The sequence below is a fragment of the Arcobacter sp. genome (assembly GCF_050300555.1).
In the GTDB taxonomy this organism is placed as follows: domain Bacteria; phylum Campylobacterota; class Campylobacteria; order Campylobacterales; family Arcobacteraceae; genus Arcobacter.
In genome coordinates, this window is sequence record NZ_JBNKXY010000001.1 from 230687 (window position 1) to 288357 (window position 57671).

The 57671-nt window shown below is 27.2% G+C and carries 62 protein-coding genes (2 of these 62 running past the window's edge); 22 read left to right on the forward strand and 40 right to left on the reverse strand.

What is annotated here, in order from left to right:
- On the forward strand, positions 1–1557 hold the 3' portion of the coding sequence (locus ACQY5W_RS01240; protein WP_428023111.1) for an efflux RND transporter permease subunit. Its footprint begins 108 nt before the window's first position; 1557 of the gene's 1665 nt are visible here — the last part of the coding sequence; its start codon lies off the left edge, out of view; its stop codon occupies positions 1555–1557.
- A 78-nt stretch (positions 1558–1635) separates the two neighbouring features.
- Here ACQY5W_RS01240 and ACQY5W_RS01245 read toward each other — a convergent pair whose 3' ends face one another.
- From ACQY5W_RS01245 to ACQY5W_RS01310, 14 genes are all read right to left on the reverse strand, one after another.
- Positions 1636–2097, reverse strand: coding sequence for an N-acetyltransferase (locus tag ACQY5W_RS01245; RefSeq protein ID WP_428023112.1), 462 nt, complete (start codon positions 2095–2097; stop codon positions 1636–1638).
- On the reverse strand, positions 2087–2695 hold the full coding sequence (gene yihA / locus ACQY5W_RS01250) for a ribosome biogenesis GTP-binding protein YihA/YsxC (protein WP_428023113.1): 609 nt from the start codon (positions 2693–2695) through the stop codon (positions 2087–2089). The genes ACQY5W_RS01245 and yihA overlap by 11 nt, the downstream gene beginning before the upstream one ends.
- Complete coding sequence (gene lptA, locus ACQY5W_RS01255) at positions 2692–3213, reverse strand: lipopolysaccharide transport periplasmic protein LptA (protein ID WP_428023114.1); 522 nt, start codon at positions 3211–3213, stop codon at positions 2692–2694. Before lptA ends, yihA begins: the two co-directional genes overlap by 4 nt.
- Complete coding sequence (locus tag ACQY5W_RS01260) at positions 3210–3743, reverse strand: hypothetical protein (RefSeq protein ID WP_428023115.1); 534 nt, start codon at positions 3741–3743, stop codon at positions 3210–3212. The genes lptA and ACQY5W_RS01260 overlap by 4 nt, the downstream gene beginning before the upstream one ends.
- Positions 3734–4231 (reverse strand): KdsC family phosphatase, encoded by a 498-nt coding sequence (locus ACQY5W_RS01265; protein WP_428023116.1) that lies wholly within the window; start codon positions 4229–4231, stop codon positions 3734–3736. The genes ACQY5W_RS01260 and ACQY5W_RS01265 overlap by 10 nt, the downstream gene beginning before the upstream one ends.
- Positions 4228–4800 carry an imidazoleglycerol-phosphate dehydratase HisB gene (hisB, locus tag ACQY5W_RS01270; protein WP_428023117.1) on the reverse strand — a complete coding sequence of 191 codons (573 nt, stop codon included), beginning with the start codon at positions 4798–4800 and terminating at the stop codon, positions 4228–4230. The genes ACQY5W_RS01265 and hisB overlap by 4 nt, the downstream gene beginning before the upstream one ends.
- An 11-nt stretch (positions 4801–4811) precedes the next feature.
- Positions 4812–5627, reverse strand: coding sequence for a septal ring lytic transglycosylase RlpA family protein (locus ACQY5W_RS01275; RefSeq protein ID WP_428023118.1), 816 nt, complete (start codon positions 5625–5627; stop codon positions 4812–4814).
- Entirely contained in the window at positions 5608–6984 is a 1377-nt protein-coding gene (locus ACQY5W_RS01280; protein WP_428023119.1) for a transglycosylase SLT domain-containing protein, read from the reverse strand. The genes ACQY5W_RS01275 and ACQY5W_RS01280 overlap by 20 nt, the downstream gene beginning before the upstream one ends.
- 37 nt (positions 6985–7021) lie before the next feature.
- Complete coding sequence (locus ACQY5W_RS01285) at positions 7022–7810, reverse strand: TatD family hydrolase (protein WP_428023187.1); 789 nt, start codon at positions 7808–7810, stop codon at positions 7022–7024.
- Complete coding sequence (locus ACQY5W_RS01290) at positions 7807–8109, reverse strand: hypothetical protein (protein WP_428023120.1); 303 nt, start codon at positions 8107–8109, stop codon at positions 7807–7809. The genes ACQY5W_RS01285 and ACQY5W_RS01290 overlap by 4 nt, the downstream gene beginning before the upstream one ends.
- 55 nt (positions 8110–8164) lie before the next feature.
- The gene (gene hslU / locus ACQY5W_RS01295) at positions 8165–9493 is read right to left on the reverse strand and encodes an ATP-dependent protease ATPase subunit HslU (protein WP_428023121.1); all 1329 of its coding nucleotides are present in this window, start codon (positions 9491–9493) and stop codon (positions 8165–8167) included.
- 5 nt (positions 9494–9498) lie between these two features.
- Positions 9499–10035 carry an ATP-dependent protease subunit HslV gene (hslV, locus tag ACQY5W_RS01300; protein ID WP_428023122.1) on the reverse strand — a complete coding sequence of 179 codons (537 nt, stop codon included), beginning with the start codon at positions 10033–10035 and terminating at the stop codon, positions 9499–9501.
- Positions 10036–10038: 3 nt separating this feature from the next.
- Complete coding sequence (rplI, locus tag ACQY5W_RS01305) at positions 10039–10485, reverse strand: 50S ribosomal protein L9 (RefSeq protein ID WP_428023123.1); 447 nt, start codon at positions 10483–10485, stop codon at positions 10039–10041.
- Between the two features lie 73 nt (positions 10486–10558).
- The gene (locus ACQY5W_RS01310) at positions 10559–11200 is read right to left on the reverse strand and encodes a recombinase family protein (protein ID WP_428023124.1); all 642 of its coding nucleotides are present in this window, start codon (positions 11198–11200) and stop codon (positions 10559–10561) included.
- A 235-nt stretch (positions 11201–11435) separates the two neighbouring features.
- Between ACQY5W_RS01310 and ACQY5W_RS01315 the strand changes: the two genes are divergently transcribed.
- The 7 genes from ACQY5W_RS01315 to ACQY5W_RS01345 are packed head-to-tail and all read left to right on the forward strand — an operon-like array spanning position 11436 to position 17549.
- Complete coding sequence (locus tag ACQY5W_RS01315) at positions 11436–12005, forward strand: UbiX family flavin prenyltransferase (protein ID WP_428023125.1); 570 nt, start codon at positions 11436–11438, stop codon at positions 12003–12005.
- Positions 11989–12483 (forward strand): pantetheine-phosphate adenylyltransferase, encoded by a 495-nt coding sequence (coaD, locus tag ACQY5W_RS01320; protein WP_428023126.1) that lies wholly within the window; start codon positions 11989–11991, stop codon positions 12481–12483. The genes ACQY5W_RS01315 and coaD overlap by 17 nt, the downstream gene beginning before the upstream one ends.
- Complete coding sequence (gene tmk, locus ACQY5W_RS01325) at positions 12474–13040, forward strand: dTMP kinase (protein WP_428023127.1); 567 nt, start codon at positions 12474–12476, stop codon at positions 13038–13040. The genes coaD and tmk overlap by 10 nt, the downstream gene beginning before the upstream one ends.
- Positions 13033–14256, forward strand: a complete 1224-nt coding sequence (gene hisS, locus ACQY5W_RS01330) for a histidine--tRNA ligase (RefSeq protein WP_428023128.1) — start codon at positions 13033–13035, stop codon at positions 14254–14256. The genes tmk and hisS overlap by 8 nt, the downstream gene beginning before the upstream one ends.
- Positions 14256–16064, forward strand: a complete 1809-nt coding sequence (gene speA / locus ACQY5W_RS01335) for a biosynthetic arginine decarboxylase (protein ID WP_428023188.1) — start codon at positions 14256–14258, stop codon at positions 16062–16064. Before hisS ends, speA begins: the two co-directional genes overlap by 1 nt.
- On the forward strand, positions 16057–16815 hold the full coding sequence (gene cysE, locus ACQY5W_RS01340) for a serine O-acetyltransferase (RefSeq protein ID WP_428023129.1): 759 nt from the start codon (positions 16057–16059) through the stop codon (positions 16813–16815). The genes speA and cysE overlap by 8 nt, the downstream gene beginning before the upstream one ends.
- Entirely contained in the window at positions 16815–17549 is a 735-nt protein-coding gene (locus ACQY5W_RS01345; protein ID WP_428023130.1) for a sulfite exporter TauE/SafE family protein, read from the forward strand. The genes cysE and ACQY5W_RS01345 overlap by 1 nt, the downstream gene beginning before the upstream one ends.
- Here the strand turns inward: ACQY5W_RS01345 and ACQY5W_RS01350 are convergent.
- The 4 genes from ACQY5W_RS01350 to ACQY5W_RS01365 all read right to left on the reverse strand — a co-directional run bounded on the left by ACQY5W_RS01350 (position 17546) and on the right by ACQY5W_RS01365 (position 20669).
- Positions 17546–18784 (reverse strand): DEAD/DEAH box helicase, encoded by a 1239-nt coding sequence (locus ACQY5W_RS01350; RefSeq protein ID WP_428023131.1) that lies wholly within the window; start codon positions 18782–18784, stop codon positions 17546–17548. The genes ACQY5W_RS01345 and ACQY5W_RS01350 overlap by 4 nt on opposite strands.
- 110 nt (positions 18785–18894) lie before the next feature.
- Positions 18895–19404 carry an HPP family protein gene (locus tag ACQY5W_RS01355; protein ID WP_428023132.1) on the reverse strand — a complete coding sequence of 170 codons (510 nt, stop codon included), beginning with the start codon at positions 19402–19404 and terminating at the stop codon, positions 18895–18897.
- 68 nt (positions 19405–19472) lie between these two features.
- Complete coding sequence (locus tag ACQY5W_RS01360) at positions 19473–20027, reverse strand: TetR/AcrR family transcriptional regulator (protein WP_428023133.1); 555 nt, start codon at positions 20025–20027, stop codon at positions 19473–19475.
- Positions 20028–20105: 78 nt separating this feature from the next.
- Positions 20106–20669 carry a M23 family metallopeptidase gene (locus tag ACQY5W_RS01365; protein WP_428023189.1) on the reverse strand — a complete coding sequence of 188 codons (564 nt, stop codon included), beginning with the start codon at positions 20667–20669 and terminating at the stop codon, positions 20106–20108.
- Positions 20670–20793: 124 nt separating this feature from the next.
- Between ACQY5W_RS01365 and ACQY5W_RS01370 the strand changes: the two genes are divergently transcribed.
- The 4 genes from ACQY5W_RS01370 to ACQY5W_RS01385 all read left to right on the forward strand — a co-directional run bounded on the left by ACQY5W_RS01370 (position 20794) and on the right by ACQY5W_RS01385 (position 27428).
- Positions 20794–22716: a mechanosensitive ion channel domain-containing protein gene (locus ACQY5W_RS01370; protein WP_428023134.1), complete on the forward strand. Its 1923-nt coding sequence runs from the start codon at positions 20794–20796 to the stop codon at positions 22714–22716.
- Positions 22713–24254 carry a PAS domain-containing sensor histidine kinase gene (locus ACQY5W_RS01375; RefSeq protein WP_428023135.1) on the forward strand — a complete coding sequence of 514 codons (1542 nt, stop codon included), beginning with the start codon at positions 22713–22715 and terminating at the stop codon, positions 24252–24254. The genes ACQY5W_RS01370 and ACQY5W_RS01375 overlap by 4 nt, the downstream gene beginning before the upstream one ends.
- Positions 24255–24315: 61 nt before the next feature.
- Positions 24316–27129 carry an excinuclease ABC subunit UvrA gene (uvrA, locus tag ACQY5W_RS01380; RefSeq protein WP_428023136.1) on the forward strand — a complete coding sequence of 938 codons (2814 nt, stop codon included), beginning with the start codon at positions 24316–24318 and terminating at the stop codon, positions 27127–27129.
- Positions 27126–27428 (forward strand): DUF309 domain-containing protein, encoded by a 303-nt coding sequence (locus ACQY5W_RS01385; protein ID WP_428023137.1) that lies wholly within the window; start codon positions 27126–27128, stop codon positions 27426–27428. The genes uvrA and ACQY5W_RS01385 overlap by 4 nt, the downstream gene beginning before the upstream one ends.
- Here ACQY5W_RS01385 and ACQY5W_RS01390 read toward each other — a convergent pair.
- On the reverse strand, positions 27421–27783 hold the full coding sequence (locus tag ACQY5W_RS01390; protein ID WP_428023138.1) for a flagellin: 363 nt from the start codon (positions 27781–27783) through the stop codon (positions 27421–27423). The two genes, ACQY5W_RS01385 and ACQY5W_RS01390, sit on opposite strands and share 8 nt — an antisense overlap.
- Before the next feature lie 189 nt (positions 27784–27972).
- Here ACQY5W_RS01390 and ACQY5W_RS01395 point away from each other — a divergent pair, with 189 nt between their 5' ends.
- Entirely contained in the window at positions 27973–29034 is a 1062-nt protein-coding gene (locus ACQY5W_RS01395) for a CNNM domain-containing protein (RefSeq protein WP_428023139.1), read from the forward strand.
- On the opposite strand, the gene ACQY5W_RS01400 is transcribed toward ACQY5W_RS01395, so the two are convergent.
- Positions 29031–29732: a TM1812 family CRISPR-associated protein gene (locus tag ACQY5W_RS01400; protein WP_428023140.1), complete on the reverse strand. Its 702-nt coding sequence runs from the start codon at positions 29730–29732 to the stop codon at positions 29031–29033. The two genes, ACQY5W_RS01395 and ACQY5W_RS01400, sit on opposite strands and share 4 nt — an antisense overlap.
- Positions 29733–29868: 136 nt before the next feature.
- Here ACQY5W_RS01400 and ACQY5W_RS01405 point away from each other — a divergent pair, with 136 nt between their 5' ends.
- Positions 29869–30495: a tRNA-uridine aminocarboxypropyltransferase gene (locus ACQY5W_RS01405; protein WP_428023141.1), complete on the forward strand. Its 627-nt coding sequence runs from the start codon at positions 29869–29871 to the stop codon at positions 30493–30495.
- A gap of 5 nt (positions 30496–30500) precedes the next feature.
- Here the strand turns inward: ACQY5W_RS01405 and ACQY5W_RS01410 are convergent, their stop codons facing one another.
- The 8 genes from ACQY5W_RS01410 to ACQY5W_RS01445 form a co-directional block, all read right to left on the reverse strand.
- Positions 30501–31625, reverse strand: a complete 1125-nt coding sequence (locus tag ACQY5W_RS01410; protein ID WP_428023142.1) for a hypothetical protein — start codon at positions 31623–31625, stop codon at positions 30501–30503.
- A gap of 74 nt (positions 31626–31699) precedes the next feature.
- Entirely contained in the window at positions 31700–32833 is a 1134-nt protein-coding gene (locus ACQY5W_RS01415) for a cysteine-rich CWC family protein (protein WP_428023143.1), read from the reverse strand.
- Positions 32834–32923: 90 nt separating this feature from the next.
- On the reverse strand, positions 32924–33202 hold the full coding sequence (locus ACQY5W_RS01420) for an RNA recognition motif domain-containing protein (RefSeq protein ID WP_428023144.1): 279 nt from the start codon (positions 33200–33202) through the stop codon (positions 32924–32926).
- Positions 33203–33365: 163 nt separating this feature from the next.
- Positions 33366–33653 carry a hypothetical protein gene (locus ACQY5W_RS01425; RefSeq protein ID WP_428023145.1) on the reverse strand — a complete coding sequence of 96 codons (288 nt, stop codon included), beginning with the start codon at positions 33651–33653 and terminating at the stop codon, positions 33366–33368.
- 103 nt (positions 33654–33756) lie between these two features.
- Positions 33757–34692, reverse strand: a complete 936-nt coding sequence (locus ACQY5W_RS01430; RefSeq protein ID WP_428023146.1) for a hypothetical protein — start codon at positions 34690–34692, stop codon at positions 33757–33759.
- 27 nt (positions 34693–34719) lie between these two features.
- Entirely contained in the window at positions 34720–35073 is a 354-nt protein-coding gene (locus ACQY5W_RS01435; RefSeq protein WP_428023147.1) for a DHCW motif cupin fold protein, read from the reverse strand.
- A 108-nt stretch (positions 35074–35181) separates the two neighbouring features.
- A complete protein-coding gene (locus ACQY5W_RS01440; RefSeq protein ID WP_428023148.1) occupies positions 35182–36072 on the reverse strand; it encodes an EamA family transporter in 891 nt (296 codons plus the stop codon).
- A gap of 70 nt (positions 36073–36142) precedes the next feature.
- The gene (locus tag ACQY5W_RS01445) at positions 36143–37102 is read right to left on the reverse strand and encodes a C-terminal binding protein (RefSeq protein WP_428023149.1); all 960 of its coding nucleotides are present in this window, start codon (positions 37100–37102) and stop codon (positions 36143–36145) included.
- A gap of 262 nt (positions 37103–37364) precedes the next feature.
- Here ACQY5W_RS01445 and ACQY5W_RS01450 point away from each other — a divergent pair, with 262 nt between their 5' ends.
- On the forward strand, positions 37365–37757 hold the full coding sequence (locus ACQY5W_RS01450) for a hypothetical protein (protein ID WP_428023150.1): 393 nt from the start codon (positions 37365–37367) through the stop codon (positions 37755–37757).
- A gap of 1 nt (position 37758) precedes the next feature.
- Here ACQY5W_RS01450 and ACQY5W_RS01455 read toward each other — a convergent pair whose 3' ends face one another.
- From ACQY5W_RS01455 to ACQY5W_RS01470, 4 genes are all read right to left on the reverse strand, one after another.
- Entirely contained in the window at positions 37759–38604 is an 846-nt protein-coding gene (locus ACQY5W_RS01455) for an EamA family transporter (RefSeq protein ID WP_428023151.1), read from the reverse strand.
- A 65-nt stretch (positions 38605–38669) separates the two neighbouring features.
- The gene (locus ACQY5W_RS01460; protein WP_428023152.1) at positions 38670–39449 is read right to left on the reverse strand and encodes an AraC family transcriptional regulator; all 780 of its coding nucleotides are present in this window, start codon (positions 39447–39449) and stop codon (positions 38670–38672) included.
- A 9-nt stretch (positions 39450–39458) separates the two neighbouring features.
- Complete coding sequence (locus tag ACQY5W_RS01465; RefSeq protein ID WP_428023153.1) at positions 39459–40043, reverse strand: LysE family translocator; 585 nt, start codon at positions 40041–40043, stop codon at positions 39459–39461.
- Positions 40044–40146: 103 nt separating this feature from the next.
- Positions 40147–40512 carry a RidA family protein gene (locus ACQY5W_RS01470; protein WP_428023154.1) on the reverse strand — a complete coding sequence of 122 codons (366 nt, stop codon included), beginning with the start codon at positions 40510–40512 and terminating at the stop codon, positions 40147–40149.
- 197 nt (positions 40513–40709) lie between these two features.
- Here ACQY5W_RS01470 and ACQY5W_RS01475 point away from each other — a divergent pair, with 197 nt between their 5' ends.
- A complete protein-coding gene (locus tag ACQY5W_RS01475) occupies positions 40710–41528 on the forward strand; it encodes a PhnD/SsuA/transferrin family substrate-binding protein (protein ID WP_428023155.1) in 819 nt (272 codons plus the stop codon).
- Positions 41529–43025, forward strand: coding sequence for an ATP-binding protein (locus ACQY5W_RS01480; protein ID WP_428023156.1), 1497 nt, complete (start codon positions 41529–41531; stop codon positions 43023–43025).
- A gap of 49 nt (positions 43026–43074) precedes the next feature.
- Here ACQY5W_RS01480 and ACQY5W_RS01485 read toward each other — a convergent pair whose 3' ends face one another.
- The 7 genes from ACQY5W_RS01485 to nadB all read right to left on the reverse strand — a co-directional run bounded on the left by ACQY5W_RS01485 (position 43075) and on the right by nadB (position 51335).
- A complete protein-coding gene (locus tag ACQY5W_RS01485) occupies positions 43075–43377 on the reverse strand; it encodes a chorismate mutase (protein WP_428023157.1) in 303 nt (100 codons plus the stop codon).
- A 69-nt stretch (positions 43378–43446) separates the two neighbouring features.
- Positions 43447–44076 carry an SMI1/KNR4 family protein gene (locus ACQY5W_RS01490; RefSeq protein ID WP_428023158.1) on the reverse strand — a complete coding sequence of 210 codons (630 nt, stop codon included), beginning with the start codon at positions 44074–44076 and terminating at the stop codon, positions 43447–43449.
- Positions 44077–44194: 118 nt separating this feature from the next.
- Positions 44195–44800: a hypothetical protein gene (locus ACQY5W_RS01495; protein ID WP_428023159.1), complete on the reverse strand. Its 606-nt coding sequence runs from the start codon at positions 44798–44800 to the stop codon at positions 44195–44197.
- Between the two features lie 86 nt (positions 44801–44886).
- A complete protein-coding gene (locus tag ACQY5W_RS01500) occupies positions 44887–46056 on the reverse strand; it encodes a PD-(D/E)XK nuclease family protein (RefSeq protein ID WP_428023160.1) in 1170 nt (389 codons plus the stop codon).
- Between the two features lie 727 nt (positions 46057–46783).
- Entirely contained in the window at positions 46784–48319 is a 1536-nt protein-coding gene (gene guaA, locus ACQY5W_RS01505) for a glutamine-hydrolyzing GMP synthase (protein WP_428023161.1), read from the reverse strand.
- A 173-nt stretch (positions 48320–48492) separates the two neighbouring features.
- Entirely contained in the window at positions 48493–49884 is a 1392-nt protein-coding gene (gene nhaD, locus ACQY5W_RS01510) for a sodium:proton antiporter NhaD (RefSeq protein ID WP_428023162.1), read from the reverse strand.
- Positions 49884–51335: an L-aspartate oxidase gene (nadB, locus tag ACQY5W_RS01515; protein WP_428023163.1), complete on the reverse strand. Its 1452-nt coding sequence runs from the start codon at positions 51333–51335 to the stop codon at positions 49884–49886. Before nadB ends, nhaD begins: the two co-directional genes overlap by 1 nt.
- A 95-nt stretch (positions 51336–51430) precedes the next feature.
- Here nadB and ACQY5W_RS01520 point away from each other — a divergent pair, with 95 nt between their 5' ends.
- Positions 51431–51847, forward strand: a complete 417-nt coding sequence (locus tag ACQY5W_RS01520) for a DUF721 domain-containing protein (RefSeq protein ID WP_428023164.1) — start codon at positions 51431–51433, stop codon at positions 51845–51847.
- Here ACQY5W_RS01520 and ACQY5W_RS01525 read toward each other — a convergent pair.
- Entirely contained in the window at positions 51834–52421 is a 588-nt protein-coding gene (locus tag ACQY5W_RS01525; RefSeq protein WP_428023165.1) for a M48 family metallopeptidase, read from the reverse strand. The genes ACQY5W_RS01520 and ACQY5W_RS01525 overlap by 14 nt on opposite strands.
- Positions 52422–52500: 79 nt before the next feature.
- Here ACQY5W_RS01525 and ACQY5W_RS01530 point away from each other — a divergent pair, with 79 nt between their 5' ends.
- The 4 genes in view from ACQY5W_RS01530 to ACQY5W_RS01545 are tightly spaced (at most 28 nt apart) and all read left to right on the forward strand, a layout consistent with a single transcriptional unit that may run on beyond the window.
- Positions 52501–53673 carry a pyridoxal phosphate-dependent aminotransferase gene (locus ACQY5W_RS01530; protein ID WP_428023166.1) on the forward strand — a complete coding sequence of 391 codons (1173 nt, stop codon included), beginning with the start codon at positions 52501–52503 and terminating at the stop codon, positions 53671–53673.
- Between the two features lie 3 nt (positions 53674–53676).
- Entirely contained in the window at positions 53677–54573 is an 897-nt protein-coding gene (locus ACQY5W_RS01535; protein ID WP_428023167.1) for a cation diffusion facilitator family transporter, read from the forward strand.
- A complete protein-coding gene (locus ACQY5W_RS01540) occupies positions 54573–56816 on the forward strand; it encodes a CHASE2 domain-containing protein (RefSeq protein WP_428023168.1) in 2244 nt (747 codons plus the stop codon). The genes ACQY5W_RS01535 and ACQY5W_RS01540 overlap by 1 nt, the downstream gene beginning before the upstream one ends.
- Positions 56817–56844: 28 nt before the next feature.
- Positions 56845–57671 carry the 5' portion of a diguanylate cyclase gene (locus tag ACQY5W_RS01545; RefSeq protein WP_428023169.1) on the forward strand. 655 nt of this gene lie beyond the right edge of the window, so the window shows 827 of its 1482 coding nt (coding positions 1–827); it begins with the start codon at positions 56845–56847; its stop codon lies beyond the right edge, outside the window.

The following is a 57671-nucleotide window of genomic DNA, read 5'->3' on the forward strand; positions in this document are numbered from 1 at the left end:
ACTTTTCCTACAAAAATCGTAAAAGCAAAAATGCTTCCAGGAAAAGATTCTGATACTTTTTCAATATATGTTGATTTAAAAGATGGTTCTTCCATATCCCAAACAAAAGAAGTAACATCATGTATAACAAATGAACTTAAAAACATAGATTTAATAACTTCTATCTCTGTTTTTCTGGGAGAAGGACAGCCTTTAGACTTTGCAGGAATGGTAAAAGGTAGTGCATTAAAAAGTGATGAAAATCAAGCTGAAATTATGGTAAATATTAAAAAAGCAGATTATAGAGATATCTATTCATATAACCTTGTAAGTTCACTTAGAGCAAATGTCCAAAACAAATGTTCACTTCACGAAGCGAATATAAAATTCATAGAGCTTCCAGCAGGTCCTCCAGTACTTGCTTCAATAGTTGCAGAAATTTATGGAGGAAATAGTTTTGAAAGCCAACGTAACTTTGCACTAAAAATTGAAAAAATATTAAAAAATCAAAAAAGCTTAGTTGATGTGGATATATTAGCTACAAAGCCATTTTATAAGTATTCATTAAAGCTTGATTCTACAAAAGTAGCTAAAAGTTTTGTAAGTTTAGCACAAGTAAAAAATATACTTTACCTAGCTTTTGAAGGTATGGAAATAGGATATGTAAATGAAGCAAGTGCTGAAAATCAAATACCACTATATCTAAGACTAGATGATAGTAGACTTTTAGAAACTAATTCAATTGAAAATCTAAAAGATAAACTCTCCATGCTAAAAGTTTTAAATAAAAATGGTGAAATGATTTCCATATCTGAATTTGTAAAAATTGAAAAAATATTAAAAAAACCAACAATAACTTCAAAAAATCTAGAAAATATGATAAATGTTATTGCAGAAACAGATAAAGAAAGTCAAATATATCCTTTACTTGATGCAAGAGAAGAGATGCTAAATAGCTTATTAGATAAATATATCATAACAAAAACAAATATGCTAAACCTTGAATTTAAAGACAAAAATACAAATGAAATATTTAAGCTTGTTTGGGATGGTGAATTAAAAGTTACTATTGATACATTTATAGATTTGGGTGGCGCTTTTATTATTGCACTTATTTTAATATTTTTCTTAATGGTGATATATTATAAAAGTTTTTCTCTCTCTGGTGGAATTGTACTATCAAGTTTTATATCTATTATTGGAGTAATATTTGCTCATTTTATTATGGATATCTTCACAAGTGATACATTCTATTTAACTGCTACTTCACTTATTGGGTTTATTGGACTTATTGGTATAAATTCTAGAAATTCAACCCTTATCATAGACTTTTCAAAGCAATTAATTGTTGAAGAAAATATGGAAATAAATAAAGCAATAGCACAAGCAACAGCTACAAGATCTAAACCTATCATACTAACAGTTTTAACAATGGTATTTGCATCTTCACTTTTGGCAACTGACGCAGTTTTTGGAGGATTAGGTGTTGCATTAATTGGAGGTACTTTAATCTCGTATATAGTTTCTATGTTTTTCGTACCTGTAATCATAAAAGAGTCTATAAAAGATATTTTATAGACTCTTTTATGTCAAAAATATATTTTTATTATAAAAGATTAAAAAAAAAGCTATTGGTGGAAATTCCAAATAGTAGCTTTAAAGATCAAAAACCATAGCCACTTCATCACAAACTGGGAAATGTTTACATCTTATACAATCAGCCCAGATTTTGTGTTCAGGTATTTGGTCTTTTTCTATTACTCTAAAACCACAGCTTTCAAAAAAACCTTGTTCATAAGTTAGAGATAAAAGCTGTTCAAGACCATAAAATTTAGCCTCTTTTATACATGCTTCAACTAATTGTTTTCCAAGCTTTAAGCCTCTAAAATCTTTAGAAACAATTAAACTTCGCACTTCTGCAAGTCTTATAGAGTGAATATGAGTTGCAACAAAACCAGCTAATTTACCGTCAACTTCTACTACAGTATAAGAACGAATAGTATTTGCCATCTCATCTTCTGTTCGAAGAAGAATAGTCCCCTTTTCTACTTCACCTTTTACAAGTTCTTGCATAGAGATAATATCTTTAGTTGTTGGTTTATAAAATCTAATTTCCAAACAAATATCCTGTAATTTTATTTTGGAGGTCAATTATACCTCTTTTTTTTAGATTTGATATGAAAATACCCTCAGGGTATTCTCTTTTTAATTTTGCTAAATCATTTTGTTTAAGCTTATCTGTTTTTGTAAAAGCATGAACAATTAGCTGATCACCTCTTTTTATCTTTTCTAAAAATTCATCCACATTTTTGTCTATTTCAAGTTCTGGATGTCTAGCATCAATTAGATGTATAAACATCTGTAAATTTGGTCTTTGTTCCAAATATCCTGTAAGATTTCGATTCCACTCTGCTTTTAAACTTTTAGAAACTTTTGCATATCCAAATCCTGGTAAATCTACAAATCTAGCATACAAATCAGGTGGCATACCATTTTCTTCTTCTGTTTTAAACTTAATATTAAAATAATTTATAAGTTGTGTTTTACCAGGTGTAGAAGATGACTTTGCAAGACCTTTTCTATTTGTAAGAGTATTTAAAAGTGAACTTTTTCCCACATTACTTCGCCCTAAAAATGCAACTTCTGCAACATCTGGACTTGGAGAATCAGCAACACTTTGAGCTGATTGCATAAAATTTGCATCAACTATTCTCATTGTTTATTCTCAATCTTTTCCGTTGTATTTAAAGGTTTATCTTTAGGTTTTTTATCTGCTAAATCAATTATAAATCTAACTGGTTTATTTTCACTTCCTGTTACTTTTGCTTCACCTGTTATTTGGTCAATAACAATTTTATCACCAAAAAGTCTTTTATCTTCAATAACCTCTTTTAAAAATCCATTTCCAGTAATAACATATTTAAGTTTTTGTGGTTCATAAACAACTTTATCACCCTTCCCTTCATATAACTTATCTGCTGTTTTTACTTTAAACTTTACATTGCCAGTTGCTATGTATTTTATAGGCTCTCTTTTTGTATTTGGTTTTTTTTCACTTAAATATACATCTAATCTATCTGATTCTAATTCATCACTTGCTTTTACCATTTTTACATTGCCAGTAAAAATTGATAAACCCTTCTCATCATATGCTTCAAATTTTTTTGCATCTATTATTAATTTTTCCGAAAATAAAAAACTAAAAAACATACTAACTATTAAAAAAAATCTCATTTACTACCTTTATTATTGTTATCCATTAAAACTTCAAAATGCGTATCTTTTGCCATAAAAATTGACTTATTTGTATCTAAATATAGTGCTTTTCCCTTAATTGTACTATTATTATAAATTCCATCAAACTCTATAGTGTTTGTGACAATTTTTGTAATACCATTATAAAAAAGTTCATCTGTATTTAAAATAATATTATTCTCTCTATTATATTTTACATTGTTTAAAAATTTATATTGTTCCACTCTTTTAATAATAACATCAGATTTAATATAATCTGTACCATTATCAACTCTTCTTAATATAATTCTTCCATCATACATAATATCTTTTGTTTTATACTTCATAGCTCTAGTAGAATTAACTATTCTTTCTAAATTATCCACATTAAAAGTGTATAATGTAGAGTTTTCAAATACTATTTGAGGTTGTTCTTCATCACTCTTATCTTTTTCTTTTGGAACAATAGAAAGTATTGCAGATATAAAAGATACAATTAACAATACATATGTAAAATATTTTATTGCCATAACTTCAAAAATTCCTCTTCTAAACCATCTTCTTTGAAGATATATTCCATCATTTCTCTTACAGCACCTTCTCCACCTCTATTTTCACAAACTACATTTACTATCTCTTTTATGTATTTTGAGCCATTTTGAGGTGTAAAAGAAAGCCCTGCTTTTTTTAACATTTTATAATCATTTAAATCATCACCAATAGCTGCCACTTGATTCCAAGAGATTCCCTCTTTTTTCAAAATATCTGCTAAAACTTCATCTTTATTATGAACACCTTGATAAAGATGTTCAATATTTAACTCTTTTGCTCTTTTTTCTACTAAAGATGATTTACGTCCTGTTATAATAGCTGCTTTTTTACCAAACTTTTTTGTCCAAACAGCAACAGCTAAACCATCTGACACATCAAAAGATTTTATCTCATCACCATTATTCGTATAAGTAATTTTCCCATCAGTTAATGTTCCATCTACATCTAGAACAATTAACTCAATCATAAAACACCTTTTGTACTTGGAATTCCTAATCTTTCATTTCTAGCCATTGCACGTCTTAAAGCTACTGCAAAAGCTTTAAAACTAGCTTCTAAGATATGATGTTTATTTCTTCCTCGCTCACTAATTATATGTGTTGTAAGCCCAGCATTCATAACTAGTGCATGAAAAAATTCTTCTACAAGTTCTACATCAAATTCTCCAACTTTTCCACTTACATTTACTTCATAAACTAAAAAAGGTCGATTTGATAAATCTAAAGCACAAGTTGTTGAAGCTTCATCCATCACTACTGTTGCATTTCCATATCTTTCAACTGCTTGTATTGGAAAGATATCTTCTTTTAAAGCTTTTCCTAAAACAATACCACAATCTTCAACTGTATGATGGGCATCAATATACAAATCACCTTTACAAGTTAAATCTATATCAATACCACTATGCTTTGAAAGTGCCTCTAACATATGGTCAAAAAAACCAACACCTGTGTTAATATTTGATTTTCCTGTCCCATTGACGTTAATTTTACAACTAATATCTGTCTCTTTTGTTTTTCTATTAATTTCAGCCATATTTTTTCCTATTACTCAGCAATTATCATAGCGCCAGTTAAAGAGTTTTTCTCTTTGAAATCTTTAACTTCTTCTTCTGATCTAAATCCACTTATCCAAACTCTATTTATATCTTTGTTATTAAAAATACCTTTTTTAATTATAACATCATATCCATCTTCTAATATCATTTTAAATTTATTTTGAGTAATTTTAGCACCTTCATACTTACTAAATGCACCTACTTGTAAGAAATATTTTCCTACACTTGCAACTTCTTCTTTTTCTTCTTTAGTTTGAGCAATTTTTGCATGAAACCCTAAAACTGTAATTTTAACTTTTGCAGTTCCTTTTCCAACCATATCAATATCTCTTGCTGCTTTATTTGATAAGTCAATTATTCTAGTTCCCACAAAAGGTCCTCTATCATTTACCCTTACTATTGTTGATTTTCCATTTTCTAGATTTTCAACTCTTAACATAGTGTTCATAGGTAAAGTTTTATGTGCGGCAGTTGCTTTATACATATTATAAATTTCACCATTTGAAGTAGGTTTTGCATGAAAGTTTGGTCCATACCATGATGAAATACCAACTTGCGTATCTCCAACTTTTGCTAATGTAGGATAATACCATTTACCAAATACTTGATAAGGCCGCATTGTTGCCCTATGCATTGCTTCAGAGTTTTTAATCTTTTGATCAGGGACATGAATACTACTTCTATCTCTTTTAAATATATTGTAATTACTATAGTTATAACTTGATGAGGAAAAACATCCTGTGAATAAAAATACTACAAATAATGTACTTACTAATCTAATCAAATTATCTATACGTAATAACAAGTTTATCTCCTTTTTTTATGATGCTATTTTTTAAATTATTATCACTCATTAATTTATCTAAGTCAATTCTGTGCATTTTTGCAATTGATATAAGAGTATCACCACTTTTTACATAATAATCTTTTGTTTTTAACTCTGTACCTTCCACAAAAGGTATCACCAATTTTTGTTTTAATGCTAATTTATTACTTTTTAACTTGTTGAAACTTTTTATAGCCTTATAAGAAATTCCATATTTTCTACCAATATCAAATAAATTATCACCTTTTTGTACTATGTGAATTTTATATTTTGTTGGTTCTATATTCATTTTATTTTGGTTAAATATTGATAATCTACTATATGGAATATAGATCTCATAGTCATTTTTATAAGTAGGAATAACATTTCTAATAATATGTTTATTTAACATTTTTAAATCTCTGTATTCCATACCAATTGCTTTTGCAATGTTTTTTAAATGTAATCCACCTTTTACACTAACTGTTGCAATTGGCGAAGTTATACCAATATTTCTAATATGTGCATGGTCATTTTCTGTTACAAAACTTTGATTATTCATCATTGCTAGTGAAATTATTTTTCTAATATAACCTCTACTCTCTTCTGGTAAATATTGTCTTCTAACTTTTTTTTGCTCCATCAAAAGTTCATAAATATCAGGCTTAACATCCCATGTTAAAACCTCTTTGTATATTTTATTCAATTCAGCAAATTTAACTCTTTTTTGTTGATATAAAGTAATAGTTCTTCTAAATTTTTTAATTTCATCAGCTTTATCATTTTTTTTACCATTTTCATCTTCATATAAATCAATTGTAGCTCTAGTAATTGCTTCAATTACTCTTCCTTGTCCACAGTTATAAGCAACTGCTGCAAGATACCACTTTCCAAATTGTTCATGTAAATATTTTAAATATTTAGCTGCTGCATATGTTGATTTAACTACATCCATTCTCTCATCAACATAAATATCATTTTTAAGCCCAAGGTTTCTAGCAGTACTGTGCATAAATTGCCACATTCCTGTAGCTCTTGCTCTTGATTTTGCATCTAGAGTAAAACTAGACTCTGCCATTGCTAAATATAAAAAAGTCTCAGGAAGTCCTTCTTCTCTAAGTATCTCTTTTACTTTTGGTACAAATAATGAAGCTCTATTAAACCTATTTACGTACTTATCTTGTATATTTTGTAAATATCTATTATATGTTTTTTGTAATTTATAATCTGTAATATAAGCTGGATCAATATCCAGCTCTTTTAAGATTTGTAAGTCCCTTTGGGAAAAATTACTACCTATAAGCGATGCATTAGCACTTAAAAAAACAGTGGCAATTATTAAAAAGATTTTTATCAATTATCTATCCTATTTGTGTAAATAGTAGAGATTTTATCTAAATTATGCTAGAAAACTCTTTAAACAGTTTTTTTGCATTATTTGTAGTTAAATTTTGAACCTCTTCATCACTCAAATTTAAAATTTCTGCCATTTTTTCGCATACAAATTTTGTATAAAAAGGTTCATTTCTTTTTCCCCTATGGGGATGTGGAGTTAAGTATGGAGCATCTGTTTCAATAATTAACTTTTCTAATGGAATTTTGGGTAAAACTTCTACAAGCTTTTTAGCATTATTAAAAGTTAAAACTCCACCTATTCCAAAATAAAAACCATGTTCACTCAAACTTAGTAAATGTTCACTTGCATTATAACAATGTAAAACTCCACCAACTTCATGTGCTCCATACTTTTCTAAAATAGTTTTTGAGTCATCTGACGCATCTCTTACATGTACAATAAGAGGTTTTTTCACTTTTTTGGCAAACTTTATTTGTGATATAAAAACCTCTTTTTGAAGCTGTTTTTCTTGAAGTTTTTCTTCTTCATCTTCTGGTAGTCTAAAATAGTCTAATCCACACTCACCAATAGCAATACACTTAGGATGTTTTACATATTCTTTCATAATATTTTCATCATATGAAGGTGCGTCATAAGGATGTATTCCAACAGAGAAAAAAACTTCTTTGTACTTTTCAGATAATTTTATAGCTTGTGGTAAGTCTTCAAAATCTGCACCGGGAATTAAAAAACCTTTAATTCCATTTTTAAGCGCATTTTCTATAACTTCATCAACATCCTCGTAATATTGCTTATTGTCTAAGTGGCAGTGAGTATCAATTATTATGATAAAAACCTTTTTTTCAATAGTGAAATTAATTCATTTATTTTTGAAATATCTTCATGTTTAATCCAGGCATCAATACCAAAATTTTTGAACGCATCATAATCATCTTCATCATCTAAAATTGCAATAGATACATATTTGTCTTTACATGAAACTGATTTGTTTTCTTCAAAATCGAATATTGAGTTGATATCTATAATTGCAATATCTGCTTCTCCTGATGTTTCTTCATAGTTCTCTACTGTAAAACTAGGGTCCAATAATTTCGCATCAATATTGCAAAAAGTTACTATTTTCATGGTTTTGCCTTTTTAATTTCTTACTTCAAATTATTTTATCTAAAAAAAATAAAAACTACAATATATATCTTGCAGTATCTTCATCTTTTACTATATCAGATAATTTATCTTCAACTAACTTTTTTGTTATGGTAATTGTTTCACCACTTTTTTCATCTGCATTAAAACTAATATCTTCTAGAACTTTTTCTATAACGGTATGTAATCTTCTTGCACCAATATCTTCAGTTTTTTGATTAGCGCCAACTGATAAATTTGCAAATGCACGAATTGCATCATCTTCAAATTCTAAATTTACACCTTCAACTTCTAAAAGTGCTTTATACTGCTTCAACAAAGAGTTTTTCGTATTAGTCAATATTTTATATAAAGCCTCTTCATCTAAAGCATTTAATTCAACTCTTAGAGGAAATCTACCTTGAAGTTCAGGTAATAAATCACTTGGTTTACTTACATGAAATGCACCTGCAGCTATAAATAAAATATGGTCAGTTTTTACTTGTCCATATTTTGTTTGCACATTACTTCCTTCTACTATTGGTAATAAATCTCTCTGTACTCCCTCTTTACTTGGGTCTTGATTTTGATTATTTTTACCTGAAGCAATTTTATCTATCTCATCTATAAATATAATTCCACCATTTTCAACCCTTCTCAATGCCTCTTGTTTGATTGATTCTTGGTCGATTAATTTTTCACTTGCTCCACTTCTTAAAAGCTTTTTAGCATCTTTTATTTTTACTTCTTTTTTTATTTTGTCTTTATTTAAAGTGCCTAACATATTATTTAAGCTCTCTTGCATAGATGTCATATCAATTGGAAAAGAAGAATCAATAACTTCTACATGGGCTTTTTTAGGAAGCTCAATCTCTATGATTCTCTCATCAAGTTCACCATTAAGTAATTTTTCTTCCATTTTATTATAGGTTTTTATAAAAGACTCTTTTGCACTTTCCGTTGCACCTTCAGGTAAGTGAGGAACAAGCTTTTCAATTATTTGTTTATTTACTTCTTGTTCAATTCCATCTTGTATTTTTTCTTCATACTCTTTTGTTACTAAATCAACTGCAGCAAAAACCAAATCTCTAATCATAGATTCAACATCACGTCCCACAAATCCAACTTCTGTATATTTACTAGCTTCAACTTTTACAAAAGGAAGACTCATCATTTTTGCTAATCTTCTTGCAATCTCAGTTTTTCCAACACCAGTACTTCCTATCATAAGAATATTTTTAGGCATAATTTCTTGTTGGATTTCAGGATCTAATTGCATTCTTCTATATCTATTTCTAAGTGCCAATGCAATTGTTTTTTTGGCATCATCTTGACCAATTACATAATCATCAAGAAATTTTACAATCTCTTTAGGAGTCATATTCATTTCTGTTAATCCTCAATTTTTAATAATTTGATATTTTGATTTGTATATATACATAATTCACCTGCAATCATTAGTGACTCTTTTACTAAATCTTCAGGATCTAAATTCGAGTGTTTTTGAAGTGCACGTGCTGCTGAAATAGCAAAGTTTCCACCACTTCCAATTGAAGCTATCATTCCATCTTCTGGTTCAACAACATCACCTGTTCCAGATAAAATAAAAATATGTTCTTTATTTAAAACTATCATCATAGCTTCAAGACGTCTAAGAACTTTATCTTTTCTCCACTCTTTAGAAAATGCAATTACAGCTTTTAACAAATCACCCTTTGTATTTTCTAAATGAGCTTCAAACATATCAAATAAATTAAAAGCATCTGCTGTACTTCCAGCAAAACCAGCTAAAATTTTATCTTTATATAGCGTTCTTATTTTTGTGGCATTACCTTTTAATACAGTATTTCCAAAAGTAACTTGTCCATCACCACCAATTACAGCCTTATCTTTTGCCCTATAAGCTAATATCGTAGTAGCATCAAACATTTTTTACTCTGCAATTACATCAATTTTAGCTGTACCGTGGATTCCATGACCCAACTTACAATCAGCTTCAAAAATACCTACAGTTTTTACTTTAGAATTTAATGTAATATGTTTTTTATCTAAATCGATATCTGCTTGTTCTTTTAATACTTCACTAACTTCTTTATTTGTTACAGAACCAATTAAATGTCCGTTAGCTCCTATTTTATGTTTTATTGTAAATTTTTGAGAATCTAATTTTTTTGCAATTTCTTTTGCTTCTTCAATCTCAGCTGCTTCTTTTTCAGCTTCTTTTCTCATTTGAGCTTTATGTTTATTTAAAACTTCGTTTGTTGCAAGTAATGCTAAACCTTTTCCAATTAAAAAATTTTTCCCATATCCATCAGAAACCTCTTTTACTTCACCAGCTTTACCAGTACCTTTTACATCTTTTAATAATAATACTTTCATAATATATTCTCCAAATTTTAAATAGGCAATATAATACAATAATATTTTTGAAGTAATTATAAATGTATATTTTTTAACTAGCTAGTTCTTCTAAAGAAGATGATTGTTCTCTTATATTTCTTTTTTTAACGTAGTTGTTTAAACCAATATGATTGTTATAACCTAATAATTTAGCAATTTTTCTAACCGATAAACCTACACTTAGCAGTTCTTCTATTTTGTCTCTTTGTTTATCAAATTTAGATTTTTGAATAGTTCCTTTAGGTTTACCTAAACTTTCACCTTTTAATTTTTTTGCAGTAAGAGCCTCTTTTGTTCTAAGACTCATTAACTCTTTATCTAATGCTATAGTCATAGAAATCATACCAAGAATCATCTTTGTTAACATATCATTATTATCTACCAAATCTAAGTTTTGTTTTATAACTAATATTCTTATTTTACTCTCTAATAAGAACTTCACTATCTCTAAAATTCTTTCAACAGTTCGTCCAAAAACATTTAAGTCATAAACCAAAAGTGTTGAATTCATTTGACAAGATTTAAGTAACTCCATAATATTTTTTTCTTCAGAAGGAGTATTAATTTCCACTTCAATATTATGATAAATTTGTAAATTATGTTCTTTTACATAATTAATTATTTTCTCTTCTTGCAACTTTGTATATGATTTATTATTTTTGTTTATTCTTAAATAAGTGAATATTTTTGACATAGATTATCCTTAGACATTTAGTATAATTAAAATATAAGAAATTATACAAAATGATTGCTTTATGTTTATTTATAGTAATACAAAATGTTAACATTCCATTTATAAATATTAGCTTAAATTTTAACTTTTCAAGCTTTTATTTCAATTTAAACTTAAAAACATAAGGAGTTAATATTTGAAAATAAAGATTTTTTAAGCTAATATCACTATTTTATCCAAGAAAAAAGGATCTAAATTGAGATTAGTTGTAGCAATAAGCGGTGCTAGTGGAGTAAATTTAGGAATAAGATTTTTAAAACTTTTACCAAAAAATATTAAAGCTTTTGTTGTCATATCAAAAAGTGCAAAAATTGCTTTAAAATATGAAAACAATTTAGCCTTTGAAGATTTAATAAATCAAGAAAATATCAAAATATTTAAGAACAGTGATATAGCTGCACCTATTGCATCTGGTTCATTCAAAATAGACAAAATGGTAATAATTCCATGTTCTATGAATACCTTAGCAAAATGTGCGTATGGTTTTGCAGATAATTTAATCACAAGAGCTTTTGCTGTATCTTTAAAAGAGAAAAGAGAAGTTCTAATTGCACCTAGAGAAATGCCATTTTCTTTAATTGCTTTAGAAAACATGGCCAAATTGTCATCATTGGGTGTTACAATTTCACCACCAATTTTAGGTTATTATTCAAATAACAGTACAATTGAGGAAATGGAAAACTTTATTATTGGAAAATGGTTTGATAGTTTAGGAATAGAAAATAGCTTATATAAGAGATGGAAAGATGATGAATCAAACAAATAATGAACAAATATTATCCTACAAAAGTGCTATTTATTCGGGTACTTTTGACCCCATTACAAATGGACATATGGATATTATAAAAAGAGCAGCAAATATTTTTGATGAAGTTGTAATAGCAGTAGCAAAAAGTGAAAGAAAAAAACCAATGTTTTCACATGAAAAAAGAGTTGAATTTGCAAAAGAAGCTACAAAAAATATTTCAGGAGTAAAAGTTGTAGGATTTGATACTTTACTTGTTGATCTTGCTTCTAGCTTAAATATTACAACTATTATCAGAGGATTAAGAGCAGTTAGTGATTTTGAATATGAATTACAAATGGGATATGCAAACTCTTCAATAAACAAACAAATAGAGACTTTATACCTTATGCCAACACTTGAAAATGCTTTTGTTAGTTCAACAATTGTAAGAGAAATTATATTATATAAAGGAAAATTTGAACACTTAGTTCCAAAAGAGGTTTTAAAATGTATGTAGTAATAGAGGGAATTGATACAGCAGGAAAATCTACTCAACTAGAGATTTTATCAAAAAAATTTAATAAAGCCATTTTTACAAAAGAGCCAGGAGCTACAAAACTAGGAGCTAAATTAAGAGAAATGGCACTTAATGGTGAAGCAAAATCAAAAGTTGCAGAGATGTTTTTATTTTTAGCTGATAGAGCTGAACATATTGAAGAGGTAATAAAACCCAATAAAGATAAAATGATTATTTCAGATAGATCAGTTATTTCTGGTATTGCTTATGCTTCAAACCTACCAATTGAGATAGTTACAACTCTAAATTTAATAGCAACTCAAAACACCTTGCCAACACACACTATTTTATTGGAATTAAGTAAAGAAGAATTAACAAATAGATTAGGCAATAAATCAAATGATTCCATTGAATCAAGGGGAATTGATTATTTAATTGATATTCAAAATAGAATGAAAAAAACTATTGAGATGTTAGATTTAAATTATATTTTTATTGATGCTAGTTTAAGTATAGATGAAATTGCAAAGAAAATTGAGGAATTTATTAATGGGTAAACAAAATATTCAAAGCCTAAGAGGAATGAATGATATTTTAGGAAATGATAGTGAACTTTTTACATATTTTATTGAAAATGCTTCAAGAATAGCTAAAAACTATGGCTTTACATATATAGAAACGCCAATTTTAGAAGAAACAGCACTTTTTAAAAGAAGTGTTGGAGAAAGTAGTGATATTGTAAATAAAGAGATGTATCAATTTATAGACAAAGGCAAAAATGATGTATGTCTTAGACCAGAAGGAACAGCAGGAGTTGTAAGAAGCTTTGTTGAAAACAAATTTGATAGAGCTGGTGGAACATATAAATGGTATTACTATGGACCAATGTTTAGATATGAAAGACCACAAAAAGGAAGACTAAGAGAGTTTCACCAATTTGGTTGTGAAGTTTTTGGCATAGATTCTGTTTATGAAGATGCAAATATAATTATGATGTTAAAAGAGATTTTAGATTTCTTTGGTATAGGTTTTACATTACAACTAAACTCACTAGGTTGCCCTACTTGTATGCCTACTTACAAAGAAAATCTTGTAAAAACTTTATCTAATATAAAAACTGAACTTTGCGAAGATTGTAATAGAAGAATAGAAACAAATCCTATTAGAGTTTTAGATTGTAAAAATGAAAAATGTCAGTCACTTTTAGTTAATGCTCCAAAAATCACAGATAACTTATGTGAAAAATGTGATAGTGATTTTGAAAAATTAAAAGAGATTTTAGATTTTAATAATATAAGTTATGTTATAGATTCAAACTTGGTTCGAGGTTTAGATTATTATTCTCAAACTGCTTTTGAATTTACATCAAATGAAATTGGTGCTCAAAGTGCAATTGCAGGTGGTGGAAGATATGATAGATTAGTAGAGTTTTTAGGAGGTCGTTCAACTCCTGGTATTGGATTTGCAATTGGAATTGAGAGATTACTTGAACTAATTAAACCAAAAAACATACAAAGTGATACAATATATTTAGGTGCTATGAGTGAAGAAGCTTTAAATACTTTATCAAAAATTGCAATTAAGAAAAGAAAAACTACAAAAACAATAATGGACTATAGTTCAAGAGGATTTGGAAAACATTTTAAAATAGCTGAAAAACATGGAGCGAATATTGTTGCACTAATTGGAGAGACAGAACTTGAAAATGGCACAATTTATGTAAAAAACATTGAAACACAAGAAGAACAAAATTTAAAATTAGAGGATTTTTAATAGTGAATAATTATGGTATTGACATCTGGAGTGATGATAATTTTATAATTGAAGATGGTTTAGCAAAAATTAATTTTGACTGTAAACCAACATTAATATCTATTGTTAAAGATATTAGAAAACAGGATTTTAAAGGCCCTTTGCTATTAAGATTCCCACATATAACAAAAAAACAAATTAATACACTTTTTGATGTATTTAATGCAAGTATCAATGAATATAACTATAAAGGAACATTTAATGCAGTGTTTCCTTTAAAAGTAAACCAATTACCAAACTTTATTCATCCTTTAGTACAAGAAGGAAAAAAGTTTAATTATGGATTGGAAGCTGGAAGCAAGGCTGAACTTATTATTGCAATGACATATAATAACCTTGGTTCTCCAATTACTGTAAATGGTTTTAAAGATAAAGAGATGATTCATCTTGGATTTATTGCAAAAGAGATGGGACATAATATTACTTTGATTATTGAAGGTTTAAACGAACTTGAGATGATTATAGAAGTTTTAAAAGAGACAAAATTGGCATGTCCTAATATAGGGCTAAGAGTTAGACTTCACAGTGGAGGAAGTGGATTATGGGCTAAAAGTGGAGGAATAAACTCTAAATTTGGTTTAACTTCTACAGAGATACTTGAAGCCTATGAACTTATGGAGGAAAATGATATAGTTGATTCTCTTACAATGATTCATTTCCATATAGGTTCCGCAATGAATTCTATTAAGCCTTTAAAAAAAGCATTAAGAGAATCAGGACATATTTATGCTGAACTTAAAAACTTAGGTGCAAATAATTTATCATCAATAAATATTGGTGGTGGATTAGCAGTTGAGTACAATGCTTATGAGAGAACAAGATTTTATTCATTAAGTGAGTTTGCAAACGATGTTATTTTTACACTAAAAGATATTGCGAAACAAAAAGGTGTTGATGAACCTAATATCTTTACTGAATCAGGAAGATTTATATCTGCTGCTTCAACTGTTCTTATAACTCCTGTTTTAGAACTTTTTTCATCGGAATATGAACTTGATCATTTAAAACTAAAAGAAACAAATCCACCACTTATTCAAGAGTTATATGATTTACATAGGGATATGACTAAAAAAACAGCATATGAGTATATGCACGATAGTATTGACCATATGGAATCACTTTTAACTCTATTTGATTTAGGATATATTGATTTACAAGATAGATCAAATGCAGAAATTTTAACACATCAAATAATCAAAAAAGCTATTTCTCTTTTACAAATTGATGATTATGGAGAGTTAAAAAAACTTGATGAAAATATTCAAGAAAAATATTTATTAAACTTTTCACTATTTCAATCACTTCCTGATTATTGGGGTATAGATCAAGAATTTCCTATTATGCCAATTACACATTTAAATGAAAATCCTACAAGAAGCGCTTCTTTATGGGACATTACTTGTGATAGTGATGGAGAGATTCCATTTGATTTGAAAAAACCACTTTATTTACATGATGTAAATCTAAATAAAGAAGACTATTTTTTAGGATTTTTTAATGTTGGTGCATATCAAGATACTTTGGGTATGAAACATAATTTATTTTCTCACCCAACAGAAGTAAATATTGTATTTAAAGATGGTAAAGTTGTATTAGAAAAAATCTTAGAATCTCAAAAAATTATTGATATTCTTGAAGATATAGATTATGATACTGATGAAATAAAAAATATTTTAAGTAAAAATTTAAAACCAGATATTTATAAAGATTTACAAAAATATCTAAATGAAAATAGCTACTTAAAAACTATATGGAGTTATTATGAATGATGATAACAGTGAAATAAAAACTGAACTACAAACAGAAAAAATATCTCTTTGGCAACAAATCAAAGAGGATTTTTCTGTCCCAAAATTAAATGACCCTGCGTTAAACTCAAATATTGAACTATTATTTAACTACCCTGGTGTTTGGGCTGTGATTAATCATAGAATTGCAAATAAACTATATAAAAAGAATTTTAAACTGACTGCTAGAATAATTATGGGACTTACTCAATTTTTCTGCAATATGGATATACACCCTGCTGCAACAATTGGAAGAAGAGTATTTATAGACCATGGTATTGGTGTAGTTATTGGTGAAACCGCTATTGTTGAAGATGATGTACTAATATATCAAGGGGTAACTCTTGGAGGAGTAAGTTTAAGTAAAGGAAAAAGACACCCAACCATAAAATCAAACTCAGTAATAGGAAGTGGTGCAAAAGTTCTTGGAAATATTACTGTTGGAAAAAATAGCAAAATTGGTGCAAATTCTGTTGTAATTTGTGATGTACCAAAAAATTCTACAGCAGTTGGAGTTCCAGCAAAAATCATCAAAAGAGATGACAAAAATGGAAAACTTAACCATGGTGATTTACCAGATATCAATAAAGAGATGTTTGAATACTTATTAAAACGAGTTGCTGTACTTGAACATGCCATTAAAAAATATGACGGTATTGATTTAAGTAATGAAGATACAGAACTTGAATGTATTTATAAAAAATTTATAACTGCAATGAACTCTATTAAATAATGATTTTTGAGCTACTACTATTTGGATTATTGACTGGATTTGTATCTGGTTTTTTTGGTGTAGGTGGAGGAATGTTACTTGTACCTATGCTTTTAATGGCTGGATTTATTATGAAAGAAGCTATTGCAATTTCAGTTATGCAAATGGTATTTAGTTCTATTTTTGGATCTTTTTTAAATAGTAAAAAACAATCTGGAGTTTTTGTAGATGGAGTTTTAATTGGAATTGGTGGTTTTTTAGGAGGATTAAATTCTGGATTTATAGTAAGCTCCCTATCCAATGAAACTCTACAATACTTTTTTATAATAATCTTAATTGCCTCAATTCTAAAAATTTTCTCAACGCCTGCTGTACATGATAGAAAAGAAAAAAATCATTCAAAATTACTTCTTATTTTTGTTGGTATTATAATAGGAACTATTGCAATGAGTATTGGAGTTGGAGGCTCTATTATGTTAACTCCTATTTTAGTAGCTTTTATGAATTATGATTTAAAAAAAGCAACAACTTTAGGTCTATTTTTTGTGATTTTTTCCTCAACTGCTGGCTTTATATCTTTAAGCTATCATGGACATATGCTTTATACTCAAGGATTAACTGTTGGTATTGCATCGTTAATTGGTGTTTATTTTGGAATAAAAATAAAACATATGATTAATATCACTTCTTATAAAAAATATGTACTATTTTTATATATAGGTACACTTTTTATTATGATATATAAAACTATCTAATCTTTTTTTAAAGCCTGTTGCTCTCTTAATTTATCTTTTTTACTTTTTCTTTTACCTTTTATAGGAGCAGAACCCTTTTGTTTTTTAATAGGAGTGCCTATTAATTCAAAGCCTTCAATTTGCTCTTTTTTAAGGTTTATATCACTTCTTTTTTCAATTAATGCAAAATGTTCTTTATCTTCATGGGAAATAAATGATATGGAAATACCACTTTTACCAGCTCTTCCAGTTCTACCAATTCTATGAATATAATCAGCAGGAGATCTAGGTAAATCATAATTTACTACACAAGAAATATTATCTATATGAAGTCCCCTTGCAGCTATATCTGTAGCAAATAAAACTTTTATTTTTTTTGATTTAAAATCCTCTAAAGTGTTATTTCTTTCATCTTGAATTAAATCACCATGAAAAGATTCAGCTTCAAAGCCATATTTTCTAAATTTAAAAGCTAAATTATCACATGAACGTTTATTTGCCATAAAAACTAAAATTTGATTCCAATTTTCTTCTTTTATTAAATATCTCAATAAAGCACTTCTATTTTCTTTATTTACCTCTATTACTCTTTGATTAATTGTTTCAACAATTATTTTCTCATTTTCAATAAACACTTCAATTGGATTTAAAGTTATTTTTGATGCGATATTTAACATTTTATTAGGATATGTTGCTGAAAATAGAAGATTTTGACGTTTATTAGGTAAAGACTCTAAAAGTAACTCTAACTCCTCTTCAAAACCAAAATCAAGCATCTTATCTGCTTCATCTAAAACTAAAAATTCAAGATTTAATAAATTCATCTGCTTTTTCTTTAAAATATCAAGTAATCTTCCTGTTGTAGCAACAACAATATCACATCCTTTTTGTATATCTAAGAGTTGCTCGCCGATACTCTTTCCGCCAATCACGCTTACTATTTTAGGTTTCTTAAGCAAATATTTACTAAAGATAATAAAAGCTTCTGAAACTTGTAGTGCTAATTCTCTTGTGGGAGTTAATACTAAACAGTTTATTTTAGGTTTACCTTCATGCTTCTTATTTGTCCACATTTGCAAAATAGGTAAAACAAAACTTGCAGTTTTTCCACTTCCCGTTTGTGCTTTAACCATGATATCTTTATGTTCTAAAACTAAAGGAATAACTTTTTTTTGAATAAGAGTAGGATTTTTATATACATTCTTATCAAGTGCTTTATTTATTTTTTGACTAAGACCTAATTTTTGAAATGGCAAAGAAATCCTTTAATTGCTTATTTAATTGAGGTATTTTATGATTATTTGCCTTTATTAAAACCAATACATATATTAAAATTATAAAATTTATAATTAATCCACTCTTGTTTTTAAAACCAATACTGTGGATAAGCCCTATTTTTATGCAAATTATTATAAAGTAAAGCAACCAAAACCAAAATCACAGAACCCATCAAACTTGGGAAAATCAAATAATCCCAATTTACACCTAACAAAAATACTATCAATGGATTAGAACCAGCTGGTGGATGAACAGTTCTAGTTGCAATCATTACAGCGATTGCCGTTGACAATGCTAATGCCATACTCCAATACTCATTTCCGAAAATATGTAAAAAACCTAAACCAATAAAGGTAGATAAAAAATGCCCAAAAATTACATTTCTAGGTTGTGAGAATGGACTTTTAGGAAAACCAAATAACAGCACACAAGTAGCTCCAAACGACCCCATAATTAAAAGATTATCATAAGACTTTGTAAGATAACCAATAATAAAAATTGAAATACATCCACCAAACCAAGCAAAAAATATTTCACTAATTGGTGATTTTGATGTAAGTGCCTCTCCCTGCCCCTTGAACTTTTTAAAATAATTCATATTTTTCCTTTTATAATTTTTACAATACAACCAAACGATTGTTTGTTTAAAACAAGCAAAAAAAAACATTAGATTAGACTAATGATTTTTTCACCAACTTTTAGATAGTTATCCGATGAATCATATAAGTTCATCATCATAATTGCCCCTTGATTCAAAGCCACATACTCTTTAGCTAGAGTTGAAGCCTCTATTTTTGGATATTTATTTTCAAAGATTCTTATCAAAGCATTTTCCCAAGCTGTGAAATATGCTTTTATTTCTTCTTTAAAATCAAGATTCAAACTACTAACTTCTAGGGCTAAATTCCCAAGTAAACAACCACCCTCACTATGCAAAAAATAATCATCAGTTTTTTTAACAATTAATTCAATTTTCTGCCTATCACTCAAATCACTTCTATAAGCAATGGAAAAAATAAACTTCACAAAATAGTTATGAATATACTTTAAAGACTCTAAACCTATTTCATCTTTACTTTTAAAGTGATGATAAATACTCCCTTTTATAAGCCCACAAGCTTCAGCTATATTTGCCATAGAAGTATTTGAATATCCCTGTATTTTAAAAAGTTTGATGGACTCTTTTAAAATCTCTTCTTTTGATGTTTTTTTGATTGCCATATTTTTATCCAAACGATTGTTTGGTAAAAGTTTAGCTTTTATTTACTTAAAAGATTATTCATATAAAAAAATTTTACTTTATTCCTCTTTTTTATCTGTTTTATAATTCATCTGTTCTTTTAAAAACTTATTAGGATCTACAAAAAAAGCTTTTTTATAGCCTTGTGTTGATGAATCCATTTTAAATGGATTTAGAAATACTCTCATTATTTGATAATGCAGATGAAATGGTTTTCCTTTGGCATTTCCACTATCACCCATTGTTCCAACTTTTTCTCCTCTTTTTACAAAAGAAAATAACTTAGCATCAATTGTATCCAAGTGGGAATAATAATGAAGTAACCATCTAGGACCTAAAACAATTACAACATTGCCACCCTTTTCCCTTTGTCCATTAAATACAACAATTCCATCAATTGTACTTAAAATAGGTGTACCTTTTTTATTAAAGATATCTATTCCCTTATGAACTATTGATGTTCCCCAATTTCCAAACCAAAAAGACTTAGAATTCCAATCTGAAAATTTACCATTTTCAACAGGGATAACAACCCTTTGTGGTAATAAATAGCCTATAATAACTATTATAATAAAAACTATTAAAAACTTTTTTATATTATATTCCTTAATAAGTGAGTAAATATTCCACTGTTATTATAGTATATAAGCTCTGTATTTGTTCCAATTTTTGATTAAAATAGTAAATGATTGTTTAATATTTTATTATGCTATAATATATACTTTATTTTTTAGGATGGAATAGTTTATGTACAATACAAAAAAATACAATTTAAAAAATACTTTATTTAAAATTTTTATATTTTTATTACTTTCTTTAAATCTTTTTGCAAATAGTTTCCCAATAAATAATTTAACGCAAAACAATACACAAAATAATAAAATTGAAGAAGAAAATTTAAATGAAACAAGTACTGAAATTAGTTCTTACGATTTAGGTTTTATAATAAAATTAATTCAAAGTAAAGATTTTAAAACTGATAAACAAATTGAAATTATTGATAATGAAATGGATAAAATCATAAATAGTATCAATAGCGAAATTACCTACAAATTTGATGAAGAAACGTATCAAAAAGAGATAAGATTTCTAAATAGTAAAATCAATGTTAACTCTAAGTATGATAATAATTTAGCAGTATCAAGGGATATGTTAAAAATATCAATTTTAGAAAATAAAAAAATGTTTGCACAAACAATAAACTCTATAATTGACGGAAAAAACTCATTTAAAGATAAAAAATATTTTATATCTTTACTTAAAAATCAGATTGAAACATTAGATAAAATTGATTTAACAAACTTTGAAAAAACATATAATCAAATTTTAGAACTTAAAGACTCTATTTCAGTTGAATATCAAAACTCTTTTGAAGAGTTACAAAATCAAATAAAAGCTAACTTATTAGTATATAATTATTTAAAATCTAATATTAGTAAATTTAGACCAAGTAATTTTATCTTAGATGAATTAAGTTTAAAATATATCATAGAAAAAATTGATAATAATATTCATATAAAAAATATTTCTGAAACTTTCAATTATTATTTTCATATATCAATAGGTAAAATTGTTATTTTATTTCTTATTTTTATGTTCTTTTTTCTTATAAATAGAAAAATTTTGCCTTTCTTTACAAGACTATTTAATAATAGATTATCAAAAAAAATCCAAACATTGGATATCTCTATTTTAGATATTATTCCAAGTAGTTTTAGATTTAACGTATCTTTTATAATTTATGTTTTTGCTCTCCAATTATCTCTTTTTTTACTTATCGATGATGCAAGCAAACTAAATAAATTAGTGCCTTGGTTTAATACAGTATATTTAGCACTTTTTTCTTATATGCTTTACAGAATTTTAACAAACTATATAAATCAATCATCTGATAAAATTTTTAATGACTACCCTAATATAAGAAAAGAGATGGTAGATTTTATTTTAAGAATAATAAAAATACTAATTCTTATTTTTATTGCTCTTTTTTTATTAGTTCAATTAGGTTTTGATATCAAAGCAATAATTGCTTCACTTGGTATTGGAGGTATTGCTGTTGCACTTGCTGCAAAAGATACCTTATCTAATTTTTTTGGTTCATTAAATATTATTACAGATAACTCTTTTTCTCAAGGTGATTGGATAGAAGCTGGAAATGTTGAAGGAACAGTTGTTGATATTAGAATGAGAACAACAAGAATCAGAACATTTGCAAATGCTATGATTACAGTTCCCAATGCCCAATTAGCAAATATGTCTATTTTAAACTGGTCAAAAAGAGTAATCGGTCGAAGAATCAAAATGTCAATTGGTATTACCTATGATAGTAAAATGAGTGACATTGAAAACTTAGTAACAGACATAAGAGAGATGCTTCAAGAGCATCCATTAATTGCAAGTTCAAAATTAAATATAGATAAAAAACCTTATTTACTAAAAAAAGAAGACCTAATTGGTATAAAAAACAATATTCTTGTATATATTGATGAATATGCAAATAGTTCAATAAATATTTTAGTTTACTGTTTTAGTAGAAGTCCAAATTGGGAAGATTGGTTAGAAACAAAACAAGATGTAATTATACAAATTTCTAAACTAGTAGAGAAAAACAATTGTTCATTTGCTTTCCCTACTCAAACTATACATATAGAAAGAGATGATAAAATTTGAATACAATAAAAGAGATTGATTTAAAACTATTTTTTAATCTAATCAATAAATCAAATGATATGATTAGTATATATAATATGAGTAAATCAAAGATTATTTATGCAAATAAAACTTTTCTTGAAAAACTCAAATATACAAACGAAGAAATTTTAGAAATTGATATAAATAAACTAAGAGAATCAATTGATGATAAAGAGTGCTTAGTAGAAGTTTTACTTCATGATAAAATAACAAATTTAGCAAATTTTTATTCTAAAAATGGTGAAAAATTTATTTTTGAATCAAATATTACTCACTATTACCAAAATAATATTGATTATATAATATGTATATCTAGGGATATTACATATAAACTTAAAAAAGAGAAGAAACTAAAAGAGACAATAGAAAAAAATATACAAGATATGAAAAATCAAGAAATATTTTTAAATACACTTCTTGATAGTAACCCTACTTCTATTTTCTATAAAGATAAAGAAGGAAAATATTTAGGTTGTAACAAAGCTTGGGAAAAATTAACTGGTATAAAAATTGAATCTATTTTAGGAAAATCAGTTTTTGATATTGCTCCAAAAGATATTGCAATTATTTATCACGAACAAGACCAAAAAGTATTAAACTTAGAAGAAAATCCCCAAATATATCAATCAGAAGTTTATAATAAAGAAAAAAATTGTAGATTTAATGTAATATTTTACAAGTCAGCATTTTTTGATACAAACAACAATGTTTTGGGACTAATCGGTGTTGTAATTGATATAACAGATATAACAAAACTTGAAGAAGAACAAAAAGAAAAAGACAAACTTTTATATCACAAATCAAAAATGGAAGCTATGGGTGAAATGATTGAAAATATTGCTCATCAATGGCGTCAACCTTTATCAACCATAACAACAACTGCAAGTGGTATAAAACTAAAAAAAGAGTTTGGCATACTAAGTGATGAAAACCTAAATGAGTTTATAGATATAATTGTGGAAACTTCACAACATCTATCAAATACAATAGATGATTTTAGAAACTTCTTTAAACAAACAAAAGAAAAAAATCTCTTCAAAATAAAAAATAGTCTAAAAAAAGCTTTAAACTTACTATCGCCAAAGTTCAATAATAAAGATATCAAAATAATTGAAAATATAGAAGAAGTTGAAATATACTCTTTACAAAATGAACTTATACATGTTATTTTAAATATCTTAAATAATGCAATAGATGCCTTTGATGAAGGAAATTTTGAAAAAAAATATATTTTTATTGATTGTTATGAAAAAAATGATTTTTTAAATATTGAAATTAAAGATAATGCAAAAGGTATTAAAGATGAAATAATAGATAGAATCTTTGAGCCATATTTTACAACAAAACACAAAAGCCAAGGTACAGGTATTGGTTTATACATGAGCCAAGAGATAGTTACAAAACATCTAAATGGTTCAATAGAAGTTGAAAAAGTAAATTTTAGTTATAAAGATAAAAATTATCTTGGTTCTAAATTTATTATTAAACTTCCAATAAATAAGTACGAAGATATCTAATCTTTTGATAAAATGGCTTAAAAATATACCAAAATAATTTATAATAAATGGATAAATACTAATGACAGATTCAATAAAAATATACAATGCAAAAGAAAATAATCTTAAAAATATAAACCTTGAAATTCCAAAAAATAAACTTATAGTTTTTACTGGGCTTTCTGGAAGTGGAAAATCAACTCTTGCCTTTGATACCCTTTATGCTGAAGGTCAAAGAAGATATATAGAATCACTTTCTGCATATGCAAGACAATTTTTAGATAAAGTTGGGAAACCAGATGTTGAAAGAATTGAAGGATTAACTCCTGCAATTGCAATTGATCAAAAAACAACTTCTAAAAATCCAAGATCAACTGTTGGGACTATTACTGAAGTTTATGATTATTTTAGGCTTTTATATGCAAGAGTTGGAACTCAACACTGTCATCAATGTAATAAACCAATTTCTAAAATGAGTGCTTCAGATGTAATAGAACAAGTTTTAAAATTACCAGAAGAGTCAAAAATTATTATTTTAGCACCTTTAGTAAATAGAAAAAAAGGTTCCTTTGCTGATATGCTGGAAAGTCTTAGAGGAAAAGGATATGTTAGGGCAATAATAGATGGTGTAATGGTTAGACTTGATGAAGAAGTTGAACTAGAAAAAAATAAAATGCACACTATCAAAGTAGTGATTGATAGGGTTGTGGTAAAAGATGAAAATAAAGACAGAATTGCACAAGATGTTGAAAAAGGTTTAAAAGAGAGTTTTGGAGAACTTGAAGTTGAAGTTATGAACCACGAAGAAGTTGGAGTTGAAAAGCACATTCACTACTCTGAACATATGGCTTGTTTTGATTGTAAAATCTCTTTCGAACCACTTGAACCATTAACTTTTTCATTTAACTCACCAAAAGGTGCTTGTCCATCTTGTGATGGTTTGGGTATTAGATATGCTTTAGATATGAAAAAAGTAATCAATGAAAGCCTAAGTATTGATGATGGAGCTATAAGAGTTATTTATGGATTTAACAAAGGGTACTATTTCAAAATGCTAAAAGCCCATTGTGAAGCAGCAGGTATTGATACTTCTATTCCTTTTGAAGATCTAGAAGATTATCAAAAAAAATCAATACTTCATGGTGGAGTTGAAGATGCCGTATTTACTTGGAAAAGACATAAATTAACTAGAAAATGGGAAGGTATTGTAAAAATTGCCTATGATATGATAAAAGATGAAAAAGACTTAGGTGAATATATGACTGAAAAGGCTTGTAGTGATTGTAAAGGAAATAGACTAAAACCCTCTTCTCAAGCTGTAAGAGTTGCTAATAAAACTATATCTGAAATTATAACTTTACCAATTGAAGATGCCTATAAATTTTTCCATGATGATGAAAATTTTAAATATTTTTCTGACCAATCAAAAATGATTTCAGCTCCAATTTTAAAAGAGATAAAAGAGAGAATTTTCTTTTTAAATGATGTTGGACTAGGATATATAACACTTGGAAGAGATGCAAGAACAATTAGTGGGGGAGAAGCTCAAAGAATTAGAGTTGCTTCTCAAATTGGTTCAGGTCTTACAGGGGTAATGTATGTACTTGATGAGCCATCTATTGGACTACATGAAAGAGATACAAATAAACTAATCAAAACCCTAAGAGCCCTGCAAGAAAAAGGCAATACAGTTATAGTAGTTGAACATGATAAAGAGACAATTGAAGCAGCTGATTATATTGTAGATATTGGACCAAATGCTGGAAAATATGGAGGGGAAATAGTATTTGCAGGAACATTAAAAGAGATGAAAAAAGCAAAAACTTTAACAGCTCAATATGTAACAGGAAAGAAAAAGATTGATTATGTTCATAATAGACCACAAGAAAGATTTATTGAAATCCAAAATGTAAATATAAATAATATCAAAAACCTTAATGTACAAATTCCACTTAAAAATCTATGTGCTATAACAGGAGTAAGTGGAAGTGGTAAATCTTCTCTTATATTACAAACCCTACTTCCCGTTGCAAAAGAACTTTTAAATCACGCTAGAAAAGTAAATAAGGTTGATGGAGTTTCTATTGAGGGACTTGAAGACCTTGATAAAGTTATCTATCTTGACCAATCTCCAATAGGAAGAACACCTAGAAGTAACCCAGCAACTTATACAGGCCTTATGGATGAAATTAGAGTTTTATTTTCTAAAACAAAAGAAGCACAACTAAGAGGTTACCAAATAGGAAGATTCTCTTTTAATGTAAAAGGTGGAAGATGTGAAAAATGTCAAGGTGAAGGTGAAATAAAAATTGAGATGCACTTCTTACCAGATATTATGGTTAAATGTGATGAATGTCATGGTAAAAGATACAACGCCCAAACTCTTGAAATACTTTACAAAGGTAAATCTATCTCTGATGTTTTAAATATGAGTGTAGATGAAGCTATAGAGTTTTTTAAAAAAGTTCCTAAAGTATATGCAAAACTTGAAACTTTACAAAATGTAGGGTTAGGTTATATTACACTTGGACAAAATGCAGTAACACTTTCAGGTGGAGAAGCCCAAAGAATAAAACTAAGTAAAGAATTAAGTAAAAAAGACACAGGAAATACTCTTTATGTACTTGATGAACCAACAACAGGATTACATTTTGCAGATGTGGATAGACTTACAAAAGTATTACATCATCTTGTTGATTTAGGGAATTCAGTACTTGTAATTGAACATAACCTTGATATTATCAAAAACTCTGATTGGGTTATAGATATGGGACCAGAAGGTGGAAATAAAGGTGGGAAAATAGTTGATATAGGAACACCTGAACAATTAGCCCAAAATCATAAAAAATCAGGTTCACATACAGGATATTATTTACATAAAGAACTTAATTCTTGAGTATAGAACAATTTATAATTGCAATTAAAGAAGAAAGATTTGTTGAAGCCCATGAACTTTTAGAAGATGAGTGGAGAGATTATAAAAAAAATAATGAGAAACTAAAAGCAAAAGCAGTACAAGGTCTTATAAATGGTGCTACAGCATTAGCACTATTTAGGAAAAATAGATATGAAGCTTATGAAAAAATTTGGAAAGTTTATGAAAAATATAAAAATCTTTTGGATGAATTAGAAAGTGAAAAATATTATGAAGCTAGTGAGATATTAGAACTTAAAAGAAATACTATAGTTAACTAGCTTCAATCTCTTTTTCATTTGCACTTAAAATAAATGCTTTCAATCTCATCATCTCATCAGTTGGATATTGAGCTTCAAAATCACCTCTTTTTACTTTTATAAAGAAATCTTTTGATTCATCATTATAACCAAAGCTAAGATTAGTCAAAGTCACTTCATTGTAAGTAGAAAAATCACCTTTTTTAACCTCTGATTTTTTAAACTCTTCAATTTTATCTTTTTGAACTGCTAAAACTTCTTTAGGTTCTGCATCATTATCAATTTTTTTACTAGGATCGATTTCATTAACAACTTCAAATTTTCTTGCACTATTAATTTGAAATTCATTTAATGCTGGTATTGGACCAAATTCCATAACAACCTCCTTTAAAAATTAATTGCATCTTTACCCTTTATTATACATCTTTTTTAATATTTTTGTCAAATATATACCATTTTATAAAAAAATTTGGTATCATACGTAGTTAATTATATTATATAGGAGTAACATCTTGGAAGACAATTCCCAGAGGAAGAACTTAAATTTGCAAACAAGTAGGATAATATGGAAATTCTAATATTACTATTTGTTTTAGTTATCAGTGTTTCGTTTTTGTGCTCTATTTTAGAGTCTATTATCCTTTCTACCAATGTTTCATATATCTCTGTCATTGAAAAAGAAAAACCAGCGGCAGGTAAACTTTTAAAAAGTTTAAAACAAGATATAGATAAATCTATTGCATCAATCTTAATTTTAAATACTATTGCAAACACACTTGGAGCAACTGCTATTGGTGTACAAGCTGAATCAGTATTTGAAGGCAACTCTACATTAGTAATAGTAGTGTCTATTTTTCTTACATTTATGATACTTTTTGTTGCTGAAATCATACCAAAGACAATTGGAGCAGTTTATTGGAAACAATTAGCACCACATGCAGCAATAATTATTAAGTTTTTTATATTTATTACGTATCCAATCATACTAATTACACAATTTGTTACTAAAAAGATTTCTAAAGGTGACTTTTCAAGTGATTCAATTACAAGAGAAGAGTTAATTCATTCAACATTATTAAGTGAAGAAGAAGGAATTATTGGAGATTTAGAATCAGATATTATTGAAAATACACTTACAATTCATAGTATTAAAGTAAAAGAAATATTAACTCCAAGATCAGTAATGTATTCAATTGAAAAGAATACAAAAATCAAAGATATATTAGATGATAAGAGAACTTATAAGTTTTCTAGAGTTCCAATATATGATGATACTATTGACAATATGGTAGGTGTAGTTCTTACTAAAAAAATATTTAAACAAGCAATTAAAGATAGTGAAGTAACTATAGAATCTATCATGACACCTGTTTTTGCTTTAAATGAAAATATTCCAGTATCTAAAGCATTAAATACTTTTATCAAAAAAAGAGAGCATATGTTTATAGTGTTAGATAACTATGACCAAACAGAAGGTATTGTTACCCTTGAAGATTGTATTGAAACATTACTTGGATTGGAAATTATGGATGAATCAGACACAATTGCTGATATGAGAAAACTTGCCTTAACTAAGATGAAAAATAAAAGAAAAGAGCGAGAAAAAAAGAGAGCTAATTTAATTTAACTCTCTTTTTTATTATCTTCTTTTGCTAAAGCTTCAGCTGGACTATCCCCTAGCTGACTATTTTTATCCTCGACACTTTTATCTTTATTTAATAGTTCTGCAATTCGTTTATCTATTTTTTCTAATGTTTTTTCTTGTGTTAAATAAGATATCTCAGGAAGTTCTCCTCCCCAAAGTTTTTCAGCCTCTTCAAAACCTTTTACAATACCTTTTCTTGATTCTTTTAAAAGTTCAACATCACCATTACTAATACCAAACGCAAAATTTGAAACTCTATCTGAAGTTTGTTCTACGCCAAAAAAACCTTTTTCAGAAACTAATTCTTTAGCTTCTGAAGCTGTTAATTGCGTAATAGGTTTTCCTTCATAGCCTATATCTTTAAGATTTAGACCATTTGAAGCTTCTCTTCCGTCTAAGAAGTGAAAAACCTCTTTGTTGTTAAATATATTATGTAACATGTCTTGAGCTTCAGTATTTGTTTGAACAAACTCTAAACTTCTAACTTGTACATAAATCTGCATGCTTTGCATCGAAATAGATACATTCACTGCTTGATTATTTATATCATTTTCAGAACTATTTTCAATTTTTGGTATGTTTTTATTGATATTAGCATCAGTATTGCTATCTAAATTCTGAGTAACATTAGAATTATAAGCCATTAACGAACTCATTTGAACACTGTTAATACTATTCACTACACACCTCCCATATCATTCAATAGTACAATCTTATCTTTACAATTCTTAAAAGTAGCTTAATAATATTAATAGTTATCATAAATTTTCATAAAATAATTAATATTTTTATAATAAAGTTACAATATAATACGAAATGATAAATAATAGAGAATATTGTTACCAATGTAATAGAACAAAGTTAAGCTGTGTTTGTGGTTTAATTAGACCATTTAATACAAATACAAAATTTATAATTTTAATGCATCCAAAGGAATATAAAAAAACAAAAAATAATACTGGAAAAATAACTCATAAGTCACTTCTTAATAGTAAAATTTATGTCGGTATTGATTTTTCAGAAAATAAAGAATTAAATGCAATAATTAATGACTCTTCTAATTCATGTTTTATTTTATATCCTGGAAAAGACTCAATAAACTTAACTACAAATACAATTGATACAAAAAAACAAAAAGTGATTTTTCTTATAGACTCAACATGGGCTTGTTCTAAAAAAATGTTAAAATTGAGTAATAATTTAAACTCTTTACCCAAAATAAGTTTTAATTTTGAATCTAGTTCAGCCTATGAATTTAAAAAGCAACCATCTGAGTACTGTTTATCTACTATTGAATCTACATTAGTTATTTTAAAATTATTAAATAAGCAAAATATTGAAAATATTGAAAAAGAATTTCTTGAAAACTTTCTAGTTCCATTTGATAAAATGGTCGAATTTCAAATAAATAAATCACTTGAAAAAAATATTAGATATAAGTAGTTGATTTAAGAAGTTTTTATAATTGATATATTTTTATTAATATGATTTATATCATTTAGTGTTAACACAAACTTTTCATCCAAAACATTTAACATAAATTTAATTTCGGCATTTGTAAAACCTTCTGCTTCTTTGTCTTTTATATTAACACTATCTTCATCTATTTTTACTCTTTTTAATTGACCATTTTTATTTTTAGGGTAATAAATTATTCCATAAGTTTTTTGATTAATTTTTTCAATACTTACAATTACTTTATCATCTTTAACATCAAAATTATAATTTTGAGCTATTTTTTTAAAATCTTCAATGGTAATATACCCCACATAAAGTTTTGTATATATATCAAAATATAAGTTTAAATCTTTACTATTAAAAAATCCTAAATCTACACTAAATTTTTTATTTGATCTTGCAGTGTAAAGTATCCATTTTAGAGTTTGAAAATATTTGAAATTTGAATGGGATATTGTATTTGCCTCAACAAACTTTATATCTTTTTTTTCATTTGGGAAAGTAATTCTTTTCTCTTTTTTCTTTTCTATTAACTCTTTTAAAAGATTTTCATCATCAAAATCTTTTGTAACCCAAATAGTACAATAAGAAGGAAAGTTATTAAGACCTACAGAACCTTTTGTTAAAACAATCAGTGCCTTAACTTCAAGATAAGGAAATAAAACTTTTAATAACGCTTGCTTTTTAAATAATCTTTTATTTAAACTAGCAGTTTTTTTTGATGTACTCATTTCCACAAAATAGATTTCATTTTTTGTGAAGAAAAGTGCATCAAATTCACTTATATCTTTATATGAAGCTTTATAAACTATTTGATTACTATTATCTATCAAAAGTCCACTCTTATTTTGATTTAAATCTCTTTTTTGATGAGGACCTTTTAAAATAAACTTTGTTATTTCTGGAGTATTTTTAGCATATTCTAAAAGAAGTTCATAAATTATGTTTTCATAAACTTCTCCCTTAAAACTACTATAAAAGTGTTCTAACTCTTCAGTAGGATTAGTAAAGTACGCAGTTAACCTTTTTATATCATATCTATAACTAAAAAGATTGTTTTTTATATTTGTAACATTAAGATTTTTGACATCGTCTGATATTGAAAATTGACTCACTACACCACTTGCTTTTTTATTTGAACCTATTATAACTAAAGAGTTCTATTTTATAAATTAAAAATATTTAATAGTTATTTAGTTAAATTATACTTTTGAATAAATAACTCACTATTTTCTTTAAAGTCTAAAATACACTTCTGACAAATACAGGCTTTCATTCTTTTTTCTTCAGGAATAAAAACTCTAAGTTCAGTTGGAACTTTAATATTATTACACCAACAATTATTATTTAAAATATGTGCTTCACACAAATTTTGTTGCCCACAAAAAGGACATAATTTTGGATTTATCATCTCTTTTCTTTTAAAAATCATATTCTTTAACGTTTTTTCTTCATTATTACTTGGAAAGGTTTCTAAATTTTCCAATCTTTTTACAAACTCAAATTCACTAGCAAATTTACTAAACAAATCTTTCATAAAAGTAGTATCAAGTTCTGGAGCATTTAAACATGAAAGAACTATACAATCACTACTTGCCAGTTCATTTAATCTTTTGATTATCTTTTCATAGTCTTTACTAGCTGCAAAACTACCCTTTTGAAATGAAGGAGGATCTATAATTATAATATCATATGGTGCAAATTTTTTGATTCTACTCCATGATTTTAAAATATTATATGGTAAAAATTTCACTTTGCTTGTATCAAGATTATTTATTCTATGATTATCTCTACCTATACTTAAAGCGCCCTTTGCCATATCTACATTAACAACTTGTTTAGCACCTGAATTTAATGCAACAACTGAAAAAGCACAAGTATATGAAAATAGATTTAAAATATTTTTATCTTTAGATATTGAAGCAATAAACTCTCTTCCTACTTTCATATCTGGAAACAACCCAATATTTTGATTTGTAAAATTTATAGTATATTTTAAATTATTTTCAATAGCGTATATATTTTGAGCTAATTTCCCTTTTAATACTTCACAAAAATTCTCTTTTTGATATCTTTTTTGTAAAACTAAAGTATCAATATTCATCTGAATAGAGACTTGTTCAAGAAGTTCTTTTAATTCATTTTCTAAACTATTATCAATATTTTCATATAAAGTTACAAACAAAATTTTATCTATAATATCCACAGTTAAATAGTGAAAATTTTGATAATAGTTTCCTCTTCCATGGAAAACTCTTTTGAATTCTTTAGAATTATCTTTTAAATTAAATAAAATCAACTCTTTTAATTCATTAATTGTCATTAAGTGCCTTTTGTAAAACTAGGGATATAAGGAGTAAATATGAGGGAGTATTTTAAAAAGGGTAAATACCCCTTTTAAAAAGTTTTTAGATTAGTATCTATTATTGAATTCTCTTTTTGGTCTTTCTTCTTTAGGTTTAGCTTCATTAATTCTTAATGTTCTACCTTCAAATTCTTTACCATTTAACTCTTCAATAGCTTTTGATGCTGCACTATCATCATTCATAGCAACAAAACCAAAACCTTTAGCTCTTCCTGTTTCTCTATCAGTTATTAATTTTACACTACTTACTTCTCCATATTGAGAAAATAAAGTAGTTAAACTCTCTTCTGTTGTACCGTAAGACATATTACCTACATAAATTTGCATCTTCTTGTTTTCCTTTAAATATGTATATTATTAACAAAATTTATACATACTCAAAAACAGAAATTTTACGATAAGTATAAAGTCATTAAAATATATACACAATTATACACTAAAAAATTAATTTTTTAACATTTTTCTATTTTTTTTAGAAATTAAACATTTATTAGTTAAGTTCAGTAGCACAATTATCACAATTTTTTCTAAACCAACCACGACCTGGAAAAGCACCACATTTTGGACATTTCCAAAAAAATAGATAATAAATACCATAAATTACAAAACCTAAAACAGAAATATTAAACCAAATATCTTTTCCATATCCAAAAAGTTCATCTAAGCCTTTTATTGTTATTACAATACTTGGTGCCAGTAAAATAAAAAAAATTGCTGCAATTATTTTAGCCTTTAAAATAACCTTTGCAAACTCTTTTTTTATATCATTTTGATTCATCTATGCTCCTTTTAATTTATATAAATTATATATATTATCTCTTAAAAGTAGATTTTTATATATTTATATTTATGGTCTAATATATAAACAGTTCAATAATTTATCAATGTATTAACAATGAATTATAAATAGAGTCAAATTGTTTTATATCTTTTTTATTTTGGATTAATTTTACGACACCTTGTTTTTCATTTAAATTTCCGTGTATTAAAATTATATCTCCATTTGTTATTGATTTTTTTGATTTTGCTAGCCAATTATTCGTACCAAGTGGAAGTAAAGAAAATCTATTAACTAAACTATTAACAATCTTTTTATTAGATATTAAACCTGGAAATCTAAAAAACATAGATGGTATTTGGTTATTTAAAAGTAACATCTTTTCTACTTCAATAACCTCCTCTTCTAAATTTGTTTTACTATTTAGCATAAAATTTTCAGATAATTTTTCAAAAGGATTATAATAATGATTTGTTGAGTGATTTATCCATGTTATATCTAAATTTTTATTTTCTATTAAAGATAAAAACTCTTTTTTGTGCTCATTTACCCATTTATAGGTTATAGCTATTGCAATAGGAACTTTTTTATTCGATTCATTAAATTTTAAATACTCTTCAAAAAGTTCTTTTTCATAACCTTTTTTAGATGAAGGACACATATCAATTGTAAGATTTATTCCAATCTTATTTATACTATCATTGATACCAGCATTTGCCATAACTTCTGAATTATCAAGAGCTTTTTCCCTTAATTCAAAATAATTGGTTTTTAAAAGAACTGCATCTGTAGTTTTTTTTAACTTCTTTTTTTCATTTTGACTGATTACAGAAGTTTTTAAAGTATCCAAATCTATTAGCAAAAAGTTTATTCTTGAATTATACTCATATGAACGTATAGCCATGAATTTTTTTTGATTAATTATATAAAATTCTTTAATAATAGAATAATTTTTTATGATTGAAGTATCTAATTGTATCTGTGCATTTAAAGATGTCATAAAAAATACAAACAAAGAGATTAAACTTTTTTTTATCATGTTTTTCCCACAAAATAGTTTTGATTTTTAACTTTTCAATTTTAAAAAATCACCATCAATAATAAGTAACTTTACCCCATCTTTTGTAACAGAACGATGTGAACTTAAATCATCAGAAACTATATATGACATTCCAGGTTTTAAAATAGAACTTTCCCCATTTTTTTGCTCATTGACAACTTCACCCTCTAAACAATAAACAATATGACCTTTTTCACACCAGTGATCAGCTACATAATTTGCAGAATAAGTTACAACTCTCACTCTTAAACCTTCAAATTGCAAAGTTTGCCAATATGCAATACCAGATTCCCCCTTATGTTCAGTTTTAGGTATGTTATCCCAATCTATTGTTTGAAATGGTATATTTTTATTTTCCAAGCTACTACCTCATTTAATCATTTGATATGAATTATACATAAATAATCATAGTATTAAATAGAAATAGCTAAAATTCTACAAATAAAAATAGTATAAAAAGAAGAGTTTTTATACTCTTCTTTTACTTGTATTTAAAACTAAAAGATAAAATCTATTTCCTAATACTGAAACAAATAATCCAAATAAAATAAGAAGTGCCCCTGCACTTTCAATTGTGCTTAATTGTTCACTCAACAAAATATTTGAACTTATTATTCCTACTACTGGAATAGCTAATGCAAAAGGCGTTACCATTGCTGCACTATAGTTTTTAAGCAACCATCCCCAAATAGCAAAAGCAACTAAAGTAGAAATATATCCTGTAAATGCCAATGATGCCCAAGTTTTAAAGCTTGAGCTTAATAAAATTGTCAAAGGCTCATGTGATTCATAAAAATAAGAAAGAATAAACAAAGGCAAAGGAACTACTAAACTTACCCAAACCATAAAATGTAAAAGATTTACACCTTTTACTTGTTTCATAATTATATTTGATATTCCCCAAAAAAGTGCAGCACAAAGTATCAAAATCAAGCCAAACATCGTAATACTTGTATTTACAGTTAAAAAGAAAAATCCAAAACCAATAAAAGCAATCATAATTCCTAATAATTGTGAAGTTGAAATTTTTTCTTTAAAAATAAACATACTTAAAATAATTGTAAAGATAACTTGAGCTTGTAATAATAAAGATGAAATTCCAGCACTAGCATCTGCTTTCATAGCTACAAACAAAAAAGAGAATTTTAAAATACCTAAAAACACCCCTACTCCTAAAACATTCCAGACCGATGTTTTAGGAAAAGGTATAAAAAATACAGCAGGAATAGCTACTACAAAAAAACGTAAAGATGAAAAAAGTATAGGAGGCAATTCCTCTAATCCAAACTTTATAACAGAAAAGTTAATACCCCATATTAAAACTACTAATAATGCTAATAATACACTTTTTATATTCATATAATATCCTTTAAAAGATTATAGAAAATTTGTTAAAGAATATATAGAATAAAATTGCTAATTTACGCCTTTACTTTAAACCATTAACTATATTAATTGGCTTCTTGCCATCCAACACTCGTTTTGCATTTAGTGCAGCTTTTTGTCTCATCTCAAAATATGCTTTATCACTATAAAAAGCACTATGTGGATTTATAAGAAATCTTCCATCTAGCCAAGATTCTTTTGCTTTCCAAGCATCTATCATCAAACCATTTTTTGGTGGTTCACTTGGCAATACATCAAGACTTATACAATTTAATTGTCCAGATTTTAAAGGCTCATAAAACACATCCAAGTCTTTTACAATAGGACCTCGTGCTGTATTTACTATGGAAGCACCTTTTTTCATCTTAGCTATAAAATTTTCATCTACAAGTGCATTTGTCTCTGCTGTCAAAGGGCAATTTATAGAGATAATATCGCAAGTTGCAAGTAACTCTTCTAAATCATCAAATCTCTTAGCACCAAGCATTTTTTCTGTACCTGCTGATAAATAAGGATCATAAAAATGAGTTTGAAATCTCAAAGCATTAGCTTTTAAAATTACACTTCCACCTATTCTTCCAGCTCCTATTACTCCAATCTTATAGTCACTATTTCTTTTAATATTATTTAAAGTATTTGCTTGCCAAGAACCATCTTTATAATCCCTACATAAATAATCATATCTAGTAATCCCACGAGCAATATTCATAATCATTGCAATAGCAGTATCACTAACCTCCTCTGTCCCATAATCTGGAGTATTAGAGACATAAATACCTTTTTGCCTAATATAGTCAAGGTCTTCAAAAACATCATAACCAACCCCATATCTAACAAGTGCTTTTAATTTTGGCAATTTATCTATATATTCATTTGATATTTTTTTATGCCAGACTAATAAAACTTCAATATCATCATGTAATTCTAATGATATTTCATCTCCTAAAACCTCTTTTTCTATATAAGGGTCAGTTATTTTATCTGTGATATATACCCTATTCATATTTTTCCTTGTGACATTGAAATTATAAAATTAAAAAAAAGTTTTGTCATTAACATAGGTTAATTATTATTTAAACTCAACTTCTATTAGTACTATATTTTTATAGTAGTCGTTGTGTCATAATTTTGCCTTTAATTAAAAATTTTTATTTGAATAACTTTACTCCATAAATGCTTAATATTATTAAAATAAATGAAGCTTTAAATATAATCTCATATTTTAATTTTATTTGATAAAATCACAAAAAATACAAGGAAATATTTTGAATAAACCAATAACTCTTTTTATAGTAACTTTTATAGCTATCATTTCAGTTTATTTATATGTATTGGGTGAAAATAAAACATTAGAAATAATAAAAGAAGATTATCTTTATATTTTAGGACTTATTCCTGTTAGTTTTATATTTTTATATTTTAAATTTAAACTAAAAGGTTATGAGATAATCAATTTTCATAAAAATAATGAAATCTCTTTAAAGTCAACAATACTATTTTTTTTAGTATTTCAAGTTTATGATTATTATTCAGAAGGAGGTTTTATTGGCATGATTTCCCAATGGTTTATTTATTGGATTATGGGTATTATTGCCCTACTTTTGATGGAAACAATCAACTACTATAAAAACTATAAACTATTGGGAAAGATCAATTAATTTATTTACTAAAACGTAATAATCCTGCACCAATTAATGTTGTCATAGAAGCAAATAATTTCATCAAATCTAACTTCTCTTTTAATACAAAAACACCTAATAAAAGTGCAAAAATAATACTCGTTTCCCTTAAGGCTGTAACAACTGGAATAGAAGCCATAGTAAAAGACCATATAACCAAAGCATATGCTGTAAATGATGCTAAACCACCAGCCAAAGCTAACTTATAATTTTTGATAACAACAACTTTAACCGTATCTGGCTTTTTAATTGTAACTATTAAAGCAAATATTATTGCGTTTAAAATAGATAAACAAGCATAAAATCCAACAGCACTTCCAGAAAGCCTAGCTCCCAATCCATCAACTAAAGAATAAGAAGCAATAAAAATACCAGTAATAACAGCTAAAATAGCTGCACGATAGTTTCTTAAGCCATCACTTTTTCTAACTAAAACCAAACTCATAATACCCGTACAAATAACTATTATAGCAATAGTTTGAATCTGATTAAGATGCTCTCCTAAAAAAAATACAGATACTACTGACACAAGCAAAGGAGCTATCCCCCTTGCTAAAGGATAAACTTGACTTAAATCCCCTATTTTATAAGAGTTTAGTAAAAATAACTGATAACCACAATGTAATAGTGCTCCTGTTATTATATACATCAGAGATTCAAGATTTGGTAAAGAAACAAAAAACAGTGCAAAAATAGCAAAAGGAGTATGTCCTAAAACAACAGCTGACATGCTAATATGTTTATCACTATTTTGTTTAACCAAAAAATTCCAACTTGCATGTAATAATGCAGCTAAAAGAACAACAAACATTACAGAAAGAGACATGTTTTTCCTTTAAATTCATTTGTGCAATAAGGCATATCTTTCATAATTTTACTTTCATATTTTTATCAATATAAAGATTGAAGATACTCATAAGCTGTTAATCCATACACTCTTTTAAAATGTCGATTTAAGTGAGATAAATCTGTAAATCCATACTCTACGACTGTAGCATATAAATCTTTTGTATATTCTAAATATTTTTTTGCATGAATTAGTTTACAATTTAAAAAAAACTGATATGGAGTTATTCCTGTATTTGTTTTAAACATTCTTATAAATTGAAATTTACTTAAGTCTAACTCTTTTGAAATTTCATCTATATTTAAAACATCATCTAACTCAAAATAAATCATTTCCTTTGCTTTTTTGACAATCAAACTCTCTTTTTTATAATCTAAAATAAAATCTCTACTAGAGAAATTATCTGTAATATTTAATAAAAGTTCATTACACAAAACTTCATCTTTTTCAAAAAAAATAGCAGACGAAAGATTGATTATATCTTGTTTTAGTTTTTCATTATATACAATAGAAGAAGAAAATTTAACAATGTCTTTTTTTCCTAAAGCTTCTAAAAAGAGTTCAGGTTTAATATATAACATTACATAATCTAAAGATTCATCATGATCTCCTGATTCGCCATCATGTAATTGCTGTGGATTAAATAGCATTACACCATTTTTATAAGATGATTGACTATTTCCCTCTAAATTATACTTTTGAATTCCTTTTAACGTTACTCCTAAAGCATACTCTTCATGTGCATGTTTTTTATATGAAAACTTTTGCATTTTAGCTCTTAATGCTGTAATACCTACTCTGTTTTTATATATAAACTTATCCATAATAACTCATCAATTAAATATTCCTGAAATCGCAATTGCACATAATACTAGAAATATTGCCATAATATTATTTGCTAACGTATTATACTTATCCATAAAAGATTTTAGTATATTTCCAAATAAAATCCATAATAAAAAAGCACTACAAGCAATAAATGTAATAAACACAACAAAAAAACTAAGTTCCCAAAAAGATTTATAATAAGGTAAAATAAAACTAGGGAAAACAGTTAATGTAAACAATACTGATTTTGGGTTGATAAATTGCATAAAAAACCCAGTTCTAAAAGAGGAGAATAGATTTTCTTCTTTTTTACTTTTATCTATTTTAAAAATCTGATAAGCCAAATATAACATATAAATAGCTCCAATTATTTGTAAAACAACTATAATATTTGGCAAATAAGTCATCAATAAAGAATTAAAAATAACAGAGCTACTTAACAAAATAAAAAAAGCAAAAGAAGCTCCAATAGAAAATTCTAGAGCCTTTTTAACCCCATAATTATGTACTGTTGTAAGAATCATAATATTAGTAGGTCCTGGAGTTGCTGTCATTAAACAACAATAGACTAAGAAAAATAATAAATTCATAATTCACCTTTCTTTTTGTAAATTATACTTTTTAAAATTTTTTAATCATAGTACATTATTGCAAGACAAACTTTTAATTATTTTGTGATATTTATTGTATAAACTATGAGAGGTAGTTTTCACCAGCTGCTGCTGTAAATGACATTTCAACTAATAAATCTGGATCTACTAATTCAGCTTTTACACAAGCTCTACTAGGAGCACAACCTTCTGGAAACCATGAATCCCAAACATCATTTAGTGCATCAAAATTTGCAAAATCTGTTAAATAAATTGTCACTGATAAAATTCTTGATTTATCACTTTCTACTAAAGCTAGTGTTGATTCAGCTTGAGCAAATATTTGTTCTACTTGTCCTTTTATATCTGCCCTAGTATCTGAATCTGCTACTTCTACAAAACTTGCTATTCCATTAAAAACAGTCACATCTGACCAACGTTTACATGGATTAATTCTGTGTATTTTCATAATTAATAATCCTTAATAATATTGTTTTTTAATTATAGATTTTATCTAAAAGGTCTTTAAATCAATAAAAATACTATTATCTAATAGATTTTATATAGTTGATTAATTTTTAATTAACAACTATAAAAAAACACTTAATAAATATTATTAATACTATTTGTTATAATATTGTCAATTTTTTATAGGTGAAAAATAGTATGAAAATAAAAAAATTATTTCTATTGTTCTTTTTGATATGTAATCTCAGTTATGCTCAAAAAAATCCCATCAAAATAGGCATTGCCCCACACTCTTCGACTAGGGTTATTTTAGAATCTCACCAAGATTTGAGACTTTTTTTGGAAAACTATTTTAAAAGACCTGTACAAATTTTAACAGCCAAAAACTTTAGTGAATTTACTAAAAGGTCAAATGATGGAACATATTATGATTTGATTTTAACTTCTCCAAATTTGGCAGTTCTAGCTCAAAGATTAGGTGGATATACACCTTTAATGACATACAAAAAAGGACTATCAACTATTCTTTTATCAACAGATTCAAATATCTTAAATAGTAAAAACCTACCACTTCATGTTATTGGATTAGACCCTGTTTCTTTTCCAACTTTAGATGCACAAGATTGGCTAGAAAAAAATGGTTTTAATGATGAAAAAATAAAATACACATATACAAGTGCAACAGATAGTTCCATATCTATACTTTTAAATAAAAATGCTGATATGATAATTATGTCCTTGCCAAATTATATAAAACTAATGACGAAAGAGACTAAAAACTTAGTACATGTAATATATCAAAGTAAGCCAAAACCAAGTAGAATTTATCTTGCAAAAAACAAAGATGGTATTACTTTAGAAGAATGGAAAAAAGCATTAAGTGCTTTTTCAAAATCTTCAGAAGGTAAAAAGCACCTAGATATTACAAAACTTGAAAACTTTAAAGAAATAGAGCAAAAAGATTTAAATAGCCTTGATTCAATAGTAAAAAAAACTATGGAAAGGTTATATAAGTAAATGAAATTATCTTTATCTTGGAAATGGGTAATTGCAAGTTTACTTATAGAGAGTATAATGCTTACCTTAATGGTCATAAAAAATGTAAATCAACTTGAAATAAACCTATCTACACAAACAAATATAAGACTAGATGAACAAAAAATATTATTAAAAAGTGCCTTGGTAGCTCCCCTTGTACAAATGGATTATGCAACAATTGATGCAATTTTAAGTGAAACAAAAAAAATCCCAACCGTAGATTATTTAGTTGTAATTGATAATCAAAATAATTGTATTTCTAGTGTTGGATGGGAAGATTGTACAAAATTACCAAAAAAAGAGATAGATCCTTTTAGTGAAAAATCACTTATAGACCAAAGATTTGACACAAGTATTCCTATTACCCTATTTTCACAACCTTTAGGTAAAGTTTATTTAGGGCTTTCTACAAAATATTATATTCAAGCAAAAGAAGAGATGATTACAAGAAGTATCGTTATTGCATTAATAGAATTATTATTATCAGCAATTTTACTTATAACCATAAGTGAATGGATTATAAAAAATCTAGTTAAATTAACCCATAGTGCAAATGCAATCGCCCATGGAGATTATTCACAAAGAATAAATTTAGGGGATAGTAAAGAGACCTATGAACTACAAGAATCATTTAATCTTATGGCAAAAAACATTGAAAAAAATATCATAGAATTACAACATTCAAATATAAAAGAAAAAAAACTATTTCATGAATTAAAATCTCAAATGGAAAAAAACCACGAACAAGATATTTTAATTAAACATCAATCAAGGATGGCAATTATAGGAGAGATGTTAAATAATATTGCCCATCAATGGAGACAACCTCTAAATGCCATTACTGTCCAAATGAGCGGATTAAAATTAAGAAAAGAGTTAGATATCTTAGAAGAAAATGAGATAGAAAATACCTCAGATAGCGTAATGAAATACGCGAACTATTTAAGTAATACAATTGATGATTTTAGAGATTATATTAAAGATTATAATACTAAAAAAGAGTATTTTAACATTGAAACTTCTTTAACAAAAGCTATAGATATAACATCGGCTTCATTAAAAAATAATTATATCACGGTAAATATTAAGCACTATAAAGATGAATTATTAGTAAATGGTGTAATAAATGAATTAACACAAGTTTTTATAAATATTCTAAATAATTCAAAAGATATATTAAATGAAAAAAATATAGAAGAAAGAATAATAGAAGTATCATTTTATAAAGAAAATGACAAAATAACCATCACCCTTCAAGATAATGCAGGTGGAGTTAATGAAAATATCTTAGATAAAATATTTGACCCATACTTTACTACAAAACATAAAAGTCAAGGAACTGGAATAGGATTATACATGAGTGCTAAAATTATCCACGAACATTTTTCAGGTGAGATACTTGTAAAAAATGAGGATATAGAATTTAAAAACAAAACCTATAAAGGTGCCAAATTTTTTATAATTTTACCATTATAAAAATTTTCACCTGAAAAATAGACGTTAAAATAAGTAAGATTTTTATTTATTAAACTTTTTGTAGCTTATTCCATTCTTTTAATTCTTCATTTATAAAAAAATCAATCATCATTTTATAAATATCTCCTATCAACTCAGGAGATGCACCATATTTAATTGCTAACTCTTTTTTTGATTCAATAACTTTTGCTACTCTATTTGAATCTTTTACAGCTGTTTCATCTTTTTTAAATTTTGATGCTTCATGTACATATTCTGACCTTTTTGAAATCAGTTTTACAATGCTACTATCTATTTCATCAATAGCACTTCTAATATCACTCATATTTTTACATTCTTTTGGTTCTATCATTTATTTATTCCTATTTTATTGCAACGTTTGAATACACCAATAAAGTGCCGCAGGTACTTTATTGGTGTGCTATGATTTGTTAGCAATTTTATCATTTATATGTTTCCATGTTGGTGAATTAAACCAATTAACAGGATCAATTTCTTTTATTGGATTTAACCAATGGTTACCATCATCTAAAGCATCTTCTTGTAAAGAATATTTATTGTTTATCAAATCAGCTTCAAATTGTTGGAGGTATTCCGAAATTGAATCATGTAATTTAATTGCAATATTATATTCATAATCTATTAATATTATTTGTCCAATTAAACCCTCAGCTGATGGATCTAAATCAATACAAAGATAAGTTGTTCCACAATCATCTCCAATTGGTATTCTATTATGATTAAATATATAATCTGTTTTAATTTCAGAATCAGCATATTTTAAAATATCGTTCGTTGCTTGAGTCTTATACAATTCAATATGACTAATACTTTTTTCAATTGGAATAAAAGGAATTCCATATGCAAAATTCACTAGCTTATCAGGATTAAGTCCATTATGTTCCTTATATAGTTTTATAAAATCATCTGGCAATTTTTTATCAATAAGTTGCTCTAGCTTTTGTATAGAAGTTTCACTAGCTGGACTTTGCAAAGAATCTGAAATTTTTGAAGCTTTTTCATCAAGTAAGGCTTTTATTTTTTCTAACATTATTTTTTCTTCCTTTTATTGCTAACGTTTGAGTTGAGAAATATTTGAGCCGCAGGGTCAAATATTTCTCTCCAATGATTTGTTAGTTGCTTTTGTACGCACAGTTAATTTTAATTGCTTATTGTCTATCATAGACACCTACTGAAACATCTTTTTCATAGTCAAAATTGATTATTGCTATAAACATAGTGCTTTCATCAACTAATTGTACTACATGAACATTTATTAATTTTTTTATTTTTATTAACCATGAAGGTACTTGTTTTAATATATTTTCAAATTGCTTTTTATGAGCAAAAGGATTTTGTGCATGAAGTAGACCTCCACAAATAGAATATACATTAAATAGTTCTTCTCTAGTTAAAAAGCCAGATTGAACTGGTTGAGTTCTTGTATTGTTTACATCTCCATTCCCGCATTGAAGAACCATTGGTTGTGGATAATGATTTAAGTTTATAGTCTTTAATTCATTTAAAATGTCTTTTGCATTCCAAGCTTTTTCAATTTTATCTTTAACTTTTTGATATTCTTCTTTATTAGCAACCATTGATGATAAAGCAATTAACTCAAGAATTTTCCTAATTTGTATACAAATTAATTCAACAGTTGTAATTAAATATGGAGTACTTACTTTATTGTTGAGTATTGATTCAACCACTTCAACTCGTTTTTTAATTTCATTCATACATATAGTATATTTATTTTTTTTATCTTGAATAGTCATTATAACCTTCTAATAAATTTTGTAACTAACGTTTGAAATGAGCTAATAAATTGCCCGCAGGGTAATTTATTAGCTCTACTGATTTGTTATGCTTCTTCCCAGTTAAAAGTTTTACATGCCTCAAGTAAATTTGCTTCTGTTTTTTTTGCAAACTTTTTATAAAGCTCATCCATTTTTTGAATAATACTTTCTTTGTTATCCCAATCTTCAAATCTAGGATATTTTGTAAAAATTCTTGTATATTTAGCTCCAGATTTAAAAGAATAATCATGAATATTAATGTCATGATTTTTTAAATGCTTCAAGAAATTTTGTCTTAGTGATGCGGAGACAAAAGGTCTAACTTCAATAATAATGCCTAGTTTTTCTTCTTGTACCACAAACCAAAATGCAAATGGCAAATTTTCACACCATTTTTCTTCACCGACTTTTTTCAAGTAGTTCTTAAATTCCTTTGGCATAAACCATGCAGATTTGCCATCAATATATATTTCTTGGGCATTTATATTTTGGATAAACTCACTAGCAGATTCTTCAAAATCTGTATCTTCTGCATATTCATAAATTAGGTCTAGTGCTTCTTTATGGTCTTTGTATATTTCTTTACAGAGTTGTTTGATTTTTTTATCTTCCATAGTTAATATCTCCAATGTTTTTAGATAATAATTTATAAAGTCATAGACCTTTTCATTCATATTTTCTTTTTGAATAGATACTATAAATTCTAAAATTTTGAGTACTTGAGTATAAGAGAGAATACCATATCTAGTGTCAGTTGGCTCTACACCATCAAGTGTTAAAAGTACTGGGACTAATTCGTAATTTTTATATTCACTTCTAACTGTCTCAAAATATTTTTCTAATTGTCCTTTTGACTCATTAGCATAAATTTTATTTTCAATAATAACGCAAATTTTATTATTATGACTAACTGCTAGAATATCAATATTTTGCCATTCTCTTTTAATTTCAAAATCACTATATGACATTTTTTCTGTATCAAATACAGATAGTGATGTCTCAATATTTTCATTGTTTAAAATAATTTCTGCTAAAACTTTTTTTAAAAAAGAATTTCCTATATTATGATTTTCTTCTGGTGTAAGAAGCCATGATAATACATTTGAATGACGAATTTCATATTGGTCTATTTTAAGAACTTTGAGAGGATTAAATTCATTTAATTTAGCCTCAAGACTTTCAAGTGCATAGTTGTTTGCTATAAATTTCTGAAGAGTGGCAAGTTTATCTTGCATTAATTTTCCTTTGCATTTGATGCATAACTATTTATTAGTAATACATTATATATAAATAATATATAAGATTACCTAATAGAATAACATTTTTAATGTTAAGATATAAATTTAATTAAAGCCCATAAATAGGTTTTTTCAATAAAACATAAAACAATATATTACAATATGTAATGTTTTATACAATGTTTTTGAATTTTTTATATAATTTTAATGTTAGATTATTAACGTATATCCTTAATAGCTTATCAAAATGTTATGCTATTGGTTAAAAATCTTAATAGTTTAACAAAATGATAAATATATCAGGAGTCTATTATGGGTAAAAACTATTAGATATTATGAGAGAAAAAATAAGATTAAATTTTATAAAAAGATATATATAAATCTACGCGAAAAGTTTGCCTTGTACTTTTTAGCACAAGTTTTCCTATTTCTTCTGTGCCCTTTCAGGGTCACGCTTTGTTACTTTTTCCAGCGATAAAATAAGTAACCAAAAAATCTGTTTTCAATTGCTATCGCTAATGTTAGCTTTCATTTGTATTGTTATTTTACTATGAGATTAGGTGAACTCTTCTATTTTAAAAGTATTAGAATCTCGAATAAAGCTGTAGATTTTAGCTTCAGACAAGGAAGAGAAGAAAATCAGCGATTGAGCTTACTGAGGAGTAAGTGATTGAGCTGATTTCCTTATTTGACGTAGTATCAAGTTAAAAGATACTGCTTTATTTTATTCCCACTCGATAGTTGCTGGCGGTTTTGAACTAATATCATACACAACTCTATTGATTCCATCAACCTCATTGATAATTCTTCTACTTATTGTCTCTAAAATATCATGTGGAATATGTGCAAAAGTTGCTGTCATACCATCTGTTGCTTCTACTATTCTTACACATACTGTGTTATCATAAGTTCTATTATCACCCATAACACCTACTGATTTTACATTTAATAGTACTGTAAAAGCTTGCCATGTTTTGTCATAGTAACCAGTTGCATGAAGAACATCTAGCATGATAGTATCTGCACGTCTCAGTAGTTCTAAATCAGGTTTATTTACATCTCCCATTACACGAATTGCAAGTCCTGGTCCTGGGAATGGATGTCTTCCTATCATAGCAGCTGGAAGTCCAAGTTCAAGTCCTAAAAGTCTTACTTCATCTTTAAAGATTTCTCTTAGTGGCTCAATTAGTTCAAATGTCATCCAATCAGGAAGTCCACCTACGTTGTGGTGAGATTTGATTGTTTTTGAAGGACCTTTTACTGAAACTGATTCAATAACATCTGTATAAAGCGTCCCTTGTGCTAAGAACTCTATACCATCATGTTTTTTTGCTTCCTTATCAAATACTTCAATAAATGTTTCACCGATAATTTTTCTTTTTCTCTCTGGGTCAGTTACTCCTGCCAGTTTTGATAAAAACTCTTCGCTTGCATCAACAGTAATAAGATTTACACCTCTTGATTTAAACATAGCTTCAACTTGTTCTCGCTCATTTGCTCTTAAAAGTCCATTATCAACAAATACAGGTATAAGTTGGTCTCCAATAGCTTCTGCTAAAAGTGTAGCAACTACAGATGAATCAACACCACCTGAAACACCACAAAGAACTTTTTTATTTCCAACTTGGTCTTGGATTTTTTTAATTTGTTCTTTTGCAAAAGAACCCATATTCCATGTACTTTCACAACCACAAATATATTTAGCAAAGTTTTTAAGTAGTTTACTTCCTTCAACTGAGTGATAAACTTCTGGATGAAATTGGAAAGCATAGATATTTTTTTCTTTATTTGCAATAGCTGCATATGGAGAGTTTTCAGAAACACCAATTTTTTCAAAACCTTCTGGAATATTTTCAACTCTATCTCCATGACTCATCCATACAATTTGACCATCAGTTGTATCTCTAAAGATATCTGAATCAGCTACAAAGTTTAATTTTGCTTTACCATACTCATGGTGATCAGCAGGGATAACACTTCCACCAAAATATTGAGAGATAAGTTGCATACCATAACAAATACCTAAAATTGGTAATCCTAAACTAAAAACTTCACTATCTGGGTGATATGAGTCTTTAGCATAAACAGAAGCTGGCCCTCCACTTAAAATAATACCTTTTGGTGTTCTTGCTTTGATATCTTCAATGCTTTCACTATATGGTACAATTTCAGAATAAACACCTGACTCTCTTAATTTTCTTGCAATGATTTGAGTATATTGACTACCAAAATCTAGTACAACGATTGGTACATGTTTCATATATTATTTTCCTTCATATTTTACACTTCTGTATTTAAATACTACAAATTTTAATCAGAGATTCTATCCAATTAGTTGTAAAAAGTTGGTTAAGTGATTTTCAAAGGTATTTAAAATAAAAAAGGGCTATCAAGAAAACTTGATAACCCTTTTAATATATTTTAAATTAAACTTTATCCAGCGTGATAAAATCCAATAACTTCATATTGTAAATACCAAATTGCAACAGAAGCAACATAACCAAGAAAAATAGTCCAAGCATATTTCATATGAGAACCAAAAGTATAAATACCATGTAGTTTACCCATAACACCAACACCAGCAGCACTTCCAAAAGAGATTAAAGAACCACCAACACCAGCTGTTAAAGTTACAAGCATCCATTGGTCAAGTCCCATTTCTGGATTTGCTTTTAGAATTGCAGACATTACAGGAACATTATCAACTATCGCTGATAAGAATCCAACTCCAATATTTGCAACTGTTGGTCCTAAAACTTCTGGATGGTAAACATGAGCTGCTAATCCTAACCAACCAATAAAATACAATGCTCCAACTGCTGCTAAAATACCGAAGAAAAACATTAAAGTATTGTTTTCTATTTTAGCCATTGAATGGAAAATATTAAAGTGACCTTTTCCATATTTTTTATTTAATCCATAAGAATAAACTTTAAGTAATGCCAAACCAAACATCATACCCCACATAGCTGGTAAATGTAAAACCTGATGACCTATAACTGCACAAAAAATCGTGAAAACACCAAGTCCCATAACAGTTTTAGCACCTTCAGCCATAACTGGAACTTTTTCAGTTGAAACATCAAAATCAGGAACTTCATTTGGTACAAATTTTGATAAAATTATTGCCGTAACTAAATATCCACCAATAGCAGCTGGGAATAAGAATAAGAAGTCTGTAAATACCCCTTTTCCTGCTGTCCATGCCATAAGTGTAGTAATATCACCAAATGGAGACCAAGCACCCCCTGCATTTGCTGCAACAACTATATTAATTGCACCTGGAACTAAAAATTCTTTTTTAGTTTTTTCAATTGTTATAAGAACAGTTGATAAAATTAAAGCAGTAGTTAAGTTATCTGCGATTGGTGAAATAAAGAAAGCTAAAAATCCAGTTACCCAGAAAAGTTTTCTATATGTATAACCTTTTGATACTAGATTATATTTTAACTTATCAAATACATTCATATGAATAAGTGATTCAATATATGTCATAGCAACAAATAAGAAGAAAAAGATTCCAGCAATTTCTAAAATAAGATGTGATGCTTCATTGTGCACAGCATCCATATTTAAACCATTCATTGAATAGTATAATGAAACTAAAATAAACATTAATGTTCCAATTAATAAAGCTGGTTTTGCCTTATCAATCTCATATTTTTCTTCTGCAGCAACAAAATAATAACCAATAAGAAAAATAAATAAACATGAAATACCAACCCACGTCATAGTTAAGTCAGGATTAGCATGGGCTTCTCCTCCACCACCTGATGCGAAAGCAGCAACTGAAATTAAAAGTAATGATACTAAAATTTTTAGCATTAATTCTCCTTGATAAAATGAGCACCTAAAGAAGTTTTACGTTCTATGGCACTGGTTAAAATAGATTTTGCCGTAAGCAATCTTAAAAACAATAGCCTACCAACATCTTCTTTTAGAAATAGTTCTATTTGTTGTAGTGCAGTGCGTAAATCCGACTCATTTCTTACAATTGAAGCATTTTCCCACATAAGTTTTCTTAATATGTTTTTTATATCTTTATCTATTTCTTTGTTTCTTGTATGATGAGATATCTCTTGATTAAACTCTTTTTTATTTATCTCAAAATGAGCTTTCAAACTATGTTCAACTGCTATTTTAGAAAATACAATACCTTCTAATAATGAATTTGATGCAAGTCTATTTGCACCATGAACACCAGTACAAGCACACTCACCTATTGCATATAGATTCTTCATTCCCACAACTTGGGCATCTAAGTTTGTAGGTATTCCACCCATTGTATAGTGAAATGCTGGAGAAATAGGTACATTTTCAAAAGGAAGCTCAAAACCTAAGTCTTTTAGATTTGCATAAATATTTGGAAATCTTTTTTTGAAAAACTCTTTTTCAAAATTTTTAAATGATAAAAATACACCTTTTCCTGTTTTTGTAGCATAATCAAAAATTGCACGACTTACAATATCTCTTGGAGCTAATTCTCCATCTTCATGGTAATCAAATAAAAATCTTTTACCATCTTCATCAACAATATGTGCACCCTCACCTCTTAGAGCTTCACTTAGTAGTGGTTTTCTAGCAAAGTGCGTTCCTCTTACAACTGTTGGGTGAAATTGAAGCATTTCCATATCTTTTAAAGGAATTCCATGTTCTAAACAAATACCTTGTAGTTCTCCAGAGATAGAAGTAGAGTTAGTATGATATTTATATAAAGACCCAACTCCTCCACTTGCAATAATTGTATTGTGTGCATAAACAACTTTTTCATCTGTTTCATTTTTGAAATACTGCACACCATAACAAATGCCATCTTTGATAAGTAAATCACTTACAACAACATTTGTAATTAGTTCATGGGGAAATTGTTCGATTAAAAACATATGTATCATACGTCCAGTTGCATCACCGTCAGCATGTATAATTCTACTTCTGCTATGTGCAGCTTCTTTTGTAAGTGCTAATTCACCTTTTGCATTTAAATCAAATTTTAGTCCCGCATTTATTAAATCCTTAACTGCTTCATTTGACTTTTCACTTAAAAGTTTTACTGCATTTTTATCATTGTAAAAAGCACCAGCATTTAAAGTATCTTCAATATGTGCTGGAATATCTTCTTTATCAACTGCAAAAGCTACTCCACCTTGAGCCCAAAAAGTATTGCACTCCCAAGGGGATTTTTTAGATAATAAAAGTACTTTTTTATCTTTTGGTATAAGTCTTGCTGCATTTAATCCAGCAATTCCAGAACCAATAATTACATAATCGTAAATCACTTAGCAGGTACCTCTTGTTTATCATTGACATAAACTGGATCACCTTTGTATCCACATCCTGAAAAACTTAATATAAATAGTGTTATAATGATTGCATGAAAAATGCTAGCGAAATTCTTACTCATTTGAAATATTATCCTGAATTTAAAAAAATTAATACCAATATTACTATAGAAAGATTAATTAATTCCTTACCTCTAAAATTAAAAAAAGGTATAAAATTTGGTTATATAAAAAACCAAACTCTTTTTTTCGTATTAACACATCCTGTTTATAAAATGGAGTTTGAGTATAACAAGAGTTTAATAAAATCACTTTTAAAAGATGCAAATATTGCAAATGTAAATGATATTAAATTTTTTGTAACCAATGTAATTGAAAGGAAAGAGATAATAAATGAAGAGAGAAATTTCTATCAAGAGCGTTCTTTTGGCATATTTGAAAACTTTTGCAAAGATGAAAGTTTAAGAAAGAAATTTGAAGAAATTAGAAAAATAATTAAAAACTCTTAAGTAATTTTTCACACTCTTTATACTTCGGACAATACATCTCCACCAAATCCCAAAACTTTTTAGAATGATTTTTATGTTTTATATGTGCTAATTCATGAATTACCACATATTCTATAACATTTGCTGGAAATTTTAATAAATTTAGATTTAAATTAATAGTGTTGTCATAAGAACAAGAACCCCATCTTGATTTGTTATTTCTATATTTTATATTTTTGGGAAAAAGTTGCATGATATTTGCTTGGTTTTCAACTATTGGAGTTATGATTAAATGGGCTTTACTTCTATAAAAATTAATTAAATCAAATTTTTCAAAATCTTTTTTCTCAAATTTCTCACCTAGATAATAAAATTCATCTTCTAAAATTGTTGCACTTTTTTTATTTAGATGTTTTAATATCCACTCTTCTTTCCTATAAATTAAATCTTTAGCATCATCCAAAGAAAAATATCTATTTGCTGTAATTTGTATAGAATCTTTATCTATAATTCTTAAATAACAATGTCTTACATTTCTTTTATTTATCAATTTTGCAGCTACTTCTTTTTCCTGTAATAAAACTTTAAAATTCAATATTATCCTTAAGTATTTTTTTGATAAAATCCGCATACTATTATATTGTAATATAATAAAAATTACATTGAGGAAAATAATGAAAATTGCAAAAAGAATGGAGAACTTATCTCCGTCAGTTACAATGGCTATTACTGCTTTAGGAAGAGAGCTTAAAGCACAAGGTAGAGACATACTAAGTTTTAGTGCTGGTGAACCAGATTTTAATACGCCTGATGTTGTAAAACAAACGGCAATTAAAGCGATTCAAGATGGTCATACTAAATATACAGCAGTTGAAGGTATCACTGAAACGAAACAAGCAATTATTAATAAACTAAAGAAAGACCATGGACTAAATTACAATTTAGATGAAATCGTAATTTCAAATGGTGCAAAACACTCTTTATTTAATCTTTTTCAAACATTAATCGAAGATGGTGATGAAGTAATTATTCCTGCACCATATTGGGTTACATATCCAGAACAAGTTAAATTTTCAGATGGTGTTCCAGTTTTTATTGAAACAGATGAATCAACTTCATTTAAAGTAACAGCAGAGCAAGTAAAAGCAGCTATTACTCCTAAAACTAGAGCATTATTATTAAATACTCCTTCAAACCCAACTGGAGCTATTTACACAAGAGAAGAATTAATAGCAATTGGAAAAGTTTTAGAGGGAACAGATATTTTAGTACTTTCTGATGAGATGTATGAAAAAATTATATACGATGGAAAAAAATTTTGTACAGCTGCTGAAGTAAGTGAAGATATGTTCAAAAGAACAGTTACAATCAACGGTCTTAGTAAAGCTGTAGCGATGACTGGTTGGAGATTTGGATATTTAGCAACTCCACATAAAGATTTAGTTAAAGCTATGATTAAATTACAAGGGCAAGTTACTTCAAATGTAAACTCTATTACTCAATATGCAGCAATTACTGCTCTAGAGGGTATTGCTGATGAAACTATAGAAATCATGAGAAAAGAGTTTGAAAAAAGAAGAGATATTGCAGTAGAAAAATTTAATGCAATAAAAGGTATCTCTTGCTTTAGTCCAGATGGTGCATTTTATTTATTTATAAATATTAAAGAGCTTACAAATGATTCTATGAAATTCTGCTCAGACTTACTTGAAAAAGAAGGAGTTGCTGTAGTTCCAGGACTTGCATTTGGAACTGAAGGTTATTTTAGATTCTCATTTGCTACTGATTTAGACTCAATTCTAAAAGGTATTGCTAGAATAGAAAAATTTGTAAACGAGAACTATTAGAATATGTCTCCACAAAGAAAAGCAACCGTTGTTTCTTCTACTGTTGCAGCAATTCTTACACTAATAAAATTAGTCGTAGGAATTGCGAGTGGATCAGTTGCAGTTTTAGCATCTGCAGTTGATTCTATCTTAGATATGTTTGTATCACTTTTTAACTACTTCGCAATCTCAAATGCAGAGAAACCAGCTGATAAATATTTTAATTATGGTAGAGGGAAAATCGAAGCTTTAGCTTCTGTTATCGAAGGTACTATTATTACACTATCTGGGCTTTTTTTGTTATATCAAGCTATTGAAAAAGCCATTACAGGTGAAGTTTCAAAATATTTGGAAGAATCATTAGTTGTAATGCTGATATCACTTATTATTACAATAAGTTTAGTTGTTTATCTTAATTATGTATCAAAAAAAACTCATAGTATGGTAATAAAAGCTGATGCCCTACACTATAAAACTGATGTTTATACAAATATTGCTGTATTGGCTTCTTTGATATTAGTAAATCTCACAGGCTATGAGATAGTAGATGTTTTCATTGGTGGAGCGATTTCTTTATATATTATTTACTCAGCCTATGAACTTATTCAGAATGGTGTTTTAGTTCTACTAGATAAAGCAGTTGATGAAGATACAGTAAAACAAATTGAAAAAATATTTTTAGCAGAAGAAAGAGTAAACAATCAACATCTTTTAAAAACAAGAGAAGTAGGAAATAAAATATTTGTTGAAGTTCATTTAGTATTTGATTGTTTAATTACCTTAATGGAAGCGCATAAAATTTCTGATAGAATAGAGAATAAAATTAGAAAAATTAATAAAGAAAAAAATTGGATAATCAATATCCATATGGATCCATATGATGACTTTGAATCAAATGATGAAGGACATCTAGTAAATTAATGAAAAATAAATTTATAAAAAAGACTCTTATATACTCTGGCATATCATTTATTCTTTCAATATTCTTGTCTTTTACATATATTTTCTTTCCTCAACTTCCTGAATCTTTTGACAGTAACTTAAGGGATAGCTTTTTTAAAATAAGAGGTGAAATCCCAAATAATGAAAATGTTTTTATTATTGATATTGATGAAAAAGCTCTAAAAACACTAGGTCAATGGCCTTGGTCAAGGGATAAAATATCTAAGATTCTTCAAAATCTTACAAATGCAGGGATTGGAATCATGGCATTTGACGTCGTTTTTGCTGAAGAAGATAGAAGTTCTCCCCATAAGATTTTTAATCAATATAATGTAAAAATGGATAATGTCCCAAACTATGATAAAATATTTGCGAAAACTATTGCAACAACTCCTACAATATTAGGTTATCAGTTTGAACTAGAAAAAGACAATGAAAATATAAACAAAAAAGCTCCCCAAATTCCTGCTATTTTTGTGGAAAGAAATAAAAACTCTGAAGAAAACTACCTAATCACTGCAACTGGTACTATTTTAAATATTCCAATAGTTCAAGAAAATGCCTATTCTAGCGGTTTTTTTAATAACATTCCAGATGAATCAGGGATTATACGTAGTGTTCCTTTGATAATTTCATATAATAATATTATTTATCCATCATTGGCATTGGAAATTTTAAGAGTTATAACTGATACAAAAAGAGTTGAAGTAAACTATGACCCCTATGGTGTTAAAAATATAAAATTAAATGATATAACAATTCCAACAGATAGACATGGAAGAATACTTGTAAACTTTAGAGGTAAAGAAAAAAACTTTAGATATATCTCTGCTCTTGATATTTATAATAATAAATTTGATAAAAAATATATCGAAGGAAAAATTGCTATTATTGGAACATCTGCTGCTGGAATACTTGATTTAAGGGCTACTCCTTTTGAATCAGTTTATCCAGGAGTTGAAGTACATGCTAATGTTGTGGATAATATTTTAACTGGTGATTTTATCTATAAAGCATCATGGACAGATGGTGCAAATTTAGCAATAATTTTTGCTTTATCTTTAGTAGTTATGCTTGCCATAACATACACTCCTTTTTGGTGTAATCCATTTATTACCCTTATATTTTTGGGAGGTATTTTATATACTCTTTATTATACTTTATTTACTAAAGGTTTAGTTCTTAATATCTTCTATCCTTTAGTAACAATTATTTTAGCAGCAATTATTGCAACTCTTTTGGATTATTTTTTTGAAATTAGACAAGAAGAAGCTATCAAGAAAAAATTTGCATCTAAGGTATCAAAAGAAGTTATGGATAGTCTATTATTACATACAAATAATAATACATTTTCAGCTACTCAAAAAGAAATCACAGTATTTTTTAGTGATGTAAGAAACTTCACAAATATATCTGAATCAATGCCAAGTGCAAATGTATTAATTGAATTTTTAAATGAATATATGGATCCAATGACTGATATTATTATAAAAGAGAAAGGTACTGTTGATAAGTTTATTGGAGATGCTATTATGGCGTATTGGAATGCTCCTGGTAGTGTTCCTGATCATGCAGAAAGAGCTGTTATTGCAACCCTTAATCAGCTTCATATGATTGATGAATTAAATAAAAAAGTAAGACAAGACCCAAGATTTAAAAATACAGTAAAAATGAGTGATAAAATGGGCGTTGATCCAATAGAAATTGGTATTGGACTAAATACTGGTATTGCAGTTGTAGGAGAAATGGGAAGTAAACAAAGAAGTGATTATACTGTTATTGGTGATCCTATTAACTTAGGGGCAAGACTTGAATCACTTTGTAAATACTATAACTCAAAATGTAATATTTCAAACTTTACAAAAGAACAATTAAAAGGTAATTATATATACCGATTTCTTGATTTAGTAACTGTAAAAGGGAAAAGTGAACCAGTTGAAATATGGCAAATCCATGATTACGATAGAGATGAAAGCGAACATAAACTTTATAAAGTATCAAAACAGAAACTAAAAGAAGAATTAGAACTTTATCACAATGCAATAGAGTTATATAAAGCAAGCAAATTTGACGAAGCCTTAAATATTTTTAAAGAAGTTAATAGCTGGGAAGATAAAACTAATAAAAATATTTATGATATCTATATAGAAAGATGTGAACATTTTATTTCTAATCCACCGGAAAACTTTAATGGAGTATTTGAACATACTACAAAAGGTTAATTAATAATAATTTAGATATGCTTTTTATATGAAAAATAAAATTTACATATCATATCTAAGTTTTTTTTTAGCTTTTTCTATATTGTTGTCAACTATTGTTTATTTTTTGGGCATTTATTACAATGATAATATTGAAAAGTTTTTTAAAAATGAAGTTAAATTAATAACAGAATTAAAGATTGAAAATCTTAACAATGAAATTCAATTATCAACGAACATTTTAAATTCTCTAAAAACTAATACCTCTTTTTTATCATACATTAATAACAATTCAAAAAATAATAAACAATACTCTATAAATCTCTTTCTTTCCTTACTAAATTCAAATAAAAATATTTATCAACTAAGATATTTAGATAGTAGTGGCAATGAAAAAATAAGAATTGATTTAAATGACACATCCAATACAGGTCGTATAATTCCAGATATTGACTTACAAAATAAATCTGATAGGTACTATTTTATTAATACTAAAAATTTAAAAGAACATCAAATATTTTTATCAAATTTGGATTTGAATATAGAGCATGGGAAAATCGAAAAACCTATTCGTCCTATGCTTAGAATATCTACACCAATATATTCAAACAACATATTTCAAGGAATTATTATCATAAATCTAGGGATGAAACATATTTTAGAAAACTTTATAAATTCAAATATTTTCAATTTTTCAATATTTGATGACAATGGATATATACTTTATAATACAGAAAAAAAACACATATTTTCTAAATATCTAGAAAAGGATAAATTTACCATTCAATCACTGTACAATAAGAATATTAATGAATTAATTAGTAATAAATATAAAAATATATATTCAAGAGAATTGTATTATACAAAATATATCAA

Coding starts and splice junctions, on each gene's coding strand:
- ACQY5W_RS01460 (WP_428023152.1), bottom strand. CDS start 39,449: ATGGATAAGTTTATATATAAAAACAGAGTAGGTATTACAGCATTAAGA.
- ACQY5W_RS01290 (WP_428023120.1), bottom strand. CDS start 8,109: ATGAAAATAGTAACTTTTTGCAATATTGATGCGAAATTATTGGACCCT.
- rplI (WP_428023123.1), bottom strand. CDS start 10,485: ATGAAAGTATTATTATTAAAAGATGTAAAAGGTACTGGTAAAGCTGGT.
- ACQY5W_RS01265 (WP_428023116.1), bottom strand. CDS start 4,231: ATGATTGAGTTAATTGTTCTAGATGTAGATGGAACATTAACTGATGGG.
- ACQY5W_RS01495 (WP_428023159.1), bottom strand. CDS start 44,800: ATGACTATTCAAGATAAAAAAAATAAATATACTATATGTATGAATGAA.
- coaD (WP_428023126.1), top strand. CDS start 11,989: ATGAATCAAACAAATAATGAACAAATATTATCCTACAAAAGTGCTATT.
- ACQY5W_RS01390 (WP_428023138.1), bottom strand. CDS start 27,783: ATGGAATTTGGTCCAATACCAGCATTAAATGAATTTCAAATTAATAGT.
- ACQY5W_RS01430 (WP_428023146.1), bottom strand. CDS start 34,692: ATGATAAAAAAAAGTTTAATCTCTTTGTTTGTATTTTTTATGACATCT.
- ACQY5W_RS01355 (WP_428023132.1), bottom strand. CDS start 19,404: ATGAATTATTTTAAAAAGTTCAAGGGGCAGGGAGAGGCACTTACATCA.
- hisB (WP_428023117.1), bottom strand. CDS start 4,800: ATGGCTGAAATTAATAGAAAAACAAAAGAGACAGATATTAGTTGTAAA.
- ACQY5W_RS01470 (WP_428023154.1), bottom strand. CDS start 40,512: ATGAAAATACACAGAATTAATCCATGTAAACGTTGGTCAGATGTGACT.
- ACQY5W_RS01425 (WP_428023145.1), bottom strand. CDS start 33,653: ATGAATCAAAATGATATAAAAAAAGAGTTTGCAAAGGTTATTTTAAAG.
- ACQY5W_RS01370 (WP_428023134.1), top strand. CDS start 20,794: ATGTACAATACAAAAAAATACAATTTAAAAAATACTTTATTTAAAATT.
- ACQY5W_RS01455 (WP_428023151.1), bottom strand. CDS start 38,604: ATGTCTCTTTCTGTAATGTTTGTTGTTCTTTTAGCTGCATTATTACAT.
- guaA (WP_428023161.1), bottom strand. CDS start 48,319: ATGAAACATGTACCAATCGTTGTACTAGATTTTGGTAGTCAATATACT.
- ACQY5W_RS01420 (WP_428023144.1), bottom strand. CDS start 33,202: ATGCAAATTTATGTAGGTAATATGTCTTACGGTACAACAGAAGAGAGT.
- ACQY5W_RS01490 (WP_428023158.1), bottom strand. CDS start 44,076: ATGTTAGAAAAAATAAAAGCCTTACTTGATGAAAAAGCTTCAAAAATT.
- ACQY5W_RS01360 (WP_428023133.1), bottom strand. CDS start 20,027: ATGGCAATCAAAAAAACATCAAAAGAAGAGATTTTAAAAGAGTCCATC.
- hslU (WP_428023121.1), bottom strand. CDS start 9,493: ATGAATATGACTCCTAAAGAGATTGTAAAATTTCTTGATGATTATGTA.
- ACQY5W_RS01500 (WP_428023160.1), bottom strand. CDS start 46,056: ATGCAAGATAAACTTGCCACTCTTCAGAAATTTATAGCAAACAACTAT.
- ACQY5W_RS01465 (WP_428023153.1), bottom strand. CDS start 40,043: ATGAATTTATTATTTTTCTTAGTCTATTGTTGTTTAATGACAGCAACT.
- ACQY5W_RS01530 (WP_428023166.1), top strand. CDS start 52,501: ATGAAAATTGCAAAAAGAATGGAGAACTTATCTCCGTCAGTTACAATG.
- ACQY5W_RS01405 (WP_428023141.1), top strand. CDS start 29,869: ATGATAAATAATAGAGAATATTGTTACCAATGTAATAGAACAAAGTTA.
- ACQY5W_RS01445 (WP_428023149.1), bottom strand. CDS start 37,102: ATGAATAGGGTATATATCACAGATAAAATAACTGACCCTTATATAGAA.
- ACQY5W_RS01520 (WP_428023164.1), top strand. CDS start 51,431: ATGAAAAATGCTAGCGAAATTCTTACTCATTTGAAATATTATCCTGAA.
- hslV (WP_428023122.1), bottom strand. CDS start 10,035: ATGTTTGATGCTACTACGATATTAGCTTATAGGGCAAAAGATAAGGCT.
- ACQY5W_RS01480 (WP_428023156.1), top strand. CDS start 41,529: ATGAAATTATCTTTATCTTGGAAATGGGTAATTGCAAGTTTACTTATA.
- yihA (WP_428023113.1), bottom strand. CDS start 2,695: ATGAGAATAGTTGATGCAAATTTTATGCAATCAGCTCAAAGTGTTGCT.
- lptA (WP_428023114.1), bottom strand. CDS start 3,213: ATGAGATTTTTTTTAATAGTTAGTATGTTTTTTAGTTTTTTATTTTCG.
- ACQY5W_RS01485 (WP_428023157.1), bottom strand. CDS start 43,377: ATGATAGAACCAAAAGAATGTAAAAATATGAGTGATATTAGAAGTGCT.
- ACQY5W_RS01415 (WP_428023143.1), bottom strand. CDS start 32,833: ATGACAATTAATGAATTAAAAGAGTTGATTTTATTTAATTTAAAAGAT.
- ACQY5W_RS01310 (WP_428023124.1), bottom strand. CDS start 11,200: ATGTCAAAAATATTCACTTATTTAAGAATAAACAAAAATAATAAATCA.
- nhaD (WP_428023162.1), bottom strand. CDS start 49,884: ATGCTAAAAATTTTAGTATCATTACTTTTAATTTCAGTTGCTGCTTTC.
- ACQY5W_RS01440 (WP_428023148.1), bottom strand. CDS start 36,072: ATGAATATAAAAAGTGTATTATTAGCATTATTAGTAGTTTTAATATGG.
- ACQY5W_RS01395 (WP_428023139.1), top strand. CDS start 27,973: ATGGAAATTCTAATATTACTATTTGTTTTAGTTATCAGTGTTTCGTTT.
- tmk (WP_428023127.1), top strand. CDS start 12,474: ATGTATGTAGTAATAGAGGGAATTGATACAGCAGGAAAATCTACTCAA.
- cysE (WP_428023129.1), top strand. CDS start 16,057: ATGAATGATGATAACAGTGAAATAAAAACTGAACTACAAACAGAAAAA.
- ACQY5W_RS01260 (WP_428023115.1), bottom strand. CDS start 3,743: ATGGCAATAAAATATTTTACATATGTATTGTTAATTGTATCTTTTATA.
- hisS (WP_428023128.1), top strand. CDS start 13,033: ATGGGTAAACAAAATATTCAAAGCCTAAGAGGAATGAATGATATTTTA.
- ACQY5W_RS01475 (WP_428023155.1), top strand. CDS start 40,710: ATGAAAATAAAAAAATTATTTCTATTGTTCTTTTTGATATGTAATCTC.
- uvrA (WP_428023136.1), top strand. CDS start 24,316: ATGACAGATTCAATAAAAATATACAATGCAAAAGAAAATAATCTTAAA.
- ACQY5W_RS01345 (WP_428023130.1), top strand. CDS start 16,815: ATGATTTTTGAGCTACTACTATTTGGATTATTGACTGGATTTGTATCT.
- ACQY5W_RS01535 (WP_428023167.1), top strand. CDS start 53,677: ATGTCTCCACAAAGAAAAGCAACCGTTGTTTCTTCTACTGTTGCAGCA.
- ACQY5W_RS01540 (WP_428023168.1), top strand. CDS start 54,573: ATGAAAAATAAATTTATAAAAAAGACTCTTATATACTCTGGCATATCA.